At 71.9% G+C, this 56,026-nt stretch carries 48 protein-coding genes and 1 tRNA gene (1 of these 49 cut by a window edge); 23 read left to right on the plus strand and 26 right to left on the minus strand.

Annotation, left to right across the window (positions count from 1 at the left end; all coding sequences use genetic code 11):
* Positions 1–485: 485 nt before the first annotated feature.
* From E5N76_RS20190 to E5N76_RS20210, 5 genes are all read right to left on the minus strand, one after another.
* A complete protein-coding gene (locus E5N76_RS20190) occupies positions 486–2,600 on the minus strand; it encodes an acetate--CoA ligase family protein (RefSeq protein ID WP_149539131.1) in 2,115 nt (704 codons plus the stop codon).
* Between the two features lie 65 nt (positions 2,601–2,665).
* A complete protein-coding gene (locus E5N76_RS20195; protein WP_149539132.1) occupies positions 2,666–2,863 on the minus strand; it encodes a hypothetical protein in 198 nt (65 codons plus the stop codon).
* 335 nt (positions 2,864–3,198) lie between these two features.
* On the minus strand, positions 3,199–4,587 hold the full coding sequence (locus tag E5N76_RS20200; RefSeq protein ID WP_149539133.1) for a lytic transglycosylase domain-containing protein: 1,389 nt from the start codon (positions 4,585–4,587) through the stop codon (positions 3,199–3,201).
* Between the two features lie 546 nt (positions 4,588–5,133).
* Positions 5,134–6,216 (minus strand): class I SAM-dependent methyltransferase, encoded by a 1,083-nt coding sequence (locus E5N76_RS20205; RefSeq protein ID WP_187830297.1) that lies wholly within the window; start codon positions 6,214–6,216, stop codon positions 5,134–5,136.
* Entirely contained in the window at positions 6,213–10,502 is a 4,290-nt protein-coding gene (locus E5N76_RS20210; RefSeq protein ID WP_149539135.1) for a glycosyltransferase, read from the minus strand. The genes E5N76_RS20205 and E5N76_RS20210 overlap by 4 nt, the downstream gene beginning before the upstream one ends.
* 167 nt (positions 10,503–10,669) lie before the next feature.
* Here E5N76_RS20210 and E5N76_RS20215 point away from each other — a divergent pair, with 167 nt between their 5' ends.
* Both E5N76_RS20215 and E5N76_RS20220 read left to right on the plus strand, forming a co-directional pair.
* Entirely contained in the window at positions 10,670–11,284 is a 615-nt protein-coding gene (locus E5N76_RS20215; RefSeq protein WP_457852683.1) for a D-sedoheptulose 7-phosphate isomerase, read from the plus strand.
* A complete protein-coding gene (locus tag E5N76_RS20220; protein ID WP_149539136.1) occupies positions 11,281–11,916 on the plus strand; it encodes a D-glycero-alpha-D-manno-heptose-1,7-bisphosphate 7-phosphatase in 636 nt (211 codons plus the stop codon). Before E5N76_RS20215 ends, E5N76_RS20220 begins: the two co-directional genes overlap by 4 nt.
* A 45-nt stretch (positions 11,917–11,961) precedes the next feature.
* On the opposite strand, the gene E5N76_RS30115 is transcribed toward E5N76_RS20220, so the two are convergent.
* Entirely contained in the window at positions 11,962–13,695 is a 1,734-nt protein-coding gene (locus E5N76_RS30115; RefSeq protein ID WP_207792044.1) for a glycosyltransferase, read from the minus strand.
* Between the two features lie 368 nt (positions 13,696–14,063).
* Between E5N76_RS30115 and E5N76_RS20230 the strand changes: the two genes are divergently transcribed.
* From E5N76_RS20230 to E5N76_RS20240, 3 genes are all read left to right on the plus strand, one after another.
* Positions 14,064–15,203 (plus strand): hypothetical protein, encoded by a 1,140-nt coding sequence (locus E5N76_RS20230; RefSeq protein WP_149539137.1) that lies wholly within the window; start codon positions 14,064–14,066, stop codon positions 15,201–15,203.
* A gap of 73 nt (positions 15,204–15,276) precedes the next feature.
* Positions 15,277–16,695: a leucyl aminopeptidase family protein gene (locus E5N76_RS20235; protein WP_149539138.1), complete on the plus strand. Its 1,419-nt coding sequence runs from the start codon at positions 15,277–15,279 to the stop codon at positions 16,693–16,695.
* Positions 16,696–16,860: 165 nt separating this feature from the next.
* Positions 16,861–17,274 (plus strand): MarR family transcriptional regulator, encoded by a 414-nt coding sequence (locus E5N76_RS20240; RefSeq protein ID WP_149539139.1) that lies wholly within the window; start codon positions 16,861–16,863, stop codon positions 17,272–17,274.
* A 128-nt stretch (positions 17,275–17,402) separates the two neighbouring features.
* Here E5N76_RS20240 and E5N76_RS20245 read toward each other — a convergent pair whose 3' ends face one another.
* The 7 genes from E5N76_RS20245 to E5N76_RS20275 form a co-directional block, all read right to left on the minus strand.
* Entirely contained in the window at positions 17,403–18,335 is a 933-nt protein-coding gene (locus E5N76_RS20245) for a 2-hydroxyacid dehydrogenase (RefSeq protein ID WP_235907793.1), read from the minus strand.
* Between the two features lie 2 nt (positions 18,336–18,337).
* A complete protein-coding gene (locus E5N76_RS20250) occupies positions 18,338–18,793 on the minus strand; it encodes a hypothetical protein (RefSeq protein ID WP_149539140.1) in 456 nt (151 codons plus the stop codon).
* A complete protein-coding gene (locus tag E5N76_RS20255) occupies positions 18,790–20,388 on the minus strand; it encodes an ABC transporter ATP-binding protein (protein ID WP_149539141.1) in 1,599 nt (532 codons plus the stop codon). The genes E5N76_RS20250 and E5N76_RS20255 overlap by 4 nt, the downstream gene beginning before the upstream one ends.
* Positions 20,385–21,416 (minus strand): ABC transporter permease, encoded by a 1,032-nt coding sequence (locus tag E5N76_RS20260; RefSeq protein WP_149539142.1) that lies wholly within the window; start codon positions 21,414–21,416, stop codon positions 20,385–20,387. The genes E5N76_RS20255 and E5N76_RS20260 overlap by 4 nt, the downstream gene beginning before the upstream one ends.
* 202 nt (positions 21,417–21,618) lie before the next feature.
* Positions 21,619–22,719 carry a microcin C ABC transporter permease YejB gene (locus E5N76_RS20265; protein ID WP_149539143.1) on the minus strand — a complete coding sequence of 367 codons (1,101 nt, stop codon included), beginning with the start codon at positions 22,717–22,719 and terminating at the stop codon, positions 21,619–21,621.
* A 176-nt stretch (positions 22,720–22,895) separates the two neighbouring features.
* Entirely contained in the window at positions 22,896–24,755 is a 1,860-nt protein-coding gene (locus E5N76_RS20270; protein ID WP_149539144.1) for an extracellular solute-binding protein, read from the minus strand.
* 43 nt (positions 24,756–24,798) lie between these two features.
* The gene (locus E5N76_RS20275; protein ID WP_149539145.1) at positions 24,799–25,572 is read right to left on the minus strand and encodes an inositol monophosphatase family protein; all 774 of its coding nucleotides are present in this window, start codon (positions 25,570–25,572) and stop codon (positions 24,799–24,801) included.
* 123 nt (positions 25,573–25,695) lie between these two features.
* Between E5N76_RS20275 and E5N76_RS20280 the strand changes: the two genes are divergently transcribed.
* Positions 25,696–26,538 (plus strand): prephenate dehydratase, encoded by an 843-nt coding sequence (locus E5N76_RS20280; RefSeq protein ID WP_149539146.1) that lies wholly within the window; start codon positions 25,696–25,698, stop codon positions 26,536–26,538.
* A gap of 118 nt (positions 26,539–26,656) precedes the next feature.
* Here the strand turns inward: E5N76_RS20280 and E5N76_RS20285 are convergent, their stop codons facing one another.
* The 4 genes from E5N76_RS20285 to E5N76_RS31080 all read right to left on the minus strand — a co-directional run bounded on the left by E5N76_RS20285 (position 26,657) and on the right by E5N76_RS31080 (position 30,096).
* A complete protein-coding gene (locus E5N76_RS20285) occupies positions 26,657–27,067 on the minus strand; it encodes a DUF2237 family protein (protein ID WP_149539147.1) in 411 nt (136 codons plus the stop codon).
* 117 nt (positions 27,068–27,184) lie between these two features.
* Entirely contained in the window at positions 27,185–27,643 is a 459-nt protein-coding gene (locus E5N76_RS20290) for a hypothetical protein (RefSeq protein ID WP_149539148.1), read from the minus strand.
* Between the two features lie 5 nt (positions 27,644–27,648).
* Positions 27,649–29,244, minus strand: coding sequence for a phosphoenolpyruvate carboxykinase (locus tag E5N76_RS20295; protein WP_149539149.1), 1,596 nt, complete (start codon positions 29,242–29,244; stop codon positions 27,649–27,651).
* Positions 29,245–29,346: 102 nt separating this feature from the next.
* Entirely contained in the window at positions 29,347–30,096 is a 750-nt protein-coding gene (locus tag E5N76_RS31080) for a HugZ family pyridoxamine 5'-phosphate oxidase (RefSeq protein ID WP_268921315.1), read from the minus strand.
* A 129-nt stretch (positions 30,097–30,225) separates the two neighbouring features.
* Here E5N76_RS31080 and E5N76_RS20305 point away from each other — a divergent pair, with 129 nt between their 5' ends.
* The 11 genes from E5N76_RS20305 (at position 30,226) to E5N76_RS20355 (ending at position 39,595) form a co-directional block, all read left to right on the plus strand.
* Positions 30,226–30,927, plus strand: coding sequence for a response regulator transcription factor (locus E5N76_RS20305; RefSeq protein ID WP_149539150.1), 702 nt, complete (start codon positions 30,226–30,228; stop codon positions 30,925–30,927).
* 32 nt (positions 30,928–30,959) lie between these two features.
* A complete protein-coding gene (locus E5N76_RS20310; RefSeq protein WP_149539151.1) occupies positions 30,960–32,678 on the plus strand; it encodes a stimulus-sensing domain-containing protein in 1,719 nt (572 codons plus the stop codon).
* Between the two features lie 87 nt (positions 32,679–32,765).
* Positions 32,766–33,134 (plus strand): DUF423 domain-containing protein, encoded by a 369-nt coding sequence (locus E5N76_RS20315; protein ID WP_149539152.1) that lies wholly within the window; start codon positions 32,766–32,768, stop codon positions 33,132–33,134.
* Complete coding sequence (locus E5N76_RS20320; RefSeq protein ID WP_149539153.1) at positions 33,131–34,045, plus strand: SAM-dependent methyltransferase; 915 nt, start codon at positions 33,131–33,133, stop codon at positions 34,043–34,045. The genes E5N76_RS20315 and E5N76_RS20320 overlap by 4 nt, the downstream gene beginning before the upstream one ends.
* A 212-nt stretch (positions 34,046–34,257) precedes the next feature.
* Positions 34,258–35,544: a hypothetical protein gene (locus tag E5N76_RS20325; protein WP_149539154.1), complete on the plus strand. Its 1,287-nt coding sequence runs from the start codon at positions 34,258–34,260 to the stop codon at positions 35,542–35,544.
* A gap of 219 nt (positions 35,545–35,763) precedes the next feature.
* Entirely contained in the window at positions 35,764–36,522 is a 759-nt protein-coding gene (locus tag E5N76_RS20330) for an EF-hand domain-containing protein (RefSeq protein WP_149539155.1), read from the plus strand.
* A gap of 201 nt (positions 36,523–36,723) precedes the next feature.
* The gene (locus tag E5N76_RS20335; RefSeq protein ID WP_149539156.1) at positions 36,724–37,644 is read left to right on the plus strand and encodes an NAD(P)-dependent oxidoreductase; all 921 of its coding nucleotides are present in this window, start codon (positions 36,724–36,726) and stop codon (positions 37,642–37,644) included.
* A gap of 186 nt (positions 37,645–37,830) precedes the next feature.
* Positions 37,831–37,917, plus strand: a tRNA-Leu gene (locus E5N76_RS20340).
* A 473-nt stretch (positions 37,918–38,390) separates the two neighbouring features.
* Positions 38,391–38,978 carry a TetR/AcrR family transcriptional regulator gene (locus tag E5N76_RS20345; protein ID WP_207792045.1) on the plus strand — a complete coding sequence of 196 codons (588 nt, stop codon included), beginning with the start codon at positions 38,391–38,393 and terminating at the stop codon, positions 38,976–38,978.
* Positions 38,971–39,330, plus strand: coding sequence for a DoxX family protein (locus E5N76_RS20350; RefSeq protein WP_149539158.1), 360 nt, complete (start codon positions 38,971–38,973; stop codon positions 39,328–39,330). The genes E5N76_RS20345 and E5N76_RS20350 overlap by 8 nt, the downstream gene beginning before the upstream one ends.
* Positions 39,331–39,412: 82 nt before the next feature.
* A complete protein-coding gene (locus E5N76_RS20355) occupies positions 39,413–39,595 on the plus strand; it encodes a transposase (RefSeq protein WP_268921316.1) in 183 nt (60 codons plus the stop codon).
* A 98-nt stretch (positions 39,596–39,693) separates the two neighbouring features.
* On the opposite strand, the gene rsmI is transcribed toward E5N76_RS20355, so the two are convergent.
* Positions 39,694–40,620, minus strand: a complete 927-nt coding sequence (gene rsmI / locus E5N76_RS20360; protein ID WP_149539159.1) for a 16S rRNA (cytidine(1402)-2'-O)-methyltransferase — start codon at positions 40,618–40,620, stop codon at positions 39,694–39,696.
* Here rsmI and E5N76_RS20365 point away from each other — a divergent pair.
* The gene (locus E5N76_RS20365) at positions 40,605–41,753 is read left to right on the plus strand and encodes a penicillin-binding protein activator (RefSeq protein WP_235907794.1); all 1,149 of its coding nucleotides are present in this window, start codon (positions 40,605–40,607) and stop codon (positions 41,751–41,753) included. The genes rsmI and E5N76_RS20365 overlap by 16 nt on opposite strands.
* Before the next feature lie 174 nt (positions 41,754–41,927).
* On the plus strand, positions 41,928–43,280 hold the full coding sequence (locus E5N76_RS20370; protein ID WP_149539161.1) for an ATP-binding protein: 1,353 nt from the start codon (positions 41,928–41,930) through the stop codon (positions 43,278–43,280).
* 63 nt (positions 43,281–43,343) lie between these two features.
* On the opposite strand, the gene E5N76_RS20375 is transcribed toward E5N76_RS20370, so the two are convergent.
* From E5N76_RS20375 to E5N76_RS20385, 3 genes are read right to left on the minus strand one after another with little or no spacing between them, the layout of a single operon-like run.
* On the minus strand, positions 43,344–44,261 hold the full coding sequence (locus E5N76_RS20375) for a DMT family transporter (RefSeq protein WP_149539162.1): 918 nt from the start codon (positions 44,259–44,261) through the stop codon (positions 43,344–43,346).
* Between the two features lie 34 nt (positions 44,262–44,295).
* On the minus strand, positions 44,296–45,279 hold the full coding sequence (locus tag E5N76_RS20380) for a Bug family tripartite tricarboxylate transporter substrate binding protein (RefSeq protein WP_187830299.1): 984 nt from the start codon (positions 45,277–45,279) through the stop codon (positions 44,296–44,298).
* Between the two features lie 2 nt (positions 45,280–45,281).
* Positions 45,282–46,262 (minus strand): Bug family tripartite tricarboxylate transporter substrate binding protein, encoded by a 981-nt coding sequence (locus tag E5N76_RS20385; protein WP_149539164.1) that lies wholly within the window; start codon positions 46,260–46,262, stop codon positions 45,282–45,284.
* A gap of 297 nt (positions 46,263–46,559) precedes the next feature.
* On the opposite strand from E5N76_RS20385, the gene E5N76_RS20390 reads away from it, so the two are divergent.
* The 3 genes from E5N76_RS20390 to E5N76_RS20400 all read left to right on the plus strand — a co-directional run bounded on the left by E5N76_RS20390 (position 46,560) and on the right by E5N76_RS20400 (position 48,162).
* Positions 46,560–47,270 carry a Crp/Fnr family transcriptional regulator gene (locus tag E5N76_RS20390; RefSeq protein WP_149539165.1) on the plus strand — a complete coding sequence of 237 codons (711 nt, stop codon included), beginning with the start codon at positions 46,560–46,562 and terminating at the stop codon, positions 47,268–47,270.
* Positions 47,271–47,497: 227 nt separating this feature from the next.
* Positions 47,498–47,908 carry a response regulator gene (locus E5N76_RS20395; protein ID WP_149539166.1) on the plus strand — a complete coding sequence of 137 codons (411 nt, stop codon included), beginning with the start codon at positions 47,498–47,500 and terminating at the stop codon, positions 47,906–47,908.
* Entirely contained in the window at positions 47,905–48,162 is a 258-nt protein-coding gene (locus E5N76_RS20400; RefSeq protein WP_149539167.1) for a hypothetical protein, read from the plus strand. Before E5N76_RS20395 ends, E5N76_RS20400 begins: the two co-directional genes overlap by 4 nt.
* 269 nt (positions 48,163–48,431) lie before the next feature.
* On the opposite strand, the gene E5N76_RS20405 is transcribed toward E5N76_RS20400, so the two are convergent.
* From E5N76_RS20405 to zapE, 5 genes are all read right to left on the minus strand, one after another.
* Positions 48,432–49,490 (minus strand): DUF6817 domain-containing protein, encoded by a 1,059-nt coding sequence (locus E5N76_RS20405; protein WP_149539168.1) that lies wholly within the window; start codon positions 49,488–49,490, stop codon positions 48,432–48,434.
* Positions 49,491–49,885: 395 nt separating this feature from the next.
* Complete coding sequence (locus E5N76_RS20410) at positions 49,886–50,647, minus strand: class II aldolase/adducin family protein (protein WP_149539169.1); 762 nt, start codon at positions 50,645–50,647, stop codon at positions 49,886–49,888.
* A 238-nt stretch (positions 50,648–50,885) separates the two neighbouring features.
* Positions 50,886–52,484: an ABC transporter substrate-binding protein gene (locus tag E5N76_RS20415; protein WP_149539170.1), complete on the minus strand. Its 1,599-nt coding sequence runs from the start codon at positions 52,482–52,484 to the stop codon at positions 50,886–50,888.
* Between the two features lie 371 nt (positions 52,485–52,855).
* Positions 52,856–53,323, minus strand: a complete 468-nt coding sequence (locus E5N76_RS20420; RefSeq protein WP_149539171.1) for a hypothetical protein — start codon at positions 53,321–53,323, stop codon at positions 52,856–52,858.
* A gap of 72 nt (positions 53,324–53,395) precedes the next feature.
* Positions 53,396–54,562 carry a cell division protein ZapE gene (zapE, locus tag E5N76_RS20425; protein ID WP_149539172.1) on the minus strand — a complete coding sequence of 389 codons (1,167 nt, stop codon included), beginning with the start codon at positions 54,560–54,562 and terminating at the stop codon, positions 53,396–53,398.
* Between the two features lie 379 nt (positions 54,563–54,941).
* Between zapE and E5N76_RS31085 the strand changes: the two genes are divergently transcribed.
* A protein-coding gene (locus tag E5N76_RS31085; protein WP_149539173.1) for a chloride channel protein crosses the window boundary here: on the plus strand, positions 54,942–56,026 show its 5' portion. The gene runs 700 nt beyond the window's last position; 1,085 of the gene's 1,785 nt are visible here — the first part of the coding sequence; the start codon lies at positions 54,942–54,944; its stop codon lies off the right edge, out of view.

Genomic DNA, 56,026 nt, shown 5'->3' on the forward strand with positions numbered 1-56,026 from the left:
CACGCTCACGCAGATCCTCGGAGTATGGCCGCATCCTGGCTGGCCTCCATCGCCCAGCCCAGAGCTTGAATCAGATCTCAGCCCGTTTCGGAACCCCCGATTCAGAGCAAACACAGCATGCTCTAGCTCATTGTTCGGTCGCGTGATTCACGGTTTCGGTCGATTCGACCTCAACCGATCACGCTCTAGCGCCCCTGACCGAGGCCAGCACCGCCGGCCAGGCCGGCTTCTGCGGGACCGCCCCGCGGCGATGCCGGCCGCCACCAGCTCCCGCGGCGGCAAGGCCGTGTTGCCATCGCCATTGACCGCGCCCGCCGGGCCGGGCTGCGTTGCCACGGTAGCACGTGGCTGAGACCCCGTCTCGAAAGGTCTGCGGCGCGTCTCGGCGGGTCCTTTCCGCCCTGGCGACGTCCACCTCCTGGCCGGGACGTAATCCCTCGCCGAGCCGATGCCGGGACCCTTTTAAGACAGCCCGAGGCGCCGGCTCACCCCAGCTCGATCACCGCATCCGCGGCGAAGCAGCCCTCGCCTTCCGGCAGGACCAGCAGCGGGTTCACATCCACGCCGGCCAGACGCGGGCCGGCCGCAACCGCAAAAGCCGAAAGCGCCGACAAGGCACGCGCCAAAGCCGCCACATCCGCCCTGGGCCGCCCCCGCGCGCCATCCAGCAAAGCGAAGCCGCGCAGGGAGCGGATCATGCGTTCGGCCTCCGCCGCGTCGAAGGGGCAGCGGCGGAAGGCGACATCCTTCAGCACCTCGATGAAGATGCCGCCCAGCCCCACCATCGCCACCGGCCCGAAGACCGGGTCGCGGAAGATGCCCAGCGCCATCTCGACCGCGCCCTTGATCTGCTTCGCCACCAGCACGCCCTCGATGCGCGCGCCCGGGGCATGCGTCGCAGCGCGCTCGATCAGCGTGGCGAAGCCGGCGCGGACGGCGGCCGCATCCGCCACGTCCAGCAGCACGCCGCCGATCTCGCTCTTGTGCAGGATGTCGGGCGAGAGGATCTTCAGCACCACCGGAAAGCCGATGGCCTCCGCCGCCGCCACCGCCGCCTCCACCGTGGCGCAGGCGCGCTCCGGCACCGCCGGCACGCCGGCCTCGGCCAGCAGGGCCTTGGCCGCCGCCTCGCTCGGCGTCGTCTCCGGCAGGGTCACCTTTGGCAGCTTCACCTCCGGCGCCGGCGCCTCCGCCTTGGCGAAGGCGGCGCCGAAGCGGCCCATGGCCTCGATGGCGGTCACGGCGCGCGACGGATCCTCGAAGCAGAGCCAGCCATCCGCCTCGTATTCCCGCACCTTCTCCGGCGCCAGCATGGACATCACCCAGAGCCGGTCCGGGTATTTCGCCCGGATCGCCCGCATCTTCTCCTGCAGCGTCGGCCCCAGGCTGCGCCCCGCCGCGGTCTGCGACCAGAAGGAGAGGATGGAGCTGTAGCCGCCATCCGCCGCGACGCTTTCGACGAAGAGGTCGATCAGCTTCAGGTCGTTGGTCACCTGTGCGGTGCAATCCACCGGGTTGCGCGGGGCGCAGAAGGGGATCAGGGACCGCAGCTTCGCCTGCGCCGCCTCCGGCATCGGCGGCATGGCGACGCCGGCCGCCTCCGCCGCGTCCGAGATCAGCACGCCGGCGCCGCCCGAGACGGTCAGCACGCCGAGCGTGTTCCGCGCCGGGTAGATGCGTTTCGTCGCGGCATAGGCGATGTCCAGCATCTCCTCCGTCGTCCGCGCCCGCACCACGCCGAACTCGTCCAGCACCGCCTGGGTCACCGCGTCGTCGCCGGCGATGGAGGCGGTGTGGGATTGCGCCGCGGCGCCGCCGAGGCTGGACCGCCCGACCTTCATCATCACGATCGGCTTGCGGTTGCGCCGCGCCAGGTCGAGCGCGGCGAGGAAGCTCTCCCGCTCGCGGATGCCCTCGGCATAGGCGCAGATGACGTCCACCTCCGGCGCCTGGGCCATCCAGCCCAGCACGTCGCCCAGCGCCACCTCCGCCTCATTGCCCGTGGTGATCACCACCTGCATGCCGAGGCCGCGGTCGAGCCCGGCGGAGAAGATATGCGTGCCATAGGCGCCGGACTGGCTGGCGACGCCGATCTGGCCGGGGATGGGCCAGCCCTTCTCGAAGCTAGCGGTGAAGGTGCCGTAGAAACGGATGGCGTCGTTGAAGACACCAAGGCAGTTCGGACCGAGCAGCCTTATGCCGTGGCGCCGCGCCGTCTCCGTCAGCTTCACCTGGGCGGCGGCGCCCGCCTCGTCCATTTCGGCGAAGCCGGCGGTGAAGCAGATGACGGCGCGGCAGCCCTTGCGGCCCAGCTCGTCCAGCGTCTCGATCGCCAGGGCGGCGGGCACGGCGATGATGGCGACGTCCGGTGCCTCCGGCAGGGCGGCGACAGAGGGGAAGGCGGGCAGGCCCTGCACTGTCGGGCGCTTCGGGTTCACCGGCCAGATCGGGCCGGCGAAGCCGCGTTCCAGCATATAGGCCAGCGGGCGGCCGCCGATCCGCGTCTTCTCGTCCGAAGCGCCGATGATGGCGACCGAAAGCGGCCGCACCAGCGCATCCAGGGAAGCGAAGCGCGTGGGATCGACGGCAAGGCTGGACATGTTCCCCCCTTCTTCAGGCTGGGCGCAGCCTGGGCCGACGGGGCGCGCGCGGCAAGGGGGGGCGGCTACTCCTCCTCCTCTTCCTCATCCTCGTCGCCGAAGAACTCGTCCTCCTCGGCTTCCTCCTCCTCTTCGTCCTCTTCGTCCTCTTCGTCTTCCTCGTCCTCGAATTCCTCCTCGTCCTCGTCCTCGTCGTCGCCGGTGCCGCTCAGCAGCAGCGGCGGCAGGGGAAGGGGTTCCTCGGTCCATTCTGGTGACGGCATGGGCCATGCGCTCCGTACTGGCTGGCGGACAAGGCGGCGGGGTTGCGTGGCCAGGCTAGCAGGCCCGCGCGGCGGGCAGAATGAAGAGAGGCATGATCTCCTCGCCGTCCCCGTCATGGGCCGAAACCTCCAGACCCGCCCTGGGTTGACCCATGGTTTGGCAAAGGCCCTTCGGTCCCCGGCGGCGCCGCTGCACCGGAATTGGCCAGCCCCTCCCATGCGGGGCTTTCAGACCCGCCGGTTGAACCAGCAGACTCAGGGCGGGGTCCGGGGGGAAGCTCTTCCCCCCGGCGGGGGTGCAGGGGGCAGCGCCCCCTGCCAGGGCCCGGGGCCCCTCAGCCCTGCGCGTCGGGCGAGAGCACCATGCAGGCGCTGCCGCGGCGCAGCCGGTTGCAGGCATTCTGTGCCCCGGCCGGGCTGAGGCCGATGACCCGGGCGCGGTAGAGGGTGCTGCGCCCCTGCGCCACCGGCAGCACCTGCACCCTGCCGCCCGCCGTGCCGGCGGCGGAGGCGGCGGCGGACCGTGCCTGGGCCTGGCTGGCGAAGGCCCCCACCTGCACCGCCCATTGCCCGCCGCCCGAGGGTTCCGGCCGGGAGAGGGCGGCGCGCAGCGGCGCCGGGGCGGCATTGGCGGAGCCCACCAGGCCGAGGCCGCGGGACCGGGCCGGGCTGGGCGGCGCGGCCAGCGCCACGGCCTGGCGCGACGGGGCCGGTGGCGCGGCATGGCGCTGGGCGCCGCGCGGCACTGGCGGCGGCAGCGCGGCGCTGGCCAGCAGCGTGCCGCGCTGGGCCGGTGCGGCGGCGCGGGCGGGCGGGGCGATGGGCGGCTCCGCCGAGCGTGGTACCGGGGCGGGGGTGCCGCGCGCCGATTCGGCTTCCATCTCGGCCATCCGGGCGGCGCCCTGCGGCGTGCTGCCATCCGGGATGGGATCCATGCGCACCACCCCGCCCGGCAGCGGCACCGCGCCCAGCGAGGCGACCTGCACCGGCGGCGACAGGGAGGCCGTGGCGGTGCTGCCATCCGGGATGGGATCCATCCGCACCACCGGGCCGGGCGGAAGCTGCGCCAACTGCACCCCCGGGTCCAGCGCCTGGCGCTGCTCCCTGAGGGCGAGCATGGTCGCGCTGTCCATCCGCCGCGGGCCGGGCGGGATGTTCAGCGGGATCTCGGCGGCGGCGTAGATTTCCGGCGCCACGCGGCGGCGCGGATGCGCGTCCACGATGCGCGGGCCGATGCGGGCGACGTAGTTCCGCGTCTCGGTCGGCAGGCCGCGGCTGCTCCAGAGGTAATCCTCCAGCCGCCGCGGCCCGGCATTGTAGGCGGCGAGGAAGGCGGGCGAGCCGTAGAGGTCATACATCTCCCGGATATAGGCGGCGCCGGCCATGATGCTGTCATAGGGGTGGTAGGGGTCGTCCCCCAGCCCGTAGCGCGCCTGCAGCTCGCGGTAGGTGCCGGGCATCACCTGCATCAGCCCCATGGCGCCGACCGGGGAGGTGGCGGAGACGCGGCCGCCGCTCTCCTGCCGCATCACCTCGCGGATCCAGCGTTCCGGCACGTCGAAGCGGCGGGCGGCCTCGCGGATCCAGGGGCCCCAGGGGTCGCTGGCCGGCCCGGGCGGGTCGTAGCTGGCGGGGCGGTTGTAGCTGCCATAGGTGGCGGCCACATGGGTGGCGGGGCCGCGCTGCTGCGCCGCCTGCTGCCCGCAGGCCGCCAGCAGCGCCATCAGGGAAAGGGCGAAGGCCGGCCGGCCCCAGCCGCGTAGTCCCAGGTCTCGCTTGGCCGGGTCCCGCTTGACCGGGTCCCGCTCGCCCGGGTCGCACCTGGCCCGATCGCACTTGGCCGGATCGCGTCTGGCTAGGTCTCGCCGCCCCGGGTCACCCCGGCCCGGTGCGCTCCCCCCCGGTCGCCCCCCTGCCCCGAAAGTCCCGGACTCACCCGGAACGAAATACCGTAGGCCAGCCTCTTGCCCTTCGGGCATCACCACCGCTCCGTCGCGTCTTGGCCACCGGATTTCCGAAGCCTGCCCCCTCCGGGTCAGCGGTGTCCCCACACCGCAGCCCCAGGCTGCTCCAGGAACCAGGCGGACGGTTTGCGTCCTGCAAGCCCAAGCCCTACACGGCTTTCCGCGGGAAAGGCAAGACCGAGTTGCGCTCGCATTACTTTGCCTGCGCCCGGCCTTGGCTGTGGCGACTTGGCCACAGCGGCTGTGACTTTCTTGACGAATGTCTAATGATACGTGGCGAGGCGGTTGTTTCCGCCGGGTGTTGTTTCAGCCGCGCCCGCGCAGCCCCGCCACCGCGCGCCGCAACGGCAGCAACCCCCGCCACGCCGCCCGCGCCGGCCGCAGCGCGGCACGGGTCCAGAGGGCGGCTTCCAGCACCGGCGGCAATTGCTCGTTCAGCCGGCGAAGCTCCGCCTCGATCCCCGCCAGCCGCGGGCCGAGCGCCGCGTTCTCCGGGGCGGCGCCGGGCGCCGCAGCGGGCACCAGCCAGTCGGTCTGCGCCCGCAGCTCCAGCAGCACCTGGCGCAGCAGCGCCAGCCGCGCCGCCTCGCGCAGCTCGGGGGTGGCGAATTCCTGCCGGCCGCGGCGGAGATGCACCAGGAACTCCACCGCCGGCTCCGGCCGCAGCCACTCCACCCGCCAATCCGCCAGGCCGAGCGCGCCCAGTTCGAGGATCAGCAAGGCGAAGCTCGACGGGGTGAATTGCCAGGCGTGGCAATCGACATAGGCCGCCTCCGGCCGCTCGTCGCAGTTCTCGAAGGCGGCCAGCGCATCCTCCAGCGGACCGCCGAGGCGGAGCGTCGGCACCGCTTCCCCCGCGCCCCAGCCGGGCCGGCCCTCGGCATCGGTGGCGCTGTAGGCGAAGTGGTCGAACAGCGTCGTCGCCGCATGCCGCACCGCGCCGCGGCGATGCGCCGCCAGCACCTGCCCCGTGGTGCTCGGCGGCTTCAGCAGGTCGAAGCACCAGCGCTTGTCCGGCACCGCCAGCACCAGCATCCCGCGCCCCGGCTCCAGCAGCCGCGCGGCGGAGCGCAGGAAGCCGAGCGGATCCGGGATGTGCTCGATGACATGGCTGGCGATGATGGCGGCGAAGCGCCCATGCTCGGCGGCGGGGAAGAGCGCGTCCAGCGGCCCTTCGGTCCAGACCCGGTCCACCGCCTCGATGCGGGCGGTGTCCACATTCGGCGCGGCGGCGTATTTCGCCACCAGCGCCTCCCGGTCCGCATGATCCACGACGGTGGTGTTCCAGCCGTCGCGCTTGGCCGCAACCGGCCCGAAGCTCGGCCCGATCTCGATGATCGGGTCAGCGCGCGAAAGACCGCGCAGCAGCGCGGCGTTCCGCTCGCTCATGCCGCGGGGCGGCGGCCGGTATATTCGAAGCCGGCGGCGATGCGCTCCTGGCTCGGCTGGGTCAGGCTGCCGAAATCCCGCCAGGCGGCGTCGCGGCGGCGGGCCGGGTCGCGCCAGGCATCCACCAGCCAGCCGATGGTGGCGGCGCGCAGCCCGTCCGCCGCCGCCGCCGAGACATCCCGCCGCAGCGCCGATTCGCATTCCGAGGCGAGCCAGGCGAAGGCGTGCACCGGGTTCATGTTGTCCGGCACATGCGCCTCGCCTGCCTCGAAGCCGCTGAACCAGCGCAGCAGCCCGGGCTTGGTGCAATTGTAGAAATGCCAGGGCGCCTCATGCTCCGGCTGCAGGAAGGCGGTCTGGATGAGCACCCAGCCGCCGGGCTTCAGCACCCGGCGGATCTCCGCCGCCACTTGCACCGGGTCGGCGTAGTGCTCGAAGGCGTTGAGCGCCACGACGCCCTCGAAGGCGGCATCGGCGAAGGGCAGGCGGTGGGCGTTGGCGACCAGGTCGGTATGGCGGAAGATCGCCGCCTCCGCCTCCACCACATTCGGCAGGCGGGTGACGGTGCCGCCGGCCGAAAGGTTCAGCACCAGCCCCGGCGTGGCGCGGATCCGCGCCTCGACATGCGCCGGCAGCGGGTTGCTGAGGTGATGCTCGGCATGCAGCACCGGCTCGCCGAGCCCCGGGAACAGCACCGGCCGCCCGGCGCGGAGCGGCCATTGCTTCCCCTCCGGCGTGAGCAGCGCCGTGCCCTCCGGCGACAGGGAAAGCGGCGCGCCGCTTTCCGGGCAGCGCAGCAGCGGCAGCAGCCGGGCGAGCCGGCCCTTCGCATCCTCCGGCGCCTCCGCCGGGGCGGCCACCGTCGCGATCGTGCCGCCCCTGCCGCCCGGCGCGGTCAGGGCCAGCCAGGCATGCCGCCTTTCCATGTCGGCCAGCAGCTTCTTCTTGTTCTCCTCCATCTCCGTCACGGTGCGCAGCATGGAGCTGGCATGCACGCGGTATTCCGCCAGCGGCTCGCCGCCCACCGCGATGCCGGGCAGGCCGCGCTCCGCGATGCGGCACCAGAAGTCGAAATCCTCCCAGCCGAAGCGGACATTGTCGTAGCCGCCGACCAGCGCCCAGCTCGCCTTGGAGACCAGGGCCATGGCGTCCACGTAATTGCCGCCGACGAAGCGCAGCGGGTTGGCGGGCCACACCCCCATCAGCTCCTGCGTCGCGCCGAACTGGCGGATGACCGGGTAGGCATAGGCAGCCCCCACCGCGTTCAGCGCCGCGAGGCAGCGGGAGACGCAGCCGGGCAGCAGCCGGTTGTCGGCATCCAGCGGCAGCACATGCAGGGTCTCCGCCGCGTCGAAGCCGACATTGCGGGTCGGGCCGAGGCCGGCATTGACCAGGTTGCGCAGCACCACCAGCCGGTTGAAGCGGTCCCGGTGCCGCTCCGCCCAACGCAGCGCGACGGCGAGCGACTCGTCGGTGGAGGCATCGTCGACGACGACCAGGTCGAGATCGACCACGTCCTGCGCCGCGACCGAATCCAGCGCCTCCTCGACGTAATGCGCGTAATTGTGCAGCGGCACCACCACCGTCACCGCGGCTTCGCGCAGCCGGTCGGAGACGAAGACCTGCTCATGCGCCGGCAGCTCCGGCGGCGGCATGGGCTGGTGCAGCGGCTGCAGGCTGAAGGCGAAGGCGCGCGACGCCGCCCGCCCGCCGCGCAGATGCTCGAGCAGCGAGGCCGCCAGCTCGGCGCGCCGGTCGGGGCCGAAATTCCACAGCGCGTCGTACAGCGCGTTGCGCGCCACGCGGCGGCGCTCCTCCGGATCCTCCAGCAGGCGGCGCAGCGCGCCGTGCCACTCCTCCTCGGATTCGGCGAGGAAGCCGGTCTCGCCATGGCGGATGGCGCGGCGATAGGGCCCGGTGGGGGAGGCGATGGTGCCGACGCCGGCGATCGCCGCCTCGAAATACTTCAGCTCGCTCTTCGCCTCGCAGAAGGGGTTGCCCACTTCCAGCGGCGCGAGGTTGATGTCGAAGCGCGCCATCTCCTCCGGCAATTGCTCCAGCGGCACGCGCTGGCGCCACTCGACCTGCTGATCGAGACCGTGCAGGGCGGGGAATTCCTCGATGTCGAGCAGCGGCCGCTGGGTCTCGGCATCGTGGAACAGCACCAGCCGCGCCGCGGGGCAGGACCGCAGGATGCGCGCCACCGCCCCGGCGCAAAGGGCGAAATCCCGCTGGTGGGTGCGGGAGCCGCCGGCATAGCCGATGCGGAACAGCCCGTCCGCCGGCGCCGCCGCGCGCCGCCGGGCGGCGAGGCGAGAGCGCTGGTAGGTCCGCGCGTCGAAGCCGTTCGGCAGCACCAGCGCCGGCAGCCACATGCGCCGCGCATGGCTCGCCAGCTCCTCCGTCGTCACCGTGCAGAGATCGGCGGCGAGCATGGTGCGGCGGACCCGGTCGTAGAATTCCCCCACCGCGCTCTCGGTGAGGAATTGGGTGCGGATGCCGTCGATGATGTCGATGCGCGCCAGCTCCGGGTCGATCATCAGGTCATCGACGTCGAAGATGATGCGCGCGCCGGCCTGCCGCGCCGTGTCGATCGCCGCCCCCACCTCCGGCGTCCAGGCGGCGCGCCAGATGCAGAGGAGCTGCGCCGTGGCGATCTCGCCGAGCCGCGCCGGCAGTTCCTCGAGGCGCAGGATGGCGGCCTCGGCGCCGGCCTGGCGCAGCGCCTCGGCATAGCGTTCCACCCGATAGGCGTGGCCGGGGGTATGCGGCTCCCCGCTCAGGAAGGCGATGCGGAAGCGGGCCGGCGCGCCGGCCGGCACCGTGCCCGTGGCCGTCACCGCGGCGGGCGCCGCCACCTGGGCGGGCGTGGGCGTCAGGGCCACGGCCGGCGGCAGGGCGGGCATCGGCGCCGGCCGGCCGAGCAGGGCGCGGAATTTCGTGCGGTAGCCCGGCTCGCCCCGCCACAGCCCGGCGGCGACGCGCAGCGGCCGCGTCAGCCGCCAGGAGCTGGAGGCGATGAGGGCGGCCCGCTGCTCCCGCAGCGCGACCGCCTCGGACCGCGCCGCGCGCATCTCCACCCGGGCGGCGAGCAGCTCGTTCTGCGCCTGGTCCTGCTCCGCCCGCGCCTGGGCGAGGCTGGCCGCGAGCTGCTCCCGCGCCGCGACCACCGCATCCCGCTCGGCCAGCGCCGCGTCGCGCTCGGCCAGCGCCGAATCCCGCGCCGCCAGGGCGGCATCCCGGGCGGCGAGGGCGGCGCCATGCTCGGCCGGCACGCGGTCGCGCTCCGCCAGGACCCGGTCGCGTTCGGCGAGCGCGTGGTCGCGCTCCGCCAGCGCATGGTCGCGTTCGGCGAGGATGTGGTGGCGCTCGGCCAGGATATGGTCGCGCTCGGCGAGCACGCGGTCGCGCTCGGCAAGGGCCGCGTCGCGTTCGGCGAAGGCGGCGTCGCGCTGCCCGGCCGCCGCGCTGATCCGCTCCTCCTGCTGCCGCTCGGTCGTCTGCCGGCGGCCGACATCCTGCGCCAGCTCCCGGAGCTGGTAGCGGAAGCGTACCGCCTCGCCGCGCGCGGCGAAGAGATGGCGGATGGTCGCCGTCATGCCCGCATCCGCCTCGAACAGCGCGGCGACCGGGCGCGGGAATTCACGGCCGAGGCCGAGCACGCCGAGGCCCTGGCCGTGGGTGAACTCGAAATGCGGATGCTCGGCGCGCAGCGCCCGCCACAGCCGCCAGACGCCGAAATCCCGCTCCCGCACATTGATGTCGTGGAACAGCACCACGCCGCGGTCGGACAGCGTGTCCCGCCAGGTCTCGAAATCGTGCCGCACCGCCTCCTCGGTGTGCAGCCCGTCGATATGCAGCAGGTCGATCTCGCCGGCGCCGAAATAGGCCCGCGCCTCGTCGAAGCTGCTGCGCAACAGGGTGGAGAAGCGGCGCCAGTGGCGCTCATTCACCGCGCTGACGCCGGCGAAGACCTCCTCGCCGTAGTGCCCGGCATGCTCGTCGCCCTGCCAGGTATCGACCGCATGGCAGAAGCTGGGCAGACCGAAACGTTCCACCGCCTGGCAGAAGGCGCCGTAGGAGACGGCCCAGTGCGTCCCGAGCTCGACGATGCTGCGCGGCCGGAGGGCCTTTACCAGCCACCACGCGAAGGGCACATGTTCCAGCCAGGCGCTGGCGGCGAGATGGTCCGGCTGCCAGTCGAGCTCCGGGCCGAGTTCCAGGGCAGCGGCCACGCCGGACAGGCCCGCATCGGAGATCGGGCGGTCAGGCAGTGTGATATCCATGCATGATCCTTCGGCTTCGCGGCCAGGCCGCGGCAGGCAGGCATGACGCCTGCGAGCTATGACTGCAATTCGGCGTCACGACACGACACATTGCCGTAGCCATTGTCGCGAACGCTTGATCGATGACATGGTTCCGGGCATGCACCGGCAGCATGAGAACGAGCCCCATGAGCACGAATTCCCCAAGCACGAGCCCGCTGGATGACGAGATCGGTGCGGCTCTTCATCGTTCCGCTGATGTGCTGCGGGCGATGGCGGAGGATGCCGGCTGCCGCGCCGCCATCGCCGGCATGGTGGAGGAAGCCGCGGCGGCGCTGCGCGCCGGCGGCAAGCTGCTGTTCTGCGGCAATGGCGGCAGCGCCGCGGATGCGCAGCACTGGGCCGGCGAGCTGGTCTCCCGCTTCATGTACGACCGGCCGGGCCTCGCCGCCATCGCGCTGACGACGGACAGCTCCATCCTCACCGCCATCGGCAACGACTATGGCTATGAGCGGGTCTTCGCCCGGCAGGTGGAGGCGCTCGGCGTGCAGGGCGACGTGCTCTTCGCGCTGTCCACCTCCGGGCGCTCGCCCAACATCATCGCCGCGCTGCGGGCGGCGCGGGCGAAGGGCATGCTGACCTTCGGCTTCACCGGCGCCGCGGGCGGGGAGCTGCCGGCGCTCTGCGACCATTGCCTCTGCGTCCCCGCCACCGCCACGCCGCTGATCCAGGAAGCGCATGAGGCGGCGGGGCACACCATCTGCGCCCTGATCGAGCAGCGCCTCTTCCCGCGCAGGGCATGAGGCCGGCGCTGTTCCTCGACCGCGACGGGGTGGTGAATGCCGATCGCGGCTATGTCCACCGGATCGAGCAGGTGGAATTCCTGCCCGGCATCTTCGCGCTGGCGCGCGCGGCCAGGGCACGGGACATGCCGATCGTCATCGTCACCAACCAGTCGGGCATTGGGCGCGGGCTTTACTCGGAGGCGGATTTCGCCGCGCTGATGCAGTGGATGGCAGCGCGCTTCGCGACGGAGGGCGCGCCGCTCACCGGGGTGGAGCATTGCCCGGACCATCCGGTGCACGGCCTGGGCTCCTACCGGCGGGAGAATGACCGGCGCAAGCCGGGCCCCGGCATGCTGCGGGACGCCGCGGCGCGGCACGGGCTGGCGCTGGGGCGCTCCGTGATGGTCGGGGACCATGCGACGGATATGCTGGCCGGGCAGCGCGCCGGCCTGCCCTTTCTGGTGCTGGTGGGCGGGGACGCGGCGGAAGCGGCCGCCGCGCCGCCCGGCACGCTGGCGCTGCCGAGCGTGGCCGCGGCGGCGGCGTGGCTGGAGGGGCTCCGCCCCGCAACCCCGGCAGGGGGCGCTGCCCCTGCATCCGAGCCGGGAAGGGCACCTCTCCCTGGACCCCGGTGTGAGTTCGGCCTGTGATTCACGGCTCAGTCGATTCGACCTCGGCCGATCACGCTCCGGGGTTCAGCCGGCAAATTCATCCCGCCACTGCGGCCTCGGCGCCAGCGCCGCATACGCGCCCTCCAGCGAAAGCCAGGGGCTGTAGAACGGGTCCGCCATCAGCGCCGCGCCCCAGCGGTCCTGCATGGTGGCGATCTCCCCCGCGAAGCGCCGCATCTTCTCCCGCGAGAGATCCGCGCCGCGCGAGGCGGATTCCAGATGGTACAGCTCCGCGAAGGGCGTCCAGAGATTGCGCAGGCCCCGCGCCCGCAGCTTCAGGCAGAGATCGACATCGTTGAAGGCGACGGCCAGCCGCGCGGCATCGAAGCCCCCCACCGCCAGAAAGGCCTCCCGCCGCACCGCCAGGCAGGCACCGGTCACCGCCGTCACCTCCCGCACCAGGCCGAGGCTGCCGAAGGGGCCTGGATCCTCCCGCGGCGTCTTCGGCAGGTAATGGTCGGCGACACCGCCGATGCCGGTCACCACCCCGCCATGCTGCAGGCTGCCATCGGCATAGAGCAGCTTCGCCCCCACCGCGCCCACCCCCGGCCGCACCGCCTGCGCCACCAGCTCCGCCAGCCAGCCGGGCCCGATCACCTCGATGTCGTTGTTCAGCAGCAGCAGCACCTCGCCCCGCGCCGCTGCCGCCGCCTGGTTGTTCAGCGCCGCGTAATTGAACGGCCCCGGGGCGGGCAGCACGCGCACCCGCGCATCCTGGCGCAGCCGGGCGAGGAGCGCGGCGGTCGCCGCCTCCCGGCTGTCATTGTCGATGACGATCACCTCCAGCGCCGGATAGTCCGTGCGGTGCAGCACCCCCTCCAGGCAGGCCTCCAGCAGCGCGGCGCGGTCGCGCGTCGGCACCAGCACGGAAACCAGCGGGGCCGGGTCCGGCAGCGGCCAGGCGATGCGGCAGGCGGCGGGCCAGAGCGGCGCCGCGCTCACCCGGGCATCCGGCGCCGCCTCCGCCAGCACGGCCGCCGCCGCTTCCTGCTCCCGCCCCGCCTGCCGCGGCGGGGCGGTGGCCAGCAGCATGGGCAGGTGCCGGATCGCCGCCGCCGGCACCGCCCGCGCGGCGCGGCGCGCCAGTTCCTCCGGCGGCGCGTCCGGCCAGCGCGCGGCCAGGGCGGTGCGCCAGGCGGTGGCCGGGCCGAAGAGATTCGCCGCTAGATGCCAGTCCGCGTCGAAATCCGGCTTCAGCCAGGGTATGGCGCCGCCCTCGCCCGCCTGTTCCTCATCGGCATAGAGGATCTGCGCCGCCGGCCAGGCGCGGGCCGCCTCCGCCAGCAGGGCCAGGGCCAGGGGGTGCAGCACCTCGCCCGGACGCAGCACCAGAAGCCATTCCGCCTCCGGCGGCTTTCCCGTCTCCCCTGGCAGGCGGATGGCCGTCGGCGGGTGGCGCTGCGCCGCCAGGGAGGCAAGGCTCGCCGCCAGCGCCCCCGGCGCCGCCTCGCCGTCCGCGATCCGCACCAGGAAGCGTGGCGTCGTCCCCGGGCGGGGCGCCGGCGGCAGCCTCCCTTGCAGCCACGCCTCATGCCGGCGGCGCCAGCGCTGCAGCGCCTCGGGCGGCGTGCGGTCCAGCCGCGGCGGGCGCGGCGGGGTGCCCAGGGCGCGCCGCGCCAGCAGGGCCAGCGGCACGCGGATTGCCGCAGCCAGCCGGGCCGCCGGTGCCGGCAGCAGCGCCCAGCCCCGCCGCCAGCCCTGGCTGGCCAGCCCCAGCAGGCCGCGCCGCAGCCCGGCCAGCGCCGAATCCAGCCGCATGCCTAGCCCCGCTGCCGCCGCGCCGGCCCGGGCGCGGGCCGCGGCAGGGGGTGGGGCTGGGGGCACCGCAGCGTCATTGGGGGCATGCCTTCATCCTTCATCCCCGCCGGGGAATGGCGCCGGGGAAACACTGCGTATCTCGCCCCGTTCCGGGCCGCCATGGCAGGCTGATGAGGAATGGTAACCGCGCGCGGCGGGGCAGGAGGCGCCGCGCCAGCCGCAAGCGAGGCGCCACGCCCCCGGTATGATCGCCGGATCGTGATCGAACCTCGCTCAAAGCTGCGCCAAACCTGCGGGTGCGGCGAACATTATCCCAGATGATGCGCCGCGCTTCGCTCAGCCGGGACCGGCCAAGCCAGGAAGACCCCTTGCTCGCACAGATCGACACCCCGCCCCGTCCGGACACCCTGCCCTTGCGGCTGACGGAGCTGGCCGAGCCCGGGGCTGCCGAAGCCCGTGGAGTACACGCCTACAGCACCGCCGGCACTTGGCCGCGCCTGGCTCGCCGGGCCGGCGAGGCGGCGATGGAGGTCGGCCTCGCCCTCGGTCGGGACATGCTGCGGGCGGTGGATCCGCGCCCCACGCTGCGCCGCCTGGAACCCGGCCTGGAGCCGCAGCCGGAAGCCCGCAGCATCGCCCTCTTCGTGCATTACTCGCCGCAGGGCGGCGTCTCCGAAATGGTGCTGCGCCAGCTTCAGATGCTGCGGCAGCAGGGCTTCGCCGTCGCCTTCATCTCCATGGCCGAGTCCATCCCGGAGGAGGATTGGGAGGCGGTGCGGCAGCAGGCGGCGCTGCTGGCGCTGCGTCGCAATTTCGGCCGGGATTTCGGCGCCTGGCACGACCTGATGGACCTGGCGCTGGAACGCTGGCCGGCGGCCGAGGAAGTGCTGCTGATGAATGACAGCATCCTCGGCCCCATCCGCAACCCGGCGCCCTGCTTCGCCGGGCTGCGCGCCGGCGGCCCTGGCCTGTTCGGCCTCACCGAGAGCCTGCAGAGCGGGCCGCATCTGCAGAGCTACCTGCTGCTGGCGCGCGGCCGGGCGGCGATCGAGGACCTGGCCCTCTTCCTCCGGCAATTCGTCCCGAGCCACTCCAAATGGCTGGTGGTGCGGCGCGGCGAGCTGCAGCTCGCCGACTGGATGCGCCGCCGCGGCCACCGCGTCGCCGCGCTGTTCGGCTATCAGCGGCTGCTGGAGGCGGCGCTGGCCGACCCGGCGGAGGTCGCCCAGCTCAGCGCCTCCCACCCCCTGCTGCGCGGGCTGGACAGCCTGCCGCCGGCGGCACAGCGGGCGCTGCTGCGGGCGCATCCGCTGAACCCCACCCAGCATCTCTGGACCGTGCTGGTGCGGCGCCTAGCCTTCCCCTTCCTGAAGACGGAGCTGGTGCGGCGCAACCCGGGCCACCTGCCCAATGTGGAGCATTGGCCGGCCTTCGTGCCCGCCGGCGCGCCCTGCCCGGTGGCGGTCATCAAGGCGCATCTGGCCGGCCTGCACTGCCCCTCCGCCTGACGCAGCCGGGCAGGCCGTAACCGCCGCGGCCCCGGGGCTCGCCTGGCCGGGGCGGTAGGGATATGCACGGCGGATGAGCGACACCGCCCCATCCGTCCCGCCGGGACTTGCCGACGCCCTCGCCGCCGCGGGGGAGGCCACGCTGCCCCTGCATGCGGCGACCCCCGCCACCCTGCCCTCCCTGCTGGCCGGCCTGCCGGTGGCGGCGGCCGCCTACCTCGCCGCCACCGGCTTCGTCGCGAAGCCGCAGGAATGCCAGTTGCTGCCGGGGCCGGACGGCCTGGCCGGGGCGGTGCTCGGGCTGGGGGAGGCGCCGCCCACCCCCTGGTCCTTCGGCGCCCTGCCCTTCCTGCTGCCCGCCGGCACCGCCTGGCGTCTCGCCGGGGCGGAGCCAGGGCTGGCGGCGCAGGCAGCGCTGGGCTGGGCGCTCGGCGCCTATCGCTTCACCCGCTTCAAGCCGGCCCCCCGCCCGCCGGCGCGCCTGGCGGTGCCGGAAGGGCTGGACGCCCCGCTGCAGCAGGCCGCCGCCATCTGGCGGGCGCGGGACCTGATCAACACCCCTGCCAACCTGCTCGGCCCGGCGGAGCTGGCGGCGGCGGTACAGGACCTGGCGACACGGGAAGGCGCACGCTGCGAGATCGTCGAAGGCGCGGCGCTGGCGGAGGGCTTCCCGGCCTTGCATGCCGTCGGCGCCGGCAGCCCGCGCGCGCCGCGTGTCGCCGTGCTGGAATGGGGCGCGGCGGAGGCGCCGCTGGTCGCGCTCTGCGGCAAGGGCGTCTGCTTCGACACCGGCGGGCTCGACCTCAAGCCCTCCGCCGCCATGCTCCGCATGAAGAAGGATATGGGCGGCGCCGCGCTCGCCATCGCGCTGGCCGAGATGGTGATGCGGGCGAAGCTGCCGGTGCGGCTGCTGCTGCTGGTGGGCGCGGTGGAGAACGCCGTCTCCGGCGACAGCTTCCGCCCGCTCGACGTGCTGCGGAGCCGCGCCGGACGCAGCATCGAAATCGGCAACACCGATGCGGAAGGCCGGCTCGTCCTCGCCGATCTCCTCGCCTTCGCGGCGGAGCGCGCGCCCGCGCTGGTGCTGGATTTCGCAACCCTCACCGGCGCGGCGCGCGTCGCGCTCGGCCCCGACCTGCCGGCGCTGTTCACGCCGGATGATGCGCTGGCGGAGGCGCTGCTCACATCCGGTCGAGCGACCGATGATCCGCTGTGGCGGCTTCCGCTGCACATGGGTTACGATTCGTGGCTCGACAGCAGCGTTGCGGAGATGAACAACGTATCGAGCCGTCCGATGGCCGGCGCGATCATCGCCGCGCTGTTCCTGAAGCGGTTCGTGCCCGACACCCTGCGGTGGGCGCATTTCGACGTTTATGCGTGGAATGACACCGCACGGCCGGGACGGCCCGAAGGCGGCGAGGCGCAGGTCATCCGCGCCGCGCTGCACAGCATCGGCACCCTGTTCGAAGGCGCGTCAGCCTCGCGCGGGTAACGAGACCGAGATGGGATGGAAACTTTCCCGCACCGTCGTTCTTGCCTCTACAGGATGCGCGGAATGACGAAATCGGGAGTCCGGCACGGCGCTACCCGCAGGCCAGGAGGGCCGCGACGGGCGCGCCAGAATGGCAGGCCCTGAGAGGGCGAGGGGATTGAAGCTATGGCGGTTCAGACACATCCGGATCAACTCGTCGCGATCCTGCGGGACACGGTCGTGGCGCTCGTCCGGCGCGACGGGCCGGATCTTTCGGCGCGCCAGCTCGGCGTGTTCCTGACGGTCTATCTGACGGACGGCCCGCATACGGTGCGCGGCCTGGCGGCGGAACTCAATGTTTCCAAGCCCGCCATCACCCGCGCGCTCGACCGGCTGGGCGAGCTGGATCTGGCGCGGCGCAAGGTGGACCCGATGGACCGCCGCAGCGTCATCGTGCAGCGCACGCTGAAGGGCACCGCCTTCCTGCGTGACATGCGCCAGATCATGAGCGAGGCGGAAGGGCTGGTGAGCAGCATGCCGGAAGCGCCGGAAGCGGCGAACGCCGAGCCGTCCCGCGCCGAGGGCCGCAAGGCAGGCTGAGCGCGCGGGCTGGCGGGCGGCACCGACGTCTGGCCGAGCCCGGCCGCCCGCTGCCCTGCCGCGACAGGCTGCGCGGGTCGTCGGAAAGGCAGCGACTCCGGGGCCCTCGCGGCGCCGCGGGGAGCAGGTCAGTATCCCGCGGCGAAATCGACGAGGTTGATGAGCGGGCGGCCGTCGCGCAGGCGGTGGAGATTCTCCACCACCTGCGGCGCCGCGCTGGCGGGGATGGTGATGCTGGCGGCATGCGGCGTGAGCACCACGCGCGGATGCCGCCAGAAGGGATGTTCCGGCGGCAGCGGTTCCGGCTCCGTCACATCCAGCGCGGCGCCGGCGATCTGGCCGCTCTCCAGCGCCGCCAGCAGATCCGGCTGCACCACATGGCCGCCGCGCGCGGCATTCAGCAGGAAGGCGCCGCGCGGCAGCAAGGCGAGGCGCTCCGCGTTCAGCAGCCCCTGCGTCTCCGGCGTCAGCGGCAGCAGGCAGATGAGGATGTCGCTGCGGCCGAGCATGGCGCGCAGCCCATCCTCGCCATGGAAACCCTCGATCCCCGGCAGGGATTTCGGCCGCCGCGACCAGCCCATCACCGGGAAGCCGAGGGCACGCAGCTTCGCCGCCGCATCGCTGCCCAGCGCGCCGAGACCGAGAATCCCGATGCGCCGCTGCGCCGTGTCCGGCGCCGGCAGCTCATGCCAGATCGCCGCCGCCTGCTGCGCCCGGTACTCCGGGTCCTGCCGATGGAAGCGCAGCACGTTCTGCAGCACCCATTCCGTCATGCCCTGGGTCAGGCGCGTATCGACGAGCCGCGCCACCGGAATGCCGGGCGGCGGGCCGGGCGGGCGCATCAGATGGTCCACGCCGGCGCCCATGGAGACGATGAGGCGCAGATCGGGGAAGCGGCGCAGCGCGGCGAGGTCGTGGCCGGTCCACATCACCACCGCCTCGATCGTGGCGGGATCGCCGGAGTCCGGATGCAGCCGGATTTCGAGCGCCGGGTCGAGGGCCAGCAGCGCGTCGCGCCAGCCCGCCATGGCGGACTCCTTGGTGGCGAGCAGAACGGCCATGGTCAGTCCTTCGGCAAGGGGTCCAGTGACTCGGGCAGGGCGCGGATGAAGCCGCGCCAATCGTCGCGGCGCGTCGCCGCGCGCTCCTCGCCGTCCGGCAGCCGCGCATAGAGGCTGAGCACGCCGCGCGACCACCAGAAATCGAAGTGCGCGTCGGCGGACAGCACCAGCGCCGCGGTGCGGTCGAAGACCGCGTCGCGCACGCGCGGCTGCTGCTTCATCAGCCACCACCAGCAGCCCACGGCCAGCACCGCGGCGCCCAGGTAGAAATGCACCAGCGCCGTGGCGGCGAAGGAAGCGACCAGCACGGCGCCCGCCGGCAGCACATTCTCCTGCGCGCGATAGACCGGGCTGCCTGGGCTGTTCATCGGCCGGATATGCACGCCGAGCTTCACCTGCCCGGCATCCAGCAGCTCCCGCAGCCGCTGCAATTCCGGCCCGGCCTGCGCGGCGCTCATGCCGTTACCGTCGCCAGGTCGAAGGCCGCGGCCATCAGCGCCTTGGTGTAGGGGTGGGTGGGGGCTTCGGTCAGGCGTTCCGCCTCGCCCTCCTCCACCACCTGGCCGTCCTTCAGCACCAGGATGCGGTGGGACATCGCGCGCACCACGCGCAGATCATGGCTGATGAAGAGGTAGGCGAGGCGATGCCTCGCCTGCAGGTCGCGCAGCAAATCCACCACCTGGGCCTGGACCGAGACATCGAGGGCGCTGGTCGGCTCATCCAGCACCACCAGCCGCGGCTTCAGCACCAAAGCGCGCGCGATGGCGATGCGCTGGCGCTGGCCGCCGCTGAATTCATGCGGATAGCGCTGCGCCATGGCGGGGTCCAGCCCCACCTCCTCCAGCGCCTGCGCCACGGCCTTCTCGCGCGCTGGGCGGGGGAGGCCGGGCTCGTGCACCTCCAGCCCCTCGCCGATGATCTCCCCCGCTGAAAGCCGCGGCGAGAGCGAGCCGTAAGGATCCTGGAAGACGATCTGCATGCGCCGGCGCAGCGGCCGCAGCGCGGATTGGGCGAGGCCCTGGATGTCCTGCCCATCGAAGCGGATGGCGCCGGTGCTGCGTTCCAGCCGCAGCAGGGCGAAGCCGAGCGTGGTCTTGCCGCTGCCGCTTTCCCCCACCAGGCCGAGCGTCTCGCCTTCCCGCACCGCCAGGCTCACGCCATCCACCGCCTTCACATGCCCCACGGTGCGGCGGAGCAGCCCGCGGCGGATGGGGAAATGCACGCGCACATCCTCGCCGCGCACCACCTCCGGCGCGTCGGGCGGCACGGGGGCGGGGCGGCCGCGTGGTTCGGTGGCCAGCAGCATCCTCGTATAGGGGTGCTGCGGGGCGGCGAAGACGGCGGCGGTGGTGCCGCTTTCCACCGCCTCGCCATCCTTCATCACCACCACCCGGTCGGCATGGCGGCGGACGATGCCGAGGTCGTGGGTGATGAGCAGCATCGCCATGCCGGTGCGGCGCTTCAGCCCGGCGAGGAGTTCGAGGATCTGCGCCTGGATGGTGACGTCGAGGGCGGTGGTCGGCTCGTCGGCGATCAGCAGCTGCGGGTCGTTGGCCAGCGCCATGGCGATCATCACCCGCTGGCGCTGGCCGCCGGAGAGCTGGTGCGGGAAGGCGTTGAGACGTTCCTCGGCGCGCGGCAGCCCGGCCTCGCGCAGCTTCTCCACGACGCAGGCGCGCAGCGCGGCGCCGGCGAGCGGGCGGTGCAGCGTCACCGCCTCCGCCACCTGGCGGCCGATGCCGTGCAGCGGGTTGAGCGAGGTCATCGGCTCCTGGAAAACGATGCCGGCGACGCCGCCGCGGAGCTGGCGCAGCGCCGGTTCATCGGCCCGCAGCACATCGACGCCATCGAGCGTGATGCGGCCTGCCGGATTGTGCCCGCCAGGCGGCAGCAGGCGCAGGACGGACAACGCCGAGACCGATTTGCCGCTGCCGCTCTCGCCGACCAGCGCCAGGGTTTCGCCCGGCTGCAGGTGGAAGGAGAGGTTGCGCACGACCCGGCGCGCGCCGAAGGCGACGGAGAGATCCTCCACCGTGAGCAGCGGCGGGCTCATCGCCCGCCCCCGGGCAGCTTGCGCGGGTCGAAGGCGTCGCGCACCGCCTCGCCGACGAAGATCAGCAGGGTCAGCACCCCGCCCAGCACGACGAAGCCGGTGAAGGCCAGCCAGGGCGCCTGCAGGTTGTTCTTGCCCTGGGAGAGCAGCTCACCGAGCGAGGGCGAGCCCGGCGGCAGGCCGAAGCCGAGGAAATCCAGGCTGGCGAGGACGGTGACCGAGCCGGAGAGGATGAAGGGCAGGAAGGTCAGCGTCGCCACCATGGCATTGGGCAGGATGTGACGCAGCATCAGCCGCGCATCGGAAACGCCCAGCGCCCGTGCCGCGCGGACGTAGTCCAGGTTGCGGCCGCGGAGGAATTCCGCGCGCACCACCCCCGTCAGCCCCATCCAGGAGAACAGCAGCAGGAAGCCCAGCAGCACCCAGAAGCCGGGCGTGATGATGCTGGCCAGGATGATAAGCAGGAAAAGCTGCGGCATGCCCGACCAGATCTCGATGAAGCGCTGGAAGAGCAGGTCCGTCGTCCCGCCGTAATAGCCCTGCACGGCCCCGGCGGCGATGCCGATGACGGAGGAGATGATGGTGAGCGTGAAGCCGAACAGCACGGAAATGCGGAAGCCGTAGATCACCCGCGCCAGCACGTCCCGCGCCTGGTCATCCGTGCCCAGCCAGTTGCGCAGGGAAGGCGGCGCCGGCGCCGGGCGGCCGAGATCGCGCACGATGGTGGCATGCGCATAGGGGATGGCGGGCCAAAGCATCCAGCCGCGCTGCTCCACCTCCTGCACCAGCACCGGGTCGTGCCAGTCGGCTTCCGTCGGCAGGCCGTCCGGCAGCACATCGCTTTCGGCGTAGTCGGCCAGCACGGGGAAGAACCAGCGCCCCTCCACCCGCGCCACCAAAGGCCGGTCATTGGCGATGAACTCGGCGAAGAGCGTCACCAGGAACAGCGCCAGGAAAATCCACAGCGACCACCAGCCGCGCCGGTTCGCCCGGAAGTTCGCAAGGCGCCGGGCGTTGAGCGGGCTCATGGCATTGCAGGGGGTTCTGCCCCCTGCACCCCCGCCGGGGACCGGACCGGTCCCCGGACCCCGGTCTGAGTTTTAATCGCCGCCTGCAGGGCCCCGCTGGGGCCCTGCAGGCGGCGATAACTCAAGGGTTCCAAGGGCCCTTCGGCCCTTGGCAGGAGGGTGCAGGGAGGGCAGCGCCCTCCCTGCAACGCCGCGAAACCACTCAACGCCTGGCCTCGAAGTCGATGCGCGGGTCCACCAGGGTGTAGGCGAAATCCCCCACGATCTGCATGACCAGGCCGAGCAGCGTGAAGATGTAGAGCGTGCCGAACATCACCGGGTAGTCGCGCCGTATCGCCGCTTCGAAGCCCAGCAGGCCGAGCCCGTCGAGCGAGAAGATGATCTCCACCAGCAGCGCGCCGGTGAACAATATGCCGATGAAGGCCGCCGGGAAGCCGGCGATGATCAGCAGCATGGCGTTGCGGAACACATGCCCGTACAGCACACGGGTCTCGCCCGCGCCCTTGGCGCGCGCCGTCACCACGTATTGCTTGTGGATCTCCTCGAGGAAGGAGTTCTTCGTCAGCATCGTCAGCCCCGCGAAGCCGCCGATGACCAGCGCCAGCGTCGGCAGCACCATGTGCCAGGCATAGTCCAGCGCGCGTTCCCAGAAGGGCGCCTCGCCCATGCCGGGGGAGATCAGGCCGCGCAGCGGAAACCACTGCAGGAAGCTGCCACCGGCGAACAGCACCACCAGCAGGATGGCGAAGAGGAAACCCGGGATGGCGTAGCCAACCAGCACGGCGGCGGAGGTCGCGACATCGAAGCGCGAGCCGTCCCTGACCGCCTTCTGGATGCCGAGCGGGATGGAAACGAGGTAGATGATGAGGGTGGACCACAGGCCGAGGGAGACGGAGACCGGCATCTTCTCCAGGATCAGCCCCGCCACCGGCCGGTCGCTGAAGAGCGAGCGGCCGAGGTCGAAGCGGGCATAGCCGGAGAGCATGTCCCACAGCCGGACATACCAGGGCTTGTCGAAGCCGAAGGCCTTCTCGATCTCCCGCACCACCGCCGGGTCCAGCCCCTGGGCGCCGCGGTAGCGGCTGCCCTCGCCGCCGCCTTCGCTGCGTTGCGGCGCGCGGGTTTCGCCCTGGCTCTCGCCGGAGATGCGGCCGAGGGTGCTGCCCGCCTGGCCCTTCAGCTCGGCGATCATCTGCTCCACCGGCCCGCCCGGCGCGAATTGCACGATGGCGAAATTGATCAGGATGATGCCGAGCAGGGTCGGCACCACCAGCAGGAGGCGGCGGAGAAGATACGCAGCCATGCGCTAGCGTCCGATCGTCGGAGGCGCGCAGCGCCGCAGACGTGAATCGGCCGCTCTATGCCAGCCTCCGATCGTCGGAGGCGCGCAGCGCCGCAGACGTGAATCGGCCGCTCTATGCCAGCCTCCGATCGTCGGAGGCGCGCAGCGCCGGAGGCGTGAATCGGCCGCCATGATGTCTATTGCGGCCGGGCTTCGCGCTTGCCCTGTTCCACCGCGCCTTCCCGGCCGCGCTCCACCCACCAGGAATCGAGGGCGAGGTTGTAGCGCGGGTTCCGTGGCGGCCGGCCGAATTTGTCCCAATAGGCCAGGCGGAAGGTGCGGATGTGCCAGTTCGGGATGACGTAGTCCTGCCACAGCAGCACGCGGTCCAGGGCGCGGGTGCGGGCCACCAGCTCGGCGCGGTCCGGGGCGCCGATCACCAGCTCCACCAGCTCCTCCACCACCGGGTTGCAGATGCCGGCGACGTTCTGGCTGCCCTGCTTCCGCGCCTCGGCGCAGGTGAAGAAGTCGCGCTGCTCATTCCCCGGCGAGAGGGATTGCGGAATGACGTCGATCGTCATGTCGTAGTCGAAGCTGTCCATCCGCACCTGGTACTGCGCCGGGTCTATGGTGCGGACGCGCGGCTCCATGCCCAGCCGCTGCAGGGATTGCACGAAGGGCAGCGCCACGCGTTCGTAGGTCGGGCCGTTCAGCAGGATCTCGAAGGCGAAGCCCTCGCCGCGCGCATTCACCAGCCGGCGGTCGCGCACATTCCAGCCTGCCTCCCGCAGCAGCGCCAGCGCCCGGCGCAGGCCTTCCCGGTTGTTGCCGCTGCCATCCGTCACCGGCACGCGGTAGGGTTCGGTGAACAGCTTCTCCGGCAGTTGTGCGCGGTACTTCTCCAGGATCTCCTTCTCCCTTCCCTCCGGCACGCCGGAGGAAGCGAGCTCCGAGTTGGAGAAGTAGGAGGTGGTGCGGGTATAGCTGCCATAGAACAGGTTGGCGTTCATCCATTCGAAGTCGAATACCTCGATGAGCGCCCGCCGCACCCGCGCATCCTGGAAGAGCGGCCGGCGCAGATTCATCGCGAAGGCCTGCATGCCGGTCGGCAGCTCGTGGCGGATCTCGTCCAGCTTCACCAGGCCGCGCCGCACCGCCGGGAAGTCATAGGCGGTGGCCCAGTCCTTCGCCACGTTCTCGGTGCGGAAATCGATCTGCCCGGCCTTGAAGGCCTCCAGCGCCACGGTGCTGTCACGGAAATACTCGAAGCGGACGACGTCGAAATTCGCGGTGCCCTTCATGGTCGGCAGGTCGCGCGCCCAGTAATCCTCGACGCGGCGATAGACCAGGCTGCGCCCCGCCTCGAACCGCTCCAGCCGGTAGGGGCCGGAGCCGAGGGGCGGGTCGAGCAGCGGCCGGGCGAAGTCGCGGCCCTCCCACCAATGCTTCGGCAGCACCTGAAGCTGGCCGAGGATCAGCGCCAGCTCCCGGTTCTCGTTGTTCTTGAAGCGGAAGGTGACGCGCTGCGGCCCCTCCGCCGCCACGCTCGCCACATCCCCCCAGTAGGAGCGGTAATTCGGCCGCCCCTGCTCCCGCAGCGTGTTGAAGGACCAGACGACATCTTCGGCGGTGATCGGCCTGCCGTCATGCCAGCGGGCTTCGGGCCGCAGCTCGAAACTGACGCCCAGCCCGTCCCCGGGCAGCTCGATGGCGGCGGCCAGGTGGCAATATTCGGTGCTCGCCTCGTCCATGCTGCCCACCAGCAGCGTGTCGTAGATCTGCCCCAGCCCGACTGCCGCCGTGCCGCGCAGGATGAAGGGGTTGAAGCTGTCGAAGCTGCCGAGGGCCAGCCGCGCGATCTCCCCGCCCTTCGGCGCCTCCGGGTTCACCCAGGGCCAGTGCGGGAAATCCGCCGGCAAGGCGGGCTCGCCGAGGAGGGAGAGGGCATGGGTGCGGCGTGGCCCGCCCTGGGCGGCGGCGGGCCGGCCCAACGCCGCCAGGGCGGGCGCGGCCAGGGGAAGGGCGAGGGCGGAGGCCAGGAGGTCTCGGCGTTGCATGGCGGGAGGATGGGGGTTCGGGGCGGCCGGGGCAACCACCGCCTCAGCCCGCCAGCAACCGGATGGCCTCGGGCAGCAAAGCGGGGTCGCCCACCGCCAGGACGCGGCCATCGCTGTCCAGGGTCAGCGCCTCGCCCTGCCAGCCGGTGACGCGGCCCCCGGCGCCTTCCACCACCGGCACCAGGGCAGCCCAGTCCCAGGGCTTCATGGTGCATTCGGCAATGACATCCACCAGGCCCAGCGCCATCAGGCCATAGGCGTAGCAATCCCCGCCCCAGGTCACCCGCCGCGCCGCCGCCCGCAGCCTTGCGAAGCCCGGGCGGTCCTGCGGCTCGAACATGTCCGGGCTGGTGCAGGAGAGCTCGGCCCCCGCCAGAACCGGGCAGGGCCGGCAGCCGGGCGTCCCGCCCAGCGGAGAGCGGAAGCGGGTGGGCTGCCCCGCCACCCCGATCCAGCGCTCCCCGATCCCCGGCTGGTCGATCAGCCCCAGCACCGGCTTCCCCCGGTGCAGCAGGGCGATCAGCGTGCCGAACAGGGGGCGGCCGGTGACGAAGGCCCGGGTGCCGTCGATCGGGTCCAGCACCCAGAGATATTCGGCCTCCACCCGCTCCGGCCCGTATTCCTCGCCCCAGATCCCATGCGCGGGGAAGCGCTCCGCCAGCAGGGCGCGGATCGCCCGCTCGGCGCCGCGGTCCGCCTCCGTCACCGGGCTGGCATCGCCCTTGGCCTCCACCAGCAGGGGGGAGCGGAAGAGGGGGCGGATGGCGGCCCCGGCCAGCGCCACCGCTTCCTCCGCCACCGCGATGAACGCCTCCATGCCGCCACTCCCCGGTTGCGCAGGGCTTTGGCCCGCGCCTTTGCACCGATCTTCGCCCGCGCGCCGGCACGGACCGTTGCCCGCGCATTTGCACGCGCCCGGGGCCTCGATTACACGCCCCGCATGACCGAGACCATCGCCTTCCAGGGCCTGCCCGGGGCCTATTCGGACCTCGCCTGCCGCGCCGCCTATCCCGGCTGGGCCACCCTGCCCTGCCCGAGCTTCGAGGCGGCGATGGATGCGGTGCGGGACGGCCAGGCGAAGCTCGCCATGCTGCCCTGCGAGAACACCCTCGCCGGGCGGGTGCCGGACATCCACCGCCTGCTGCCGGAAAGCGGCCTTTCCGTGGTGGGGGAGCATTTCGAGCGGGTGGAGCACTGCCTGCTGGCGCCGAAGGGCGCGACGCTGGCCGGGCTGAAGCGGGCGCATAGCCACCCGGTGGCGCTGGGCCAGGTGCGGCGCATCCTGAAGGAGCTGGCGCTGGAGCCGGTGATCGAGGCGGATACCGCCGGCGCCGCCGAGCTGATCGCCCGCCGCGGCGGCACGGAGGACGCCGCCATCGCCTCCGCCCTGGCGGCGGAGATCTACGGGCTGGAGATCCTCCGCCGCAACGTGGAGGACGCGCCGCACAACACCACGCGCTTCTATGTCTGCGCGCTGGACAAGGCGCCGCCCTTCCGCGGCGAGTGCGTGACGACCTTCGTCTTCCGGGTGCGGAACATGCCGGCGGCGCTGTACAAGGCGCTGGGCGGCTTCGCCACGAACGGCGTGAACATGACGAAGCTGGAAAGCTACATGCTGGATGGCGAGTTCACCGCCACCCAATTCCTGGCCGATGTGGACGGCCACCCGGACGACCCGGCGCTGGCGCGGGCGCTGGAGGAACTGGCCTTCTTCTCCCGGGAACTGAAGGTACTGGGCGCCTATCCGGCGCACCCCTACCGGCGGGCGCATCGGGGCGGATAGGAGAGGGGCTTCGCCCCTCGCCCCGGCAGGAGGCGCTGCCTCCTGCACCTCCGCCGGGGGGTGGACCACCCCCCCGACCCCGGTCCAGGTTTGGACCCGTGGGTTGAACCGCGGACTCTCAAACCTCCGCCGCGTGCGCCTGCAGATCCTCCAGCCGGCACACCTCCAGCGCTGCTTCATGCGTCGCTTCCAACGCCACCAGCGGCGCCTGGCCGGCTCGCCGCGCCTCCTCCCATCGCGCGGCGCAGAGACACCAGCGGTCGCCGGGCTGCAGGCCGGGGAAGCCGTATTCCGGCAGCGGGGTGGAGAGGTCGTTGCCGCGGGCCTTGGAGAAGGCCAGGAACTGCGCCGTCATCACCGCGCAGACCACATGCAGGCCGAGATCCTCCGGCCCGGTGTTGCAGCATCCGTCGCGGAAGAAGCCGGTCAGCGGCGCCACGGAGCAGGGCAGCAAGGGGCCGCCCAGCACGTTGCGCGCCGCCGGGCGCTCCTCCCGCCGGCGGCGGAATTCGGTGTCGTCGAGCGGCATGCGATGGCCTCGCGGCTGGGGGCAGGCCGCAGCCGGCAAAGCTGCGGCCACGGCATCCGGTACAGGCGCAGCATAGGCAGCGAGGGTGCCAGCGGCCAGCCTCGGGCCCGCGGCAGCCTATTCCTCCCGGCATTCCGGCCGGGACAGCGGCCCGCCCGGCTGCACGGCCTGGTCGATCCGCGATCCGATATCGGCGATCCGGCGCAGCACCGCCTCGGTCGAGAGCGTGTTCACCGGCGCGGCGGCGCATTCCTGCGCACCTGGCTGCCGTATCGGATCAGCATAGATTTCGCGTCTTGCGGCGAGAAAGCGCCGGTACTCCTCCCGCAGGATCCCACCCTGGTCCTGGCCGGTGAGGCGGCTGGCATGCTCCGCCATCGCCTCCATCAATTGCCGGACGGCCAGCGCCACCTCAGGCTCGCGCTGGCCACAGGCCTCGCGCGCGGCCTGCATGTCGAGGACGAAGGTCGGCGCCAGCAGCAGCGCCTGCGGCGGGCTGCACCGCATCGCCGCCTGGGCCGCCGCCAGGGGCGCGGCCGCAGCCGCCAGAAGGGCGACGCGGCCAGCGCCCCGCAAGCGCCTCAGGCCGCCGCGCGGATGGCCGCCGCCTTCACCTCCTCGCTCACCGCGCCGGCAAAGGTCTCGAAATTCTTCTCGAACAGCCCCACCAGCTTCGTCGCCGTCGCGTCATAGGCCGCCTTGTCCGCCCAGGTCTCGCGCGGGTTCAGCACCTCGGCCGGCACGCCCGGCAGCGACTTCGGCATCATCAGGCCGAAGAAGGGGTCCTTCACGAACTCCACCTTCGCCAGGGAGCCATCCAGCGCCGCCCGCAGCAGGGCGCGGGTGTGATGGATGGACATGCGGCTGCCGGTGCCATAGGCGCCGCCGGTCCAGCCGGTATTCACCAGCCACACCTCGGCCCCGTCGCGGGCGATCAGGCTCTCCAGCATCTTGCCGTAGACTTCCGGGTGCCGCGGCAGGAAGGGCGCGCCGAAGCAGGTGGAGAAGGTCGCCTGCGGCTCCTTCCCCAGCCCCTTCTCCGTCCCCGCCACGCGCGCGGTGTAGCCGGAGAGGAAGTGGTACATCGCCTGGGCCGGCGTCAGCTTGGCGATCGGCGGCAGCACGCCGAAGGCATCCGCCGTCAGCATCACCACGTTCTTCGGCTTGCCGGCCTGCCCGCCCGCCACCGTGTTCGGGATGTATTCCAGCGGGTAGCAGGAGCGGGTGTTCTCCGTCAGCGCCGCGTCGTCCAGGTCCAGATTGCCCAGCGCGTCCGCCACCACATTCTCCAGCACCGCGCCGAAGCGGTGGGAGGCGGCCCAGATCTGCGGCTCCTGCTGCTGGTCCAGGCGGATCACCTTGGCGTAGCAGCCGCCCTCGAAATTGAAGACGCCATGGTCGGACCAGCCATGCTCGTCATCGCCGATGAGCTGCCGCTCCGGGTCGCTGCTCAGCGTCGTCTTGCCGGTGCCGGAGAGGCCGAAGAACAGCGCGGTGTCGCCATTGCGGCCGACATTGGCGCTGCAATGCATCGGCAGCACGCCGCGCGCCGGCAGCAGCCAGTTCATCACCGTGAAGATGCTCTTCTTCACCTCGCCGGCATAGGAGGTGCCGGCGATCAGGATGGTCTTCGCCGCGAAGGAGAGGGCGATGCAGGTGCTGCTGCGGCAGCCATCCACCGCCGGGTCGGCCTCGTATTCCGGGGCGTGCAGGATGGTGTAGTCCGGCTCGAACCCGTCGAGCTCCGCGCGCGGCGGCCGGATGAACATGTTGCGGGCGAAGAGGGCATGCCAGGCATTGGTGGTGACCAGCCGCACCTTGATGCGGTGCGCCGGGTCGGCGCCGGCATAGAGATCCTCGGTGAACAGCACCGGCCGGGCGCCGAGCCAGCTCCGGACCTTCGCGGCCAGGCCGCGGAATTTCTCCGGTGCCATGGGCTGGTTGATCTTGCCCCACCAGACCTGGTCGTGGACCTCGGGGTCGTCGACGACGAATTTGTCCTGGACGGAACGGCCGGTATGCACCCCGGTGACGGCGATGAAGGCGCCATCGGCGGAAAGCCGGCCCTCGCCCCGCTGCAGGGCGAAGGCCACCAGCCCGGCGGCGGTCAGGTTGGCATGGACGGTACCGCCAGAGGCGATTCCGGTACCGGCAAGGGCGGGCTGGGGAGACGACATTCCAAACCTCCGGATGAGGGCGCGCGTCGCGGGATCGCCTTAAAGATAGACAATTTTAAGGCGCCGGCCGGGCAGGTCAATGCAACCCCGCGTCAACCTTTGTCAGGGTGGGTCGGTTGCCTGCGCTCCGGGCGCGGCGGCCGCCCGGGCCGCCTTGCTGGCGGCCACCAGCGCCTGCCGCACCCCGGCAGCATCCGCGACCGGGGCGGGAAAGGCCAGACGCAGCACCTGCTCCGCCATCACGAATTCGGCACCGTCCACGTCCAGCGCGGACATGCGCCAGGGGCCTTCCGCCCCGCCCAGCAGCCGGGTGCAGATCAGCGCCACGGCCTCTGCATGGTCGGCATTCATATGCGCCAATATGCCGGCCTCGGCCGCCGCCAGCGCCGCCACCGCCGCCGGGTCCGGCTGCAATTGCGCCAGCTTCAGCCTGGTGGCGCGGGCGAAGCCGCCCACCAGCATCGCCCCGCCCGGCGCCACCCGCCACAGGGCGAAATCGGCGAAATCCGCATAGAGCGCAGCATAGGGGTGGCGGGCCAGGAAGCGCGCCCGCAGCCCCGGCAGCTCCGCCTCCGGCACCGGCGCCGCCAGCCCGGTCAGCGTCACCCTGGGCGCGGTCTGCGGGTTGGGCCCGGCCGGCGGCCCGGCGAAGAGCAGGGCGCAGCGCGGCTCCGCCCGGAGCTGCCTGGTATGCTCGGAGAGCGAAGAGAGCAGCAGCAGCGGCGAGAGGTCCGGCGCCAGGGCGGGCGTCACCAGGCTGGCGAAGGGCTGGCCCGCCGATTGGGTCGCCAGGGTGGCGGCAGCCGCTGCCCGCATCACCCGCCGTGCCGCGAAGCCCGGATCCTCGCCCATCCCAGCCTTCTCCCCGGATGCTTCCCCTGGCACTCACCCCCCATGGGGTGTGCCACAATCCCGCACCATATCCCGTGCAGACTCCGCCGACAGGGGCCGCCTGCCCGCCCCAGGAGAGAGACCGAGACCATGCCCGCCACGATCGCCCTGGTGGATGACGACCGCAACATCCTCACCTCCGTCTCGATGACGCTGGAGCAGGAAGGGTTCCAGGTGCGCACCTACACGGATGGCGAAAGCGCCCTGCAAGGGCTGCTCGCCCGCCCCGCCGACCTCGCGGTGCTGGACATCAAGATGCCCCGCATGGACGGGATGGAGCTGCTGCAGCGCCTCCGCCAGCGCAGCGCCATGCCGGTGGTGTTCCTGACCTCCAAGGATGAGGAGGTGGATGAGCTGATGGGGCTGCGCCTCGGCGCCGATGACTACATCACCAAGCCCTTCAGCCAGCGCCTGCTGCTGGAGCGGATCCGCGCCCTGCTGCGCCGCAACGAGGCGAGCCGCGCCGAGGGCAGCGGCCAGCCCGCCGGCGGCATCATCCATCGCGGCGACCTGGTGCTGGACGAGACCAAGCACACCTGCACCTGGAAGGGTCACGACATCCAGCTCACCGTCACGGAATTCCTGCTGGTGAAGGCCCTGGCCCAGCGCCCGGGCATGGTGAAGAATCGCGACCAGCTCATCGACGCCGCCTATGGCGAGAACATCTATGTCGATGACCGGACGATCGACAGCCATGTGAAGCGGGTGCGCAAGAAATTCCGCCAGGCGGATGATGATTTCGCCCAGATCGAGACGTTGTACGGCATCGGCTACCGCTACAAGGAAAGCTGAGCGGCCCCTTCCGGGCCGTGCAGGACACGTGAATGCCCGATATCGGCGTAGCGCGGGAGGTGACGCAGGCCGACCCGCCGGTGGTGCGGCAGCGGCGGCGCTGGGTCTCGCCCCTGCTGCGGCGCATCCTGCTGCTGAACGTGCTGCCGCCGGCGCTGCTGGCCGCCGCCATGCTCTATCTGGACCAGTACCAGAACGGGCTGCTGGCGGCCGAGGTGGAGGCGCTGCGCACCCAGGCCCGCATCTATGCCGGCGCCATCGCCGAGGCGGCGACCCGCATCCAGGATGACCGGGCGGTGCTGGTGCCGGAAGCCTCCCGCCCGCTGCTGCGGCGGCTGGTCGATCCCTCGCCCAACACCCAGGCGAAGCTGTTCGACAATACCGGCCTGGTGGTGGCGGACAGCCGGGTGCGGGAAGGGCCGGCCGGCGCCGTCGTCACCCAGCCCCTGCCGCCGCCGGAGCCGCGCGGCGCCTTCTCCGCCGGCGTGGCCGGGCTGTATGACCGGGTGCTCGGCATCCTGCCCCGGGCGCTGCTGCGCCACGACGTCCGGAACGATGTCTTCGTCGACCAGACGCCGGACGCGCCTTCCTTCGACTGGCAGCCGGAATTCGGCGCGCCGAGCAACCAGGGCGCCGGCAATGACCGGCGGGAGGAATTGCGCCTGGCGCTGGAAGGCGGCGTCCGCCCCTATATCCGCCGCACCTCGGATGGCCGGCTGCTGGTCTCGGTGGCGGAGCCGGCGCGGCGGGCCAACCAGTCGGTCGGCATCGTGCTGCTGACGCGGGAAGCGCGGGAGGTGGACCGCCGGCTCTTCGAGATCCGTGCCAGCGTGCTCGGCATCTTCGGCATCGCGCTGGTGGTCACCGTGGCGCTGTCCTTCTACCTGGCGCAGACCCTTGCCAACCCGATCATGCAGCTCGCCGGTGCCACGGCGGCGATGCGCCAGGGCGAGGGGCGGAGCGGCAGCGTTCCCGCCCCCCTGCTGGCGCGGGAGGATGAGATCGGCATCCTGGCGCGGGACCTGCAGGCCTCGGCCCGCGCCCTCTGGGCCCGGATCGACACCAATGAGCGCTTCGCCGCCGATGTGGCGCATGAGCTGCGCAACCCGCTGACCAGCGTGCGCTCGGCCATCGAGACGCTGCGGCGGATCGAAAACCCGGAGCAGCAGAAGCGGCTGCTGGCCATCATCGCCGAGGATGCGGTCAGGATGGACCGGCTGATCGCCGATATCGCCGATTCCTCGCGGGTGGATGCGGAGCTGTCCCGCACCGTCGCGGTGAAGGTGGATGTGGCGCCCATCCTCTCGACCCTGGCCGAGCTGCACAATGCGACGCGGGATGGCGAGGAGGCGCCGACCGTCCAGCTCGAGGCTCCGGCGGAGGGGCTGGTGGTGCGCGGGGTGGAGGGGCGGCTGGTGCAGGTTTTTCGCAACCTGCTGGGCAATGCGCTCTCCTTCAGCCCGGCCAGCGGCACGGTCCGGGTACGGGCGCGCCGCGCCGGCGGCGAGGTGGAGGTGGTGGTGGAGGATGAGGGCCCCGGCATTCCCGAAGCCAAGCTGGAGGGCATCTTCGAGCGCTTCTATTCCGAGCGCCCGCGCGGCGAGCGCTTCGGCCAGCATTCCGGGCTGGGGCTTTCCATCAGCCGGCAGATCGTGGAGGGGCTGCATGGCCGCATCGCCGCGGAGAACCGGCGCGATGCGGAGGGCAAGGTGCTGGGGGCGCGCTTCGTGGTGCGGCTGCCAGCGGGGTGAGGACGTGGGGTGAGGACGTGGGGGCAGGATTGCGGGCAAGGCGGCGGCAGTCGCCATTTGCCGCTGCACGGGCTACTCCTCCCTCCCATGTACCGCTTCTGGATCCTCCTCGCCGCCCTGCTGGGTCTCACCGCCGTCGGCCTCGCCGCCTGGGCGGCGCATGGCGCGCAATCCGCGCTGGATGAGGTGCATCTCGCCATGCTGGGCCGCGGGCTGCAGATGCAGGGCTGGCACGCCTTGGCGCTGTTCGGTGCCGCGCTCTGGGCGGAGCGGCGGGGCGGGGTGCTGCCGCATCTCGCCGCCGCCGGCTTCGGCCTCGGCGCGGTGCTGTTCTGCGGCGCCGTCTACAGCCATGCGGTGTTCGACGTCTCGCTCGGCCGGGTGGCGCCGATCGGCGGCACCACGCTGATGCTGGGCTGGGCGCTGCTGGGCGTCTCGGCCCTGGTCCGGCGGTGATCGGCGCCGCCTATCTGGCGGATACGGGCTTCGAGGCACCGCTGGCCGAGGAGCTGGCCCTTGCCGGCCGCAGCATCGCCGCCTGGCATGGCCGCCTCGCCCTTTCGCCGGAGCCGCCGCACCCCGCCATCTGGGCGCTGGAGAGCTGGACGGCGCCGGTGGAGCTGCCCGCCCCCTCGGTGAAGGCGGCGGCGGATGCGCTGCGTGGCATCCAGCGCAATTGGGCGCTCTACGCCGCCGGCCACCACCGCCGCGCGGCGCTGATCGAAGCGCGGCTGCCGCCGGTGAAGGCCCGCCCCCTGCGCTTCCCGGAGCCGGCCCCGACCGGCCATCTCGGCGCCTGGACGCTGCTGGCGCCGGACCTGCTGCTGGCCTCCCCGTCCAAGACCAGCCCCTTCGTGAACGGCGCCGTCGCCTTCGAGGAAGACCGCACGGGCCCCCCCTCCCGCGCCTATCTGAAATTATGGGAGGCGCTGACCCGCGCCGGGCGCTGGCCGGCTCCGGGCGAGACCTGCCTCGATCTCGGCGCCGCGCCGGGCGGCTGGAGCTGGGCGCTGGCCCGGCTCGGCGCCCGGGTCATCGCCGTGGACAAGGCGCCGCTGGACCCCGAAGTGGCCGCCCTGCCGAATGTCGAGCAGCGGCAGGAGAGCGCCTTCGCGCTCGATCCGCGCGAGATGCCGCCGGTCGATTGGCTGTTCAGCGACGTCATCTGCTACCCGGCCCGGCTGCTGGCCCTGGTGCGGCGCTGGCTGGAGGCAGGGCGGGCGCGGCATGTCTGCTGCACCATCAAGTACCAGGGGGAGACCGACCATGCGGTGACGGCGGAATTCGCCGCCATCCCCGGCGCCCGCCTGTTCCACGGCGCCCACAACAAGCATGAGGCGATGTTCCTCCTGCTGGGCGAGGGCTGAGCCCTACCGGGTGCGACGCTGCCCGGCCGGCTCGACACGCGTCCGAACGTCGGCTCATGGTAAGCCGGGCTTTGCAATATTGCCGCCCTGAACGTTAATTCCCATTAATATCAAGATTACCTACTCAACATATTCATGAATTCAAAACCCCCGCCCTTGCTGCTTACGATATTTTAGCTTCCACTAAAGCCAGCCAATCGGGGAAACGCACCATGTCATTTATATTTGGTCCATGGCAGGGCCACGGGCAGATCAACGGCACGGATGGCGACGACATCATCGTCGCCTGGGGCTCCGACAATACGATTACGGATGATGGCGGCAACAACCTCGTCATCAGCAGTGCCGGCGGCGATGACACTCTCCAGCTCGGGCCGCCGACGGACCGCCTCCTGCCCCTCCCGCCCGAAGGCACGCCGACCCTGTCGAACGCCGTGCTGCTGACAGGGGAGGGCAACACGCTGATCGGCGGCGATGCGGATTTCAGCATCCTCGGTCTGCGCGGCGGCAACAGCATCAACCTCGGCAACGGCACGAACACCCTGGAACTCCTCGGCACCCACAACACGGTGGAGGTCGGCAGGGGGGACAACGCCATCGAGTTCCTCGGCAGCCATGCCAGCGTCATCCAGCACGGCCTGGCCTATGGCGGCGCCGCCGGGACGACCACGATCCAATTCACCGGAACCGGCAACAGCCTCAACGTCCTCAACGACACGCCCGGCAACGCCGGGCCCGCCCTGGCGAATGTCGAGATCACCGGCGGCGACGGCCACGGCTATTTCGGCTTCGCCGGCGGCGGCGGCTTCTCGCTCGACACAAATGGCCTGTACAACGAGGTCTATACCGGCATCGGCCAGTTCGACATCGCACCCGGCGATGGCCATGACACCGTCCATGTCGGCTTCTCGGCCCGCGGCGGTGGCGCGAACGGCACCATCACGCTGAACGGCACGCACAACACCATCGACGGCTCGGCCGGCACCGTCACCGTCACCGGCGGCGACGGCTACACGACGCTCGATTTCAGCGACGGCTTCTCCTCCGGCCTGCACCTCGCGCTCGGCGGCTCGCATAATTCGCTGACGAACAACATTCCCACCGGCGGCACCATCGACATGGGCGATGGCGACGCCAGCCTCAGCCTGTTCAACAACAGCGCCACCATCACCTTCGACGGATCGGGCAATGTCGCGACGCTCGACAACGCCAATAACGGCACCATCATCGACCAGTCGGACGGGTTGCGGCTGAACGTGACGGGCAACCCCGGCATCTTCTCCTTCACCGAGACCATCCAGAATTTCGGCGCGGATCGTGGCGCGGTGGTCGCCCTGGATGCCGAGGCGACGGGCTATGCGACGGTACAGAGCGCTTATGCCGCTTTGCATGCGGACGGCATGGGCAATACGGTGCTGGACCTGCCCAATGACGGCGAGCTGGTCTTCGCCGGGCTGAGCCCGACGGCGCTGCACGAGGATAATTTCCTCATCGCCTGATGGCGGGCGGTGCGGCCGGGACGCCGCAGGGCTGCCGGGCGCGCCTCCGGCTCGTTCGGCGTCGCTGCTCCTGGGGCCTGCCGGTGCGGGAAGGCGGCGGCCTGGCAGCCGGCGCGACCGGGAATGCGGGCTGGCATGCCAGGTGCTGTGGGTGATGCGGTGTCCGCGGGACACTGCCGTCCTTGCCGGCCGGCTCCACCCGAGCGCGGGAGAATTGCCATGCAGGTCTCCGTCGGGGGCGGCGTCATCCCCCCGAGCATGCAGGCCTGGCGCAGCCAATTGGAGCGCAACACCTTCGGCTCCCGCGCTTCCGACGGGGATGGCGGGGTGAGGCTGGAGGAGACGAAGGCGCGGCTGAAGGCGCTGCAGGAGAAGGCGGCAGAAGATGCCGCCGCGGCAAAATCGGCCGAGACCACCGGCATCGAGGCCGGCTTCGCCCGGTTGGACCGCAATGGCGATGGCAGCCTCGGCGAGGCGGCGGTCTCCGCCGGGCTGACGGCGCAGCCGGGCCTGCACGGGCCGGGCCGGCCTCACCGCCATGCCGGCGGGCCCCAAGGGGATGCGGCCCAAGGGGGTGAGGCCCATGGCGGCGGCCTCGGCAGCGGGCTGCTGGCCCAGCTCCTCGGCCAGCAGGCGGAGGGTGCCGGTACGGGCGCCGCCGGCGGCAGCGCCGGCAGCGCGTTCCCCGGCCTGTTGGGCCAGGGTAGCGACGGCGAACTTTCCCCAACGGAGCTGCAGGCCGGGGCTGCCGGGCCGACGCCCCTGCCGCCCGAAGGGGCCGAGGGCCTCGGCAATGCGCTGGTGGCGCAGCTCTTCGGCCAGGAGGGCGGCGGCAGCGACGCCGCTGCCGGCACCGCTGCCAGTAGCAGCGCCACCACCCGCGCCACGGCGGAGGCCACGGAAAGGGCGCAGGACATGCTGCGCCGCTACCTGCTGCAGGCCTTCAATGGCGGCGCCCCCGGCTCCCTCGTCGCCTGAGCCGCTGCCTTGCCAGTACCCCCCGCGGCGGCCGGGCCATGCCGCGTGGCGGCCAACTCCCGGCCGCCCGGGCATCCGGCCCGGCATCGCCCGGCCTGCCCTTCCGCGCGCCCGGCCGGCACGGCCGGGCCGCGCCGATTCCGCCCCCGCACGAATCGCTCTAGGATGCCCCTTTGCACCAGCCACCGGGAGCCCTTGCCGATGCGTGCCATCTTCGTCGATGCCAATGAGTCGCTGGCGGAGGTGACGGAAAAGCTCATGCGCCCCGGCGACCCGCCGGTGGCCATCAACCGCAACCCGGACATCACCCCGGCGGATCTGCCGAAGCTGCTCGCCGGCCATGCCATCGCGATCGACGACCATACCCAATTCCCGGTGGAGGTCGTCAGGCAATGCCCGGACCTCAAGCACATCGTCTTCCTCGGCACCGGCGCCCGCAGCTACATGGACCCGGAGGCGCTGCAGGCCGACTGCGGCGTCGAGGTCCATATCATCAAGGGCTATGGCGACACCGCCGTGGCGGAGATGAGCTTCGCCCTGCTCTGGGACGCCGCCCGCCAGACCGCGATGATGGATGCCGCCATCCGCCGCGGGGAGTGGCCGCGCGTGGTCGGCATGCAGCTTACGGGGAAGACCATCGGGCTGATCGGCATGGGCGGGATCGGCGCCGAGATGGCCCGGCTCTGCGCCGGCATCGGCATGAAGGTCATCGCCTGGAACCGCTCGCCCAAGGCGGTCCCGGGCGTGGAATTCGTCGGGCTGGAGCGGCTGCTGGCGGAAAGCGACGTGGTCTCCCTGCACCTGCTGTTGAATGACGAGACGCGCGGCTTCCTCTCCGCCGAGCGGCTGGCCATGCTGAAGCCCGGCGCCATCCTGGTGAACACCGCCCGCGGCGCCGTGGTGGATGAGGCGGCGATGATCGCGGCGCTGGAAAGCGGCCGGCTCGGCTGGGCGGCGCTCGACGTCTTCGTGCAGGAGCCGCTGCCGGCGGGCCACAGGCTGGCGACGCTGCCGAATGTGACGCTGACCTCCCACGCCGCCTTCCGCACGCCGGAGGCGAGCGACAATTTGCTCGGCGCGGCGCTGGACCATTGCCGGCGGATCGCGCAGGAGGGGCGGTAGGCTGCGCGGCCTGAGCCTGTACGCCGGCCTGGGCGCGCCCAGGCCGCGTATCCGCCGGCGCGGAACAGCCAGGCCTGCATCGGCCTGAGACAGTCAGGCCGCCGCAGGTCCATACCGCCCGCGCAACTCCGTACTTCAAGCCCGGGCGATGGCGTGCGATTCTGGCGCACCGGCGGCGCGCATCGGGCGGGCGTGGCGAAATGGTAGACGCATGGGTCTTAAAAACCCAGGTCCAATACGGATGTACGGGTTCGAGTCCCGTCGCCCGCACCAGGCTGTCGCTGCGGTTGGGGGCTCCGCCCCCACACCCCCGGCAGAGGGCGCTGCCCTCTGCACTCCCGCCGGGAGGGGACCCCTCCCCGGACCCCGGTGTGGGTTTGCAGGTTCAACCCACGGGTTCAAAACTCGGACCGGGGTCCGGGCTGGTCCCCGGTGGGGGTTCGGGGCAGGCTGTGCAAAAACTCCCTAGTTACCCGAACCTGCCAACGATCGTGCGACGACTCTATGTCAGGTTGCATTGAGCGTTACCGGGCCCCCCAGGCTCCCGAAGCGTTTCCCTGTTGCGCAGGAGCAGAAGGTCTCCCTGAAAGGAGGCGCAACGCCCACAAGGAGAGATACGCCCTTGACTTGGTACGGTATGATACCATACCTGCGCGGTGATTACTTTGAACCCCGACTTGAGACCGGCGGGCATGGAATCCCACAGGACGACGAGAGGCGCCGAGCGCCTTCGCGCACTACGAGCGATGGCCGCCAACATGTTCCTCGAACAGGGCTACGAGGCCGTCTCGCTTGATACGCTGATCGCATCCGTGGGCGGCTCGCGCCGCAACATCTACGACAATTTCGGCGGCAAGGAGGGCCTCTTCATCGAAGCGGTGACGGAGTGCTGCGCCGAACTCGCTGCCCCTCTGGAGCAACTCGATATTCATGGCTCCGACCCGCGAGACGCCCTGCTCCTATTCGGATGCAAGATCCTTGAAACCGTGGTGCAGCCGCGGGCCCTTGCGCTGCATCGGCTGATGGTCGCCGAGGGACAGCGGTTTCCCGAACTGTCGCGGTCCATCTGGCACGCAGGCCATGACAATGCGACACGACTTCTGGCTCGCTGGTTCGCGGACAGGCAGCGTGACGGGCAGTTCCGAGCGGATATGCCTGCCGCCACGCTGGCTGCCCATTATATCAGCCTTGCCGTGACAACACCGCAGCTACGTTGCCTGGTGGGTGAGAATGCGTCTTTGAAACCCGCCGAAATCTCGAAGATCGTCGATGACGCTGTCACCCTGTTCCTCGAAGGCGCGCTGACCGAAAAAGACCAAGTTCAGAATGCGTAAGCTTAACTGGCCGTCCGTCCTTCGCTGGGCGCTTGCCGCCTTCTTCGTCTTCGGAGGATTTGGAAACATACTCGCTTCGGAGACCATCCTCGCGGATTACGCCCGGTGGGGATATCCGGACTGGTTCCACTATGTCACCGGTCTGATCGAGCTGTCGGTCGCCGCGCTTCTTATCGTGTGGCCACGTCATCTGTACGGCTCGATCCTAGGTGCCATCGTGATGCTGGCGGCGGCAGGTACGGTCGTCCTGCATGGCGAATATACGCATGCCATCGCGCCTTTGGTGGTGGCCAGCTTCTCTGTGCTTGTCGGCGTTTTGACGGTTCATTCAGGCGGAGATTCCCGAGCGTGAAGGCGCCGCAACATACATCCGCAGCATGTGACGATCGATCAAGCTACCCCGTCCTCGACCCAAGATGACCAATCCCAGTCTAATGACGATCAGGCGATGCACGGTTGAGCATCCGTTCGGCACGATTAAACGAATGTCTGGCGGCGGAAGGTTCCTGACGAGAGGGCTCAGGGCGGTGAAGGCGGAAGCAGCGTTGTCGATCTTGGCCTTCAATATCCTTCATGCAGCTAACACTTTCGGAACCAGGACAATTACACCGAACTGAAGTGGAGCTACGCTTCGCTTTAACCGAAGTTGGCTGGCGTCACGGTCGGCATCTGGCGTTTTGGCACAGCCTGGGGGGCAACGCCCCCGATCCGTGGGCTATCCCTTCCCCATTTCCAGCGCCCGCGCATAGACCTGCTTTCGCGGCAGCCCGGTGGCCTCCGCCACGGTCGCCGCCGCGTCCCGCACGCTCATCCCCGCCTCCAGCGCCGCCCGCAGCCGCGCTTCCAGCTCCTCTTCCGGCGCTGCTTCCTCTGCCGCCGGCCCGACGACGACGACGACCTCCCCCCGCGCCGCCTCCCGCCCATACCACCCGGCCAGCTCGGCCAGGCTCCCCCGCCGCACCTCCTCGAAGCGCTTGGTCAGCTCCCGTGCCACCGCCGCCGGCCGGTCCGCACCCAACCCCTCCGCCAGCGCCGCCAGCATCTCCGCCAGCCGGTGCGGCGCCTCGTAGAAGATCAGCGCCGCCCGCAGCCCCGCCCGCTCCGCCGCCCGCAGCCGGCCGATCTCCGCCGCCCGCGCCGCTGCCTTGGCCGGCAGGAAGCCATGGAACAGGAAGGGGTGCGGCGGCAGGCCGGAGAGCGTCAGCGCCATCACCGCCGCATTCGGCCCCGGCACCGCCGTCACCTTCAGCCCCGCGGCGATCGCCGCCCGCACCAGCCGGTAGCCGGGGTCGGAGACCAGCGGCGTCCCGGCATCGGAGACCAGCGCCACCCTCTCCCCCGCCGCCAGCCGGGCCAGCACCCGGGGGATCTGGGCATCCTCATTATGTTCATGCAGCGGGATCAGGGTCACCGAAACGCCATGCCGCGACAGCATCGCGCCGGTTACCCTGCTATCCTCACAAAGCACTGCATCCGCCTCCCGCAAGGCGGTGAGCGCACGTGGAGACAGGTCGCCGAGATTGCCGATGGGCGTTGCTACCAGGGTCAGGCCGGTGGCATTGCCCGACGGTGCCGCCCCAGGGGGTGGTCCAAGACGTCCGGCCACCAGCTCGTCAGGAGGATCGCTTGCCCGTTCCGTCATCGCGCCCGCCCATCCTTGCCCTGTTGGCCTTCCTGCCGCTGCTCGCCTGCGCCCCGCAAGCCCCGCGCCTCGCCGGCCAGGGCCAGCTCGCCCCAGCCGCGCCGGCGGTGCAGGACGTGCCGCGCAGCCGGGTCGGGCTTCTGCTCCCGCTCTCCGGCGCGAACAAGTCGCTGGGGGAGGCGATGCTGAACGCCGCCCAGCTCGCCCTGTTCGACCAGGCGGATCCGGAGATCGAATTCCTCCCGCGCGATACCGGCGGCACCCCGGCCGGCGCGGCGGAGGCCGCCCGCAGCGCCCTCTCCGCCGGCGCCAAGGCGCTCGCCGGCCCGCTGACGCTGAGCGAGACCGCCGCCGCCGCCGGCCCTGCCCGCGCCGCCCACGCCCCGCTCATCGCCTTCACCTCGGATGCCGACCAGGGCGGTGGCGGCGTCTGGGTGCTGGGCATGACGCCGGGGGAGCAGGCGGAGCGCATGGCCGCCGCCGCCGCGGCGGACGGCGCCCGCCGCATCGGGCTGCTGGCGCCGGATGATGAATTCGGCCGCCGCCTCGCTGGCGCGCTGCGGGCGAAGCTGCCGGCGCTCGGCCTGCCGCCGCCCTTCATCCTGCTGCATGCCCGCCTTGGCGACAGCGCCGCGGCGGCCCGGCAACTCGCCGAACAGGCGGGGCCGGAGGGGCTGGACGCGGTGCTGCTCGGCCTCGGCCGCCAACGGGCGCGGGCAGCGGCGGCGGCGCTGGCGGCGGCGCTGCCGGCGAAGCCGCGCTTCCTCGGCACCGCCGCCTGGGCGGCGGAACCCGCACTCGGCACCGAGCCGGCCCTGGCCGATGCCTGGTTCCCCGGCCCCGATCCGGGCATCCGCGCCCAATTCGATTCCCGCTACCAATCGGCCTTCGGCGACCGCCCGCCGCGCCTCGCCGGCCTGGCCTACGACGCCGCCGCCCTGGCCAGCCGCAGCCTGCGGGACGGCCGCAACGCCCCGCCGGTGGGGGAGGCGCTGATGGGCGCCGACGGCCCGATCCGGCTGACGCAGGAGGGGCTGGCCCAGCGCGGCCTCGCCATCTTCGCCCTCGACCCCGCCGGCGGCGAGCCGCGGCTGATCCAGCCGGCCCCAGTGCCGGGGGCGCCGGGGACCTGACCGGGCGATGCGCCGGCAGGGCGCCAGCGGCCCAAGGCCGGGCGGAAGGCCGGGCGCAGGAGGGGACGGAAGAGCCGAGGCAGGGCGGGGGACAGGCCGAGGCGCGGGACGGGGACGCGAGGCGAGGCGCGGCATGGGGCGCGAGACGGGGCCTGGGATGGGAAGCGAGACGGCATGACCCGCATCCTCGGCGCGGCCGGGCTGATCGGCGGCGTCCCGGCCCTCGTCCTCATCACCCTCATGCTGCTCGGCGCGCTGGGGACCGGGCCGGGGCTGCTGGCGCTGCTGGCCTGCGGCCTCGGCGCGCTGGCCCTGGCACGGGTCTGGATCGGCAACCTCAACCGGCTGGCGGGCGCGCTGCGCCGGGCGGCGGCGGAGGACGGGCAGCTCGTCCCGCCGGATTCCACCCCGCTGCTGCCGGCCGTCGAGGAGATCGCCGATGGCGTCGCCCGGCTGGCCCGCACCCTGGCGGAGCGCGGCGCCCTGGTCGGCCGGCTGCAGCGCGCCGACCAGGCGATCGTCGAGGCGCTGCCGGACCCGCTGCTGGTGCTCTCCCCGGCGCGGCAGGTGCTGCGCAGCAATGCCGCGGCGCGCGCCCTGCTGGGCGCCGGCCACGATGTGGCGGCGCTGCTGCGCCACCCGGCGCTGGCCGAGGCGCTGGACCGCGCCCAGGCAGAGGGAACGCCACGCACCGCCGACCTGCATCTGCCCGTGCCCATCGCGCGGGAGCTGGCGGCGCAGATCATTCCGATGGACCCGCCTCTGGCGGATGGCGGGCGCATCGTCATCCTGCTCTCCGACCGGACGCGGGAGCGGGCGGTGGAGCGGATGCGGGCCGACTTCGTCGCCAATGCCAGCCATGAGCTGCGCACCCCGCTGGCCAGCCTGATCGGCTTCATCGAGACGCTGCGCGGCCCGGCGGAGGACGACCCGGCGGCGCGGCAGCGCTTCCTCGGCATCATGGCCGAGCAGTCGGAGCGGATGCGGCGGCTGATCGACGACCTGCTCGGCCTCTCCCGCATCGAGCTGACGGAGCACCAGCCGCCGGTCGGGGAGGCCGATCTGGCGGCGATCGCCCGGGCCGAGGCGGCGGCGCTGGAGCCGCTCTACCAGGGCCGCGGCATGCGGCTCGAGCTGGCGCTGGCGCCGGCGGTGGCGGCGCCGGCGGATGCCGAGCAGCTCGCCCAGGTGGTGCGCAACCTGCTGGAGAATGCGGTGCGGCACGGCAGGGATGGCGGGGCGGTGCGGCTCGAGACCGGGCCGGGCAGCCGCCAGGCCGGGCGCAACGGCGTGGCGGTCAGGGTGAGCGATGACGGGCCGGGGATTCCGCGGGAGCATATCCCGCGGCTGACGGAGCGGTTCTACCGGGTGGATACGGGGCGGTCGCGGCGGGTGGGAGGCACCGGGCTGGGGCTGGCGATCGTGAAGCACATCGTCAACCGGCACCGCGGGCAGCTCACCATCGAAAGCGAGGAAGGGCAGGGGGCAAGGTTCAAGGTGTGGCTGCCGGCCGCAGGGGGGCATTGAGGAAGGGCTTTACCCCTCTCAAACTCTCCCCACCAAAGGCCGAAGGCCTTTGGAACCTTGATTCTACCGCCCCGCCAGCACCAGCACCACGCCGCAGACCACGGTCAGGGCGCCGAGGATCTCGGCGCGGCTCGGACGTTCGCGCAGGTAGAAATGGCTGAACAGCAGGGTCATCAGGATCTCCACCTGGCCCACCGCGCGGACCAGCGCCACCGGCGCCAAGGCGAAGGCGCTGAACCAGCAGGCGGAGCCGCAGGCGGAGAGCGCCCCGACCTGCGCGCTGCTGCGCCAGGTGGTGAAGACGGCGCGGGCCTGCCGCGGCTCCCGTGCCAGCAGCCAGCCGCCCTGCATCACGGTCTGCAGGATGTTCGTCATCACCAGGGTGATGAGGGCGCGGAGGATGGGATCCGGGGCCGGCACCTCCTGATTCGCCGCCTTCACCAGCACGCTGGTGCCGGCAAAGAAGAAGCCGGCGGCGAGGCCGCACATCGCCGCCGGCTGCAGCGCGGCGCGGGCCAGGTCCCGGCCGGGATGCGCCTTGCCCGCCAGGGTCAGCCACAGCACACCGGCGACGCCGATCCCGATGCCCACCCAGGCCAGCGCCGAAATCCGTTCCCCCAGCAGCAGCAAAGCGAGGATGGCGCCCTGCACCGCCTCGGTCTTCGCATAGGCGGTGCCGACGGCGAAGCCGCGATGGCTGAAGGACATGATGAGCAGGTTGGTGCCGAGGATCTGCCCCAGCCCCCCCGCGGCACAGAGCGCGAAGAAGGCCCAGCCCAGCCCCGCCGGCACCGTGCCGCCGAACACCGCGATGTAGAGCGCCAGCAGCAGCGCCCCCACCGGCACGCCGTAGAGGTAGCGCACCACCGCCGCGGCGTTGACGGAAAGCTGGCCGCGCAGCTTCTGCTGCATGGCCGTGCGCCAGGTCTGGAACAGGGCGGCGGCCAGGGTGATGGGCAGCCAGAGCGGGGAGAGGATCATTCGCCCTGCACGCTGCGGCCCCGGCCGCGCCGCGTCAACCGGCGTCGAGCTGCAGCCCCTCGCGCTTGATCACCGCCGACCACTTCGCCGTCTCCGCCTTCACCCAGTCGGCGAAGCCTTCCGGGCTCAGCTTCAGCGGCACGCCGCCCAGCGCGGCGAAGCGCTGCCGGGTCTCCGGCAGATCCAGCATCTCGTTGACGTCGGCATTGATGCTGCGGGTGATCTCGGGCGGCAGGCCGGCCGGGCCGAACAGGCCGAACCAGGTGTTCACCTCGAATGCCGATAGCTCCGGCAGCGTCTCCTTCGCCGCCGGCACCTCCGGCAGCTCGGCATTGCGCTCGGCGCTGGTGACGGCGAGCGCCCGCAGCCGGCCGGCGCGGATGTGCTCGATGACGCCCGTCAGATTGTCGATCATGAAGCCGACATTGCCGGCGATCAGCTCCACCTGCGCCGGGGCGGAGCCGCGGAAGGGCACGTGGATCGCCTCCACATTCAGCAATTGCAGCAGCCAGACCGGCGTCAGGTGGGTGGACTGGCCGACGCCGGTGGAGGCGTAGCTGATCTTGCCCGGATTGGCGCGCAGCCAGGCGGCGAAGCCCGCCATGTCCCGCACCGGCGTCGCCGCGTTCACCACCAGCACATTGGGCCCGCGGATGGTGCCGCAGATATCCACCAGGCTCTCCGGCTTGTAGGCCAGGTTGCGGAAGAGCGAATAGGCGATGGCCTGCGGCCCGATATTGCCGGAGAGCAGCGTGGTGCCGTCCGGCTTCGCCCGCACCACTTCCAGCGTGCCGATGGTGCCGCCGGCGCCGGTGCGGTTCTCCACCACCACCGGCGTGCCCCAGCGCGCCTGCAGATACTGCGCGCAGAAGCGGGCCATGATGTCCGTGGTGCCGCCGGCGGCGGCCGAGGCGATGATGCGGATCTGCTGCCCCGGCCGCCAGCTCCCGCCCTCGGCGCGGGCGGCGGCCGGCAGCAGGGCCGGCAGGGCGAGGAGGGCGCGGCGGGGGAGGCGCATGGTCAGCCCACCTCCAATTGCAGGCCTTCGCGGCGGATCACGCTCGACCATTTCTCTATCTCCCCATTCACGAAGGCGGTGAATTCCTCCGGGCTGCCGCGCAGCGCGACGCCGCCCATCTCCCGCCACCGCGCCTGCACCTCGGGCGTCTCCTGCCAGGCCGCCATGGCCTGGGAGAGGGCGAGGACGACCGGGCGCGGCGTGCCGGCCGGGGCGAAGATGCCGAACCAGGTGTTGACGTCGAACTGCGCCAGCTCCGGCATCGTCTCCCGCGCCGCCGGCACCTCCGGAAGCTGCGGGTTGCGGTCGGCGGAGGAGACCGCCAGCGCCCGGACGCGGCCGGCCTTGATCTGCTGGATGCCGCTGGTGAGGTTGTCCCACATATACTGGATGTTGCCGGCGACCAGCTCGATCGCCGCGGGTCCGGCGCCGCGGAAGGGGACGTGGATCGCCTCCGTCCCCGTCGCCTGGTTGAACCAGACGCCGGTGAGGTGCGGCGACTGCCCGACGCCGGGCGAGCCGAAGGAGAGCTTGCCGGGGTTCTTCTTCAGATGCGCCACCAGCTCCGGCAGCGTGTTGGCGGGGACGGAGGGGTGGACCACCAGCACATTCGGCCCGCGCACCGTGCCGCCGACGGGGATGAGGCTGTCCCGGCTGTAGGGCAGGTTGCGGTAGAGCGAGAAGCCGATCGCCTGCGGCCCGATATTGCCGAGCAGCAGGGTGTGGCCATCCGGCGTGCTGCGCACCGCCTCCTGCGTGCCGATGACGCCGCCGGCGCCGGAGCGGTTCTCCACCACGCAATTCTGCCCGAGCTGGGCCTGGAGCCATGGGGCGAGCAGGCGGGCGGAGATGTCCGCCGTGCCGCCGGGGGCGGCGGGGCAGATGATGCGGACGGGCTGGGTGGGCCGCCAGCCCTCCGCCCGCGCGGCGCGGGCAAGGGCGGGCAGGGCGAGCAGCGCCAGGGCGGCGCGGCGGGTGGGCATGAATGTTTCCCCCGGAGTAGATCGGTTCGGGCGGAAGATGGCCCGGGATGGCGGGGAAGGCCAGGGGGCATCCCGGCGCTGCGCGGCGGCGGGCCCCGGGGGCGCTGGCCGGTGCAGGCGGCGCCAGCCTGCGGCGGGTAGCGCCCGGGCCGCCGAAACGCAGGCCACCGAATTCCGGCGGTGGCGCTGGCACCCGCCGTGACGGCGGGCGTTGAGCGGATACGGATCCGGCCCCGCAGCGCTGACCGCGGGCGAGGGCAGATGGCGCGGCTCCGACCAGCGATAGCGGGGGGCCGCATGTCTGCCATCGAGCAATCCGGCATTGCCAACCGCCTGCTCCGCGCCCTGCCGGAAGCGGAATTCGCCAGGCTCGCGCCCGCGCTGGAACTGCTGGACCTGCCGCTGGGGAGGACGCTGTTCCCCGCCGAAGGCGAGGTCGACGCTGCCTGGTTCGTGGAAACCGGCACGGTGTCCATGCTGGCCCGGCTGGAGGAGGGCGGGCTGATGGAGGTGGGCATCGTCGGCCCGGAAGGCATGGCCGGCCTGCCCCTCGTCTTCGGCACCGGCGTGTCGCCCATCGAGGCGCTGGTGCAGGTCCCCGGCCGCTCCCTCCGCATCGCCGGCGCCGCCTTCCGCCGCGCCCTGGCGGAGAGCCCGGCCCTGTTGCCGCTGCTGCTGCGCTATGCCCAGGTGTTCTACGCCCAGGTCACCCAGGCCGCGGCCTGCAACGGCAACCACACGCTGGAGCAGCGCCTGGCCCGCTGGCTGCTGATGGTGCATGACCGGGTCATGGGCGACGAGCTGCCGCTGACCCAGGAATTCCTCGCCCAGATGCTCGGCGTCCGCCGCCCCGGGGTGACCATCGCCGCCGGCATCCTGCAGAATGCCGGTCTCATCCGCCATCGGCGCGGGCATGTCACCATCCTGGACCGGGACGGGCTGGAGAACGCCTCCTGCGAATGCTACGGCGCCATCCGCCGCCTGACCGCGCGGCTGCTGGGCGCCTGACGCCCTGCCGCGGCCGCCGCCGGATGCCTGGCGCTGGGCTTCGGACTCGCGCTGCTGCTGCAGGGCCGCGGGCGTGGCCGCACCCGGGGGGGTGGACAGGGGGGGGGTGGACAGGGGGGGGTGGACAGAGGGGCCGCTGAGGGCCGCGGTCCCTGCGTTCGAAACCGGACAGACAACATCGCCCGCATGGCCGATGGCCCGGCACTGCGGTGACGAAGGGATGGGGCATGTCGGGTGCATCGGAGGGGGGCGGGCCGCGGACCGGCAGGCTGCAGCGCCGGCGGGTGCTGCTCGTCGAGGACGAGGCGATCGTCGCCCAGTTGCTCGAGGACAAATTGCGCGATGCGGGCGCCGAGCTGCTCGGCCCGGCCGCCACCCTGGCGGAGGCGTTCCGGCTGGCCGAGACGGCGCTGGCCGATGGCGGCCTCGATGCCGTCATCCTCGACGTCAATCTCGGCGGCGAGCAGGTGCTGCCCCTGGCCGATTGGCTGGACGCACGGGGCGTGCCCTTCATCTTCGCCACCGGCTACGGGAACGGGCCGCAGCGGGGCCGGCATCTCGCCGCGCCGGTCATGGCCAAGCCTTTCGATCCGGATGCGCTGGTCGCGTCCCTGCAGGCCGTCATGGCGCGCGGATGACGACCCTCGCCCCTGGCGCGGCGCCGGTGGCGTACCGCCGCCCGCCGCGGACGCTCCTGACCCATGCCGCGGAGCTGCGCCGCCTGGCCGAGCGCATGCTCGCCCTCGCCATCCAGCGGGACATCCCGGGCCAGGAGGCGGACCGGGAGGCGGCGAGGCGGCTGCGGGACATCGCCGCCAGGATGGCCATGGCGGCCGACCGGTTCGAGGCGCTAGAGCGCGATCGGTTGAGGTCGAATCGACCGGAACCGTGAATCACGCGACCGAACAATGAGCTAGAGCGGGGCGGGTGAGCGCAGCTCAACCGATCCCGCTCTAGCGACCGGGCTGGAATGACGCGGGCGGCTGCCGCGACCGCCCGCTGGCTGCACCGCGAAGCCAAGGCCGAAGCGGCCGAGCGCCAGGGCCAGGGTGCTGACGGCAAGGGCAAGGGGGTTCACCGCGCGGCGTCCCTGATCCGGCGTCGGCACCATGGCCGCGGGCTTAGGCGCGCCCGGCGGGAACGCCGCCCTGGCGAGGCAAGCTAGCTGACCAGCCCGAGCCCGTTCAGCCCCGCGAGATGGTCCGGCCAGCGCCGCCTCTCCGCCGATCGCAGCAGGATGCGCGCCCAGGCCACCCAGCCGGACCAGGCCACGCGCTTGTCCCAGGCCGTGCCCCATTCGCTCAGCAGGTCGAGCCCGGCCCGGGCATCCGCCGCCGCGCGGTCCCATTCCCCGGCGGCCAGGGCAAGCTGCGCCAGCAGCAGCCGCGGCTCGCCGACGAAGGGGTTGAGCTGGGCGGCGGTCTCCAGCGCCAGCCGCGTCGGGCCGGGGGAGGATTGCGGCAGGGCGCGGGTGACGGCCTGCCAGTAGAGGCTGCTCGCCGCCATCTCCTGCTCCGGCGAGAGCACGGCGTTGCAGCGGGCAAAGACCGGCGGCACCGGCAGGCCCCATTCCTCCGGCATCTCGGCAAGCGGCCGGGCGAGGCGGGAGAGGAGCGACAGCGCCTTGGCCGTCGGCTTCAACGGGCCGGGCCACAGCGCGGCAGACCAGTGTTCGCTGACGCGGCGCGGCGTGGTGCTGGCCGGAAACTCCGAGAAAATCTCGTCCTGCCAGGAATGCCATTGCTCGGCGATGTCGGCGATGGTGGCGATGGCGAAGACCGCGACGTCGCGCGTGGAGAGCAGCACATCCGGCTTGCCCGGCCGCTCCAGCGCCATGCCTTCCTCGGGCAGCTCGCCTGCCTCCGCCAGGCGGCGGGTGAAGAGGGAGCGGGGCATGGTGCAGAACAGATGGACCAGCCGCTCCGTCTCCTCGCCCAGCAGGGCGCGCAGCCCGTCGCGGCCGCGCTCCGCGTCGAACAGCTTCAGGTCCACGTATTCGTTGGAATAGACGCTGTGGAACAGGCCGAGCAGGCGCACCTCCCGCGGCTGGTCCCAGAGGGCGAGGGTGCGATAGGTGCCGAGCAGGTGGTCCTTGAAGGTGCCGGCCTTGTGCCAGTCCTCCCCGGCGCTGCGGGCGAGCAGGGCTTCGAGGATGGGCGGCAGGGTGGGGTCCACGGCCGCCCAGTCGTCGGCGAGCAGGGGCTTCAGGCGTTCGCTCATGGCAGGGGCCCTTGATGCGGGGTGTCGGGGCCGGGGCGGCCGGCGGTGGTCCGCCTGCGCGGTGCGAAAGGCCGCCGCCGCCCGCCCGGCCCTGCTTTCCGGGCTTCAGCCTGCGTGCGGCAGGCGGCCGATGGCAAGCCCGGCGATGGCGGCGCGGCGGCGTTTGGCGGAGCAGGCCGGTGAGGCAGGCGCCGGGAATGCCCTGGTCGCGGCGCCAGGGGATCAGCCGCCCGCGACCCGCGCGGTCGGGCACCGGTGCCGGGTGTGTGGCGCGCCTGCCATGCGCGCCACCCGCTGCGCTGCCGCGGCTTCGCCGCGGCAGCCTGTGCGAGGCTCCGGAAGCACAGCGACTCCCGGGGGCCCCATGGCGCCGCGCCAGCGGCGTCGTGGGGAAATCAGCAGCGGTATTTGTGGCCCTTGCGGTCCACGGTACGCATCATGCCCTCGAACTCCATGCGGCCATACTCCCAGGTGGGGCGCATCTTCTTCATGCGCGCGGCCGCCTTCTCGACGACATAGGGCTCGATCTCGACCGGCGGCTCGCCGAGCTGGCGGGAAATCAGCTCCAGCTCGCAGGCGCGCTCCAGCATGTAGAGGCGCATCATGGCACCATGAATGGTCTCGCCCAGCGTCAGCAGCCCGTGGTTCAGCAGCACCACGCAGCTTCCCGTGGCGCAGGAGCGGCCGAGCGCCTCGCATTCCTCGACCGTCGCCGGCACGCCGTATTCGTGATAGACGACGTCGTCATAGACATGCAGCGCATCCTGGCTGATCGGGCGCAGGCCGCGCTTCAGCAGGGAGACGCCGCCGCCCGCCCGGGTATGGGTGTGCAGCACGCAATTCGCATCGGGCCGCGCCTTGTAGATGCCGCTGTGGATGGTGAAGCCGGCGGCGTTGAACTTGCCCGGATTGCCGATGACGTTGCCCGCCATGTCCATCTTGATGAGGGAGGAGGCGGTGATCTCGTCGAACATCTCCCCGTAACTGTTGATGAGGAAATGCTCCGGCTCGCCGGGGACGCGGACGGACATGTGGGTGTTGATGGTGTCGGTCCAGCCGAGGTCGTGGCAGATGCGGTAGAGCGCCGCGAGCTCGCAGCGGACATCCCACTCGGCATCCGACATGCCTGTGGCGGTGAGCTTCATGGCTGAGGACATCGGGTGTCTCCTTCCGCCGGGGATCGGCCGGCCGGGTGGGATGCTGCGCCGGACGGGGCGGGGCCGCAAGGATTAAGCAACGCCGCTATCAGCAAAATAGCAGCAAGAAACGCGCCGCTCCGGCTGACGCCCCGCGGGACCGCGTTGCCCGTTGCCCTGGCGCGGCTTTGCCGCGCCAGGCTGTGCGAGGCGCCGATCGGAAGGGCATCCGGGGCCCCCATAAAGGCGCGCAGCGCCTTTATGGGGATCGCTTCACCCCCCAGAAGGTCGGGAAGCCCGGCTTCACGCCGGTGATGGTGTTGCGGTAGCCGACCGGCTGGATGTACTGGCCGAGCGGAATGCTCGGCACGTCCTGCATGCACTGCACCTGCATGTCGCGGCAGATGGCCTGCTGCGCTTCCTGGTTCGGCGCCTCGAACCAGGCGTCGCGCAGCGCCTCCAGCTTCTCGCTGACGCACCAGCCGGGCCAGGCGCCCTGCTCCTTGCCGTTGCCGCGGATGGCGTAGTGGTTGGCGGGGTCCATATGGTCCGCCCCTTCCCAGCCGGTGTTGAAGAGGCTCCAGCCGCCCTGGTCCACCGGGCCGCGGTTGTTGCGCCGCTGCAGCATGGTGCCCCAGTCGGTGGCGATGAAATCCACATTCATGCCGATGCGGTTCATCATGTCGGCGGCGACCTCGCCGATCGCCTTGAACTGGGCGTAATCGGCGGCGACCAGCATCGCGACCTTCTCGCCGGCATAGCCGGCCGCCTTCAGCATCTCCTTCACCTTGGCGTAGTCGCGCGGGCCCTTGAGGGGCTCGAGGCCGGCCTCGCTCGCCATCGGCGTGCCGGGGCAGAAGACGCCGTGCGGCACGTGGTACATGGCGGGGTCGGGGCCGACGATCGCCTGCATCATGTCCGCCTGGCTGATGGCGTGGAGCATCGCGCGGCGCACCGCCGGCTTGTCGAAAGGCGGCTGCAGATGGTTCAGCCGCATCATGTCCACCTGGCCGGTGGGGTTGTTCACCTCCAGCCTGATGCTGCGGTTGCGGCGGAGCAGCGGCAGCAGGTCGTGGGTCGGGTTCTCCCAGAAATCCTGCTCGCCCTGGATCAGGGCGGAGGCCTTGGTGGCGGCGTCCGGGATGGTGGTCCATTCCACGCGGTCGAAGAAGACCTGCTTCGGCCCGGCATTCCATTGCAGCGGGCCGTCGGCGCGGGGGACGTATTTCTCGAACTTCGCATAGACGTTGCGGCTGCCGGCGATGCGCTCCTCGGCCAGGAAGCGGAAGGGGCCGCTGCCGACCATCTCCGGGATCGGGCGGAAGGCGTCCACATTGGCCAGGCGTTCGGGCAGCATGGCCGGCATCGGGCTGCTGATCTTGCCGAGCGCCTCGGGCAGCAGCGGGAAGGGCTTCTTCAGGCGGAAGCGGATGGTGCGGTCGTCCGGGGCGGAGAGCTCGTCGGTCGCCGCCATCAGCGCGCCGCCCAGCGCGTCGCGCTTCGCCCAGCGGCGGATGGAGGCGACGCAGTCGCGCGAGGTCACCTTCTCCCCGTCGTGCCAGAGCAGGCCGGGACGCAGCGTCAGGGTCCAGAGCCTGCCGTCATTCTCCACCACATGGCCTTCGACCATCTGCGGATGCGGGCGGAAATTCGCGTCCATGCCGTAGAGCGTGTCGAAGATCATGTGGCCGTGGCCGCGGGTAACGTAGGCGGTGGTGCCGTGCGGATCGAGCACGGCGAGGTCGATCTGCGGGATGAATTTCAGCGTGGTGGCGGCCTGGGCGCGCAGGAAGCCGGGCGCGGCCATGGCGGCCGCGCTGGCGGCGAGGCCAGAGGCGAGGAAGGAGCGGCGGTTCATCGGAAGCGTCCCTGTTTGCGGCGAAGGCTCTGGCGGCCGGCCTGGCGTTTTCGGGAGGCTAGCCTGCCACGTGCCGCGCTGGAAACCTTTCCGCACCGCAGGGTGGCGGGGCTTCGCGGCCGAGCCGGAGGGCGCCGCGCCTGGACCTCGCCGCCCGTTGTCCCGGCGCGGCTTTGCCGCGGCGGGCTGTGCGAGTCATCGGCAGGACAGCGCCCCCGGGGGTCCCCGCGGCGGCGTGCGGCGAGATCGTGGGGATTTCCCGCGCCGCCCGTTGCCCCGGCGCGGCTTTGCCGCGGCGGGCTGTGCGAAGCCTCAGAAGGACAGCGCCCCCGGGGCCCCCATGAGGTTGCGCAGCAACGTCATGGGGAGCTTCAGAACGGAACGCAGCGGACGATGTCGTCATGCCCGCGGGCGAGGGTGGCCATGGTGCCATCCGGGCATTCCTGCGCCTGCACATTGGCTGCGGCCGGCAGGCCGGACATCCAGCGCACGGTCTGCACCCGGGGGCGGCTCTTCGTCGCCAGGCGCCGCGGCGCCGTGTTGGCGGAGGCCGCCCGGGCATCCCGCACCATCCCCACCTGGCCGCGCATGGCGGAACGCTGCACCGGCGCCGTCACCCGCTGCGCCGCCTGGCGCCGGCCGGCCTGGCGTTGCGCGGCGGGGCGATGCGCCGCCGGACGCGAGGCCGTTTGCTGCTGCGCCGGCCGGCTGGCCGCGGCGGCCGGACGCGGCGCCACCACCGCCAGGCGCTGCGCCACCACCCTTGCCTGCGGCGCCGGCGACCTGCCCTGCCCCTCCGGCTTCTGCCCCGCGGCATAGGCCGGGACCGCAAGCAGCATCAGGCCAAGGACGGCAAGGGGAGCGAAGCGCATGGGCAATCCTCTCGAATCCGTGAGCCTTATTACGCCGTATTACGTCAAATGCGGCAAGCCCAGATACTCCTGGCTTTGCATTTCCATCAAGCGGCTCGCAGTCCGCTCGAACATCGCGGCGTTCTCACCTGATTCGTAAAGGTTGTCCGGGGCAGCCATCGCTGAAGCCACGAGTTTGCAGCGATGTTCGTACAATGCATCCACCAGCGTCACGAAACGGCGAGCCCGATCGAAGTTCTCCGGACCCAGCCTTGGGATGCCATCCATCACCAAAGTGTGAAAATGCGTGGCCAGCGCCAGGTAGTCGGCCGGGCCCAAAGGCCGGCCGCAGAGCGACTCGAAATCCATCCGGGCGACGCCGCGCGCCGCCTCCGGCACCTCCAGCACCCGCCCCAGCACGGTGAGCTGCGCGGGGGTGCCGTGCGCCTCGCCCGTCAGCTCCAGGAAGGCGGCGTCCAGGGCGCGCTCGGCACGGCCATCCACCGGGGAATGCCAGGTGGGCAGGCCGCGGATGCGCTCGCGGCGATAATCGCGCTCGGCCTGCAGGTGCAGCACCTCCAGCCGCTGCTTGATGAGGGCGATGAAGGGCAGGAAGGCGTCGCGGCCGGGCTTGCCCTTGAAGAGGTTGTCCGGCGCGGTGTTGCTCGTCGCCACCACCACGACGCCGCGGGCGAAGAGCGCCTCGAACAGCCGGCCGAGAATCATCGCATCGGTGATGTCGTGCACCTGGAATTCGTCGAAGCAGAGCAGCGCCGCCTCGGCCACGATGCTGTCGGCCAGCGGCGGGATAGGGTCCTCGCCGCCCGGATTGGCCTGCTTCCAGCGATGGATGCGCTGGTGACAGTCCTGCATGAATTGGTGGAAGTGGATGCGCTTCTTCCGCGGCACCTCGGCGCAGGCGAAGAAGAGATCCATCAGCATGGACTTCCCGCGGCCGACCTCGCCGACGAGGTAGAGGCCCTGGGGCACGTCCGGCGCCTCCTCCACCGGCTTGCGGCGGAAGAAGCGGGAGAGCAGCCCGTTGCCGCCGCCATTCTGGGCGGGCTCCGGCTTCGGGTCGTAGCCGCGCAGGCGGCGCCAGAGATCCTGCAGCACCTCCGCGGCCCGGGCCTGGGCGGGGTCCGGCTTCAGCGTGCCGGCGGCAAGGCGCGCGCGATAGGCCGCCAGCGGGCCTTCGGCCGCGGCGGGAAGGGGGGCGGCATCCATGCCGGCGGGATAACCCGGGCCCGCCGGCTTGGCCAGGGCGGTCGGGCCGGGCGCGGGCCTTACCGGACCGTCCTCACGCCAGGCCTCACCCCCGGGCCGCTCCGGTCCCGGCGGCGGTCGGCGAAAAGCAGCGCAGACGGGCGCGAGGCTCCCTGGAGCCCCGCGCGTCACGCCGCGCCCTTGGGCCACTCCGGTTCCGGCAGCGCGCGAAAGCGGCGGCCAACGGGCGCGATGCCCCCCGGAGCCCCCCGCGCTGCGCCTCGCCCCCGCGCTGCGCCTCGCCCCCGCGCCGCTCCGGTCTCCCGGCAGCGGGCGGCAGCGGCGGCCGGGGGCGTTCCTGTCGGTTTTGCGCCATGATCCTGCGGCAATCACGCCGGCCATGCACCCCTTCGCCCCGCATCGCTATATCCGCCTGCTCCGTCACCGGGTCCGCCGCCGGGCCGCCCTGCGCACCTGGGTCCGGCGCAGCGAATTCGCCGTGGTGCTGCTGGCGGTGCTGATCGGGGTGGGGGTGGGCCTGGCCGCCTGGGGCATGGGGGCGGCGGCGCATGGGCTGCAGCGCCTGCTCTACGGCTTCGGGCCGGAGACGCGGCTTTCCACCGCCACCTTCCTGCCCGACTGGCGGCTGCTGCTGGTGCCGCCGCTCGGCGGGCTGGCGCTGGCCGGGCTCAATCGCCTGATCCGGCGCTGGCGGCCGAAATCCCCGGTGGACCCGATCGAGGCGAACGCCCTGCATGGTGGCCGCATGTCGCTGAACGACGCGGTGGTGGTGGGCGCCCAGACCGTGCTGTCCAACGGCGTCGGCGCCTCGGTGGGGCTGGAGGCGGGCTACGCCCAGGCCGGGGGCGGCATCGCCTCCCGCCTCGGCCGGGCCTTCGCGCTAAGGCGGGCGGATCTGCGCATCCTGGTCGGCGCCGGCACGGCGGGGGCCATCGCCGCCGCCTTCGACGCGCCGCTGACCGGCGCCTTCTACGCCTTCGAGCTGGTGATCGGCACCTACAGCATCGCCTCCCTCTTCCCCGTCATCGCTTGCGCGGTGACGGCGGTGCTGGTGGCGCGCGGGCTTTCCGCCGGCACCTATGCGGTGGTTACCTCGGTGCCGAGCGTGATCGACAGCGCCGCCTATCCGCTGGCGCTGGCGGTCGGGGCGCTCTGCGGCCTTTGCGCCATCCTGCTGATGCGCGGCGTCGGGCTGGCGGAGGCGCTGCTGGCCCGGCTGCTGCCCTCCCCGGCGCTGCGGCTGCTGCTGGGTGGGCTGGCGGTGGGCGGGCTGGCGCAGATCTCGCCGGTGGCGCTTTCGGCCGGGCATGGCGCGCTGCACCTCGCCTTCGTCACGGAGGCGCCGGCCTGGCCGGTGCTGACCCTGCTGCTGGTGAAGGCGCTGGCGGCCATCCTCTCCATCGGCAGCGGCTTCCGCGGCGGGCTGTTCTTCGCCTCGCTGCTGATCGGCGCGCTGGGCGGCAA

Source organism: Siccirubricoccus phaeus (assembly GCF_008360935.1).
Classification (GTDB): domain Bacteria; phylum Pseudomonadota; class Alphaproteobacteria; order Acetobacterales; family Acetobacteraceae; genus Siccirubricoccus; species Siccirubricoccus phaeus.

Bases quoted from the DNA above. Each gene is read 5' to 3' on its own strand.
- E5N76_RS20190 (WP_149539131.1), bottom strand. From the start codon at position 2,600: ATGTCCAGCCTTGCCGTCGATCCCACGCGCTTCGCTTCCCTGGATGCG.
- E5N76_RS20195 (WP_149539132.1), bottom strand. From the start codon at position 2,863: ATGCCGTCACCAGAATGGACCGAGGAACCCCTTCCCCTGCCGCCGCTG.
- E5N76_RS20200 (WP_149539133.1), bottom strand. From the start codon at position 4,587: ATGGCGCTGCTGGCGGCCTGCGGGCAGCAGGCGGCGCAGCAGCGCGGC.
- E5N76_RS20205 (WP_187830297.1), bottom strand. From the start codon at position 6,216: ATGAGCGAGCGGAACGCCGCGCTGCTGCGCGGTCTTTCGCGCGCTGAC.
- E5N76_RS20210 (WP_149539135.1), bottom strand. From the start codon at position 10,502: ATGGATATCACACTGCCTGACCGCCCGATCTCCGATGCGGGCCTGTCC.
- E5N76_RS20215 (WP_457852683.1), top strand. From the start codon at position 10,670: ATGAGCACGAATTCCCCAAGCACGAGCCCGCTGGATGACGAGATCGGT.
- E5N76_RS20220 (WP_149539136.1), top strand. From the start codon at position 11,281: ATGAGGCCGGCGCTGTTCCTCGACCGCGACGGGGTGGTGAATGCCGAT.
- E5N76_RS30115 (WP_207792044.1), bottom strand. From the start codon at position 13,695: ATGCGGCTGGATTCGGCGCTGGCCGGGCTGCGGCGCGGCCTGCTGGGG.
- E5N76_RS20235 (WP_149539138.1), top strand. From the start codon at position 15,277: ATGAGCGACACCGCCCCATCCGTCCCGCCGGGACTTGCCGACGCCCTC.
- E5N76_RS20240 (WP_149539139.1), top strand. From the start codon at position 16,861: ATGGCGGTTCAGACACATCCGGATCAACTCGTCGCGATCCTGCGGGAC.
- E5N76_RS20245 (WP_235907793.1), bottom strand. From the start codon at position 18,335: ATGGCCGTTCTGCTCGCCACCAAGGAGTCCGCCATGGCGGGCTGGCGC.
- E5N76_RS20250 (WP_149539140.1), bottom strand. From the start codon at position 18,793: ATGAGCGCCGCGCAGGCCGGGCCGGAATTGCAGCGGCTGCGGGAGCTG.
- E5N76_RS20255 (WP_149539141.1), bottom strand. From the start codon at position 20,388: ATGAGCCCGCCGCTGCTCACGGTGGAGGATCTCTCCGTCGCCTTCGGC.
- E5N76_RS20260 (WP_149539142.1), bottom strand. From the start codon at position 21,416: ATGAGCCCGCTCAACGCCCGGCGCCTTGCGAACTTCCGGGCGAACCGG.
- E5N76_RS20265 (WP_149539143.1), bottom strand. From the start codon at position 22,719: ATGGCTGCGTATCTTCTCCGCCGCCTCCTGCTGGTGGTGCCGACCCTG.
- E5N76_RS20270 (WP_149539144.1), bottom strand. From the start codon at position 24,755: ATGCAACGCCGAGACCTCCTGGCCTCCGCCCTCGCCCTTCCCCTGGCC.
- E5N76_RS20275 (WP_149539145.1), bottom strand. From the start codon at position 25,572: ATGGAGGCGTTCATCGCGGTGGCGGAGGAAGCGGTGGCGCTGGCCGGG.
- E5N76_RS20280 (WP_149539146.1), top strand. From the start codon at position 25,696: ATGACCGAGACCATCGCCTTCCAGGGCCTGCCCGGGGCCTATTCGGAC.
- E5N76_RS20285 (WP_149539147.1), bottom strand. From the start codon at position 27,067: ATGCCGCTCGACGACACCGAATTCCGCCGCCGGCGGGAGGAGCGCCCG.
- E5N76_RS20295 (WP_149539149.1), bottom strand. From the start codon at position 29,244: ATGTCGTCTCCCCAGCCCGCCCTTGCCGGTACCGGAATCGCCTCTGGC.
- E5N76_RS31080 (WP_268921315.1), bottom strand. From the start codon at position 30,096: ATGGGCGAGGATCCGGGCTTCGCGGCACGGCGGGTGATGCGGGCAGCG.
- E5N76_RS20305 (WP_149539150.1), top strand. From the start codon at position 30,226: ATGCCCGCCACGATCGCCCTGGTGGATGACGACCGCAACATCCTCACC.
- E5N76_RS20310 (WP_149539151.1), top strand. From the start codon at position 30,960: ATGCCCGATATCGGCGTAGCGCGGGAGGTGACGCAGGCCGACCCGCCG.
- E5N76_RS20315 (WP_149539152.1), top strand. From the start codon at position 32,766: ATGTACCGCTTCTGGATCCTCCTCGCCGCCCTGCTGGGTCTCACCGCC.
- E5N76_RS20325 (WP_149539154.1), top strand. From the start codon at position 34,258: ATGTCATTTATATTTGGTCCATGGCAGGGCCACGGGCAGATCAACGGC.
- E5N76_RS20330 (WP_149539155.1), top strand. From the start codon at position 35,764: ATGCAGGTCTCCGTCGGGGGCGGCGTCATCCCCCCGAGCATGCAGGCC.
- E5N76_RS20335 (WP_149539156.1), top strand. From the start codon at position 36,724: ATGCGTGCCATCTTCGTCGATGCCAATGAGTCGCTGGCGGAGGTGACG.
- E5N76_RS20345 (WP_207792045.1), top strand. From the start codon at position 38,391: ATGGCCGCCAACATGTTCCTCGAACAGGGCTACGAGGCCGTCTCGCTT.
- E5N76_RS20350 (WP_149539158.1), top strand. From the start codon at position 38,971: ATGCGTAAGCTTAACTGGCCGTCCGTCCTTCGCTGGGCGCTTGCCGCC.
- E5N76_RS20355 (WP_268921316.1), top strand. From the start codon at position 39,413: ATGACGATCAGGCGATGCACGGTTGAGCATCCGTTCGGCACGATTAAA.
- rsmI (WP_149539159.1), bottom strand. From the start codon at position 40,620: ATGACGGAACGGGCAAGCGATCCTCCTGACGAGCTGGTGGCCGGACGT.
- E5N76_RS20370 (WP_149539161.1), top strand. From the start codon at position 41,928: ATGACCCGCATCCTCGGCGCGGCCGGGCTGATCGGCGGCGTCCCGGCC.
- E5N76_RS20375 (WP_149539162.1), bottom strand. From the start codon at position 44,261: ATGATCCTCTCCCCGCTCTGGCTGCCCATCACCCTGGCCGCCGCCCTG.
- E5N76_RS20380 (WP_187830299.1), bottom strand. From the start codon at position 45,279: ATGCGCCTCCCCCGCCGCGCCCTCCTCGCCCTGCCGGCCCTGCTGCCG.
- E5N76_RS20385 (WP_149539164.1), bottom strand. From the start codon at position 46,262: ATGCCCACCCGCCGCGCCGCCCTGGCGCTGCTCGCCCTGCCCGCCCTT.
- E5N76_RS20390 (WP_149539165.1), top strand. From the start codon at position 46,560: ATGTCTGCCATCGAGCAATCCGGCATTGCCAACCGCCTGCTCCGCGCC.
- E5N76_RS20395 (WP_149539166.1), top strand. From the start codon at position 47,498: ATGTCGGGTGCATCGGAGGGGGGCGGGCCGCGGACCGGCAGGCTGCAG.
- E5N76_RS20400 (WP_149539167.1), top strand. From the start codon at position 47,905: ATGACGACCCTCGCCCCTGGCGCGGCGCCGGTGGCGTACCGCCGCCCG.
- E5N76_RS20405 (WP_149539168.1), bottom strand. From the start codon at position 49,490: ATGAGCGAACGCCTGAAGCCCCTGCTCGCCGACGACTGGGCGGCCGTG.
- E5N76_RS20410 (WP_149539169.1), bottom strand. From the start codon at position 50,647: ATGTCCTCAGCCATGAAGCTCACCGCCACAGGCATGTCGGATGCCGAG.
- E5N76_RS20415 (WP_149539170.1), bottom strand. From the start codon at position 52,484: ATGAACCGCCGCTCCTTCCTCGCCTCTGGCCTCGCCGCCAGCGCGGCC.
- E5N76_RS20420 (WP_149539171.1), bottom strand. From the start codon at position 53,323: ATGCTGCTTGCGGTCCCGGCCTATGCCGCGGGGCAGAAGCCGGAGGGG.
- zapE (WP_149539172.1), bottom strand. From the start codon at position 54,562: ATGGATGCCGCCCCCCTTCCCGCCGCGGCCGAAGGCCCGCTGGCGGCC.